This is a genomic window from Nonomuraea sp. NPDC048881, assembly GCF_040649795.1.
GTDB lineage: Bacteria > Actinomycetota > Actinomycetes > Streptosporangiales > Streptosporangiaceae > Nonomuraea.
This window is the reverse complement of record NZ_JBEZGC010000017.1, coordinates 1-57,671: the sequence shown is the minus strand read 5'-3', so window position 1 is coordinate 57,671 and position 57,671 is coordinate 1. Positions and strand designations below refer to the sequence as shown.

Annotated in this window: 46 protein-coding genes (1 of these 46 running past the window's edge); 28 read left to right on the top strand and 18 right to left on the bottom strand. The window is 72.4% G+C overall.

Annotation, left to right across the window (positions count from 1 at the left end; genetic code table 11):
• Nucleotides 1–775, top strand: partial view of a valine--pyruvate transaminase gene (locus tag AB0C33_RS40085; protein WP_358297896.1) — the 3' portion only. 491 nt of this gene lie to the left of the window's left edge; 775 of the gene's 1,266 nt are visible here — the last part of the coding sequence; its start codon lies beyond the left edge, outside the window; it ends in the stop codon at nt 773–775.
• A gap of 71 nt (nt 776–846) precedes the next feature.
• Here the strand turns inward: AB0C33_RS40085 and AB0C33_RS40080 are convergent, their stop codons facing one another.
• From AB0C33_RS40080 to AB0C33_RS40065, 4 genes are all read right to left on the bottom strand, one after another.
• A complete protein-coding gene (locus tag AB0C33_RS40080) occupies nt 847–1,785 on the bottom strand; it encodes a hypothetical protein (RefSeq protein ID WP_358297894.1) in 939 nt (312 codons plus the stop codon).
• Nucleotides 1,786–1,894: 109 nt separating this feature from the next.
• On the bottom strand, nt 1,895–2,494 hold the full coding sequence (locus AB0C33_RS40075) for an N-acetyltransferase (RefSeq protein ID WP_358297892.1): 600 nt from the start codon (nt 2,492–2,494) through the stop codon (nt 1,895–1,897).
• Nucleotides 2,495–2,590: 96 nt separating this feature from the next.
• Nucleotides 2,591–3,568 (bottom strand): class A beta-lactamase, encoded by a 978-nt coding sequence (bla, locus tag AB0C33_RS40070; RefSeq protein ID WP_358297890.1) that lies wholly within the window; start codon nt 3,566–3,568, stop codon nt 2,591–2,593.
• Nucleotides 3,569–3,712: 144 nt separating this feature from the next.
• Entirely contained in the window at nt 3,713–6,400 is a 2,688-nt protein-coding gene (locus AB0C33_RS40065; protein ID WP_358297888.1) for an AAA family ATPase, read from the bottom strand.
• Nucleotides 6,401–6,595: 195 nt separating this feature from the next.
• Here AB0C33_RS40065 and AB0C33_RS40060 point away from each other — a divergent pair, with 195 nt between their 5' ends.
• Both AB0C33_RS40060 and AB0C33_RS40055 read left to right on the top strand, forming a co-directional pair.
• On the top strand, nt 6,596–7,639 hold the full coding sequence (locus AB0C33_RS40060; protein ID WP_358297886.1) for a DUF5937 family protein: 1,044 nt from the start codon (nt 6,596–6,598) through the stop codon (nt 7,637–7,639).
• Between the two features lie 90 nt (nt 7,640–7,729).
• Nucleotides 7,730–8,278: a hypothetical protein gene (locus tag AB0C33_RS40055; RefSeq protein WP_358297884.1), complete on the top strand. Its 549-nt coding sequence runs from the start codon at nt 7,730–7,732 to the stop codon at nt 8,276–8,278.
• A gap of 17 nt (nt 8,279–8,295) precedes the next feature.
• Here the strand turns inward: AB0C33_RS40055 and AB0C33_RS40050 are convergent, their stop codons facing one another.
• From AB0C33_RS40050 to AB0C33_RS40035, 4 genes are all read right to left on the bottom strand, one after another.
• Nucleotides 8,296–8,913, bottom strand: a complete 618-nt coding sequence (locus AB0C33_RS40050) for a hypothetical protein (protein WP_358297882.1) — start codon at nt 8,911–8,913, stop codon at nt 8,296–8,298.
• Complete coding sequence (locus AB0C33_RS40045) at nt 8,901–9,482, bottom strand: RNA polymerase sigma factor (protein ID WP_358297879.1); 582 nt, start codon at nt 9,480–9,482, stop codon at nt 8,901–8,903. The genes AB0C33_RS40050 and AB0C33_RS40045 overlap by 13 nt, the downstream gene beginning before the upstream one ends.
• Before the next feature lie 670 nt (nt 9,483–10,152).
• Nucleotides 10,153–10,857 (bottom strand): response regulator transcription factor, encoded by a 705-nt coding sequence (locus AB0C33_RS40040; RefSeq protein WP_358297876.1) that lies wholly within the window; start codon nt 10,855–10,857, stop codon nt 10,153–10,155.
• The gene (locus AB0C33_RS40035) at nt 10,854–12,092 is read right to left on the bottom strand and encodes a sensor histidine kinase (RefSeq protein WP_358297873.1); all 1,239 of its coding nucleotides are present in this window, start codon (nt 12,090–12,092) and stop codon (nt 10,854–10,856) included. Before AB0C33_RS40035 ends, AB0C33_RS40040 begins: the two co-directional genes overlap by 4 nt.
• 167 nt (nt 12,093–12,259) lie before the next feature.
• On the opposite strand from AB0C33_RS40035, the gene AB0C33_RS40030 reads away from it, so the two are divergent.
• Complete coding sequence (locus AB0C33_RS40030; RefSeq protein WP_358297870.1) at nt 12,260–13,732, top strand: S41 family peptidase; 1,473 nt, start codon at nt 12,260–12,262, stop codon at nt 13,730–13,732.
• Here the strand turns inward: AB0C33_RS40030 and AB0C33_RS40025 are convergent.
• Together AB0C33_RS40025 and AB0C33_RS40020 are read right to left on the bottom strand one after the other, a co-directional pair.
• Entirely contained in the window at nt 13,708–14,487 is a 780-nt protein-coding gene (locus AB0C33_RS40025) for a DUF4386 domain-containing protein (RefSeq protein ID WP_358297867.1), read from the bottom strand. The genes AB0C33_RS40030 and AB0C33_RS40025 overlap by 25 nt on opposite strands.
• A 29-nt stretch (nt 14,488–14,516) precedes the next feature.
• The gene (locus tag AB0C33_RS40020; protein WP_358297864.1) at nt 14,517–14,864 is read right to left on the bottom strand and encodes a nitroreductase family deazaflavin-dependent oxidoreductase; all 348 of its coding nucleotides are present in this window, start codon (nt 14,862–14,864) and stop codon (nt 14,517–14,519) included.
• A gap of 141 nt (nt 14,865–15,005) precedes the next feature.
• Here AB0C33_RS40020 and AB0C33_RS40015 point away from each other — a divergent pair, with 141 nt between their 5' ends.
• Complete coding sequence (locus AB0C33_RS40015) at nt 15,006–15,656, top strand: TetR/AcrR family transcriptional regulator (protein ID WP_358297861.1); 651 nt, start codon at nt 15,006–15,008, stop codon at nt 15,654–15,656.
• Between the two features lie 87 nt (nt 15,657–15,743).
• Here AB0C33_RS40015 and AB0C33_RS40010 read toward each other — a convergent pair whose 3' ends face one another.
• From AB0C33_RS40010 to AB0C33_RS39995, 4 genes are read right to left on the bottom strand one after another with little or no spacing between them, the layout of a single operon-like run.
• A complete protein-coding gene (locus AB0C33_RS40010; protein WP_358297857.1) occupies nt 15,744–16,766 on the bottom strand; it encodes a hypothetical protein in 1,023 nt (340 codons plus the stop codon).
• Complete coding sequence (locus AB0C33_RS40005; RefSeq protein ID WP_358297854.1) at nt 16,763–21,037, bottom strand: NEW3 domain-containing protein; 4,275 nt, start codon at nt 21,035–21,037, stop codon at nt 16,763–16,765. The genes AB0C33_RS40010 and AB0C33_RS40005 overlap by 4 nt, the downstream gene beginning before the upstream one ends.
• Before the next feature lie 45 nt (nt 21,038–21,082).
• Nucleotides 21,083–22,303, bottom strand: a complete 1,221-nt coding sequence (locus AB0C33_RS40000) for a glycosyl hydrolase (RefSeq protein ID WP_358297852.1) — start codon at nt 22,301–22,303, stop codon at nt 21,083–21,085.
• Nucleotides 22,304–22,349: 46 nt separating this feature from the next.
• A complete protein-coding gene (locus tag AB0C33_RS39995; protein ID WP_358297849.1) occupies nt 22,350–23,381 on the bottom strand; it encodes a LacI family DNA-binding transcriptional regulator in 1,032 nt (343 codons plus the stop codon).
• Between the two features lie 98 nt (nt 23,382–23,479).
• On the opposite strand from AB0C33_RS39995, the gene AB0C33_RS39990 reads away from it, so the two are divergent.
• The 4 genes from AB0C33_RS39990 to AB0C33_RS39975 are packed head-to-tail and all read left to right on the top strand — an operon-like array spanning nt 23,480 to nt 29,599.
• The gene (locus AB0C33_RS39990) at nt 23,480–24,760 is read left to right on the top strand and encodes a sugar ABC transporter substrate-binding protein (protein WP_358297846.1); all 1,281 of its coding nucleotides are present in this window, start codon (nt 23,480–23,482) and stop codon (nt 24,758–24,760) included.
• The gene (locus AB0C33_RS39985) at nt 24,757–25,656 is read left to right on the top strand and encodes a sugar ABC transporter permease (RefSeq protein WP_358297843.1); all 900 of its coding nucleotides are present in this window, start codon (nt 24,757–24,759) and stop codon (nt 25,654–25,656) included. The genes AB0C33_RS39990 and AB0C33_RS39985 overlap by 4 nt, the downstream gene beginning before the upstream one ends.
• A 1-nt stretch (nt 25,657) precedes the next feature.
• Nucleotides 25,658–26,572: a carbohydrate ABC transporter permease gene (locus tag AB0C33_RS39980; protein WP_358297839.1), complete on the top strand. Its 915-nt coding sequence runs from the start codon at nt 25,658–25,660 to the stop codon at nt 26,570–26,572.
• A gap of 30 nt (nt 26,573–26,602) precedes the next feature.
• Nucleotides 26,603–29,599 (top strand): glycoside hydrolase family 38 C-terminal domain-containing protein, encoded by a 2,997-nt coding sequence (locus AB0C33_RS39975; RefSeq protein ID WP_358297836.1) that lies wholly within the window; start codon nt 26,603–26,605, stop codon nt 29,597–29,599.
• A gap of 63 nt (nt 29,600–29,662) precedes the next feature.
• On the opposite strand, the gene AB0C33_RS39970 is transcribed toward AB0C33_RS39975, so the two are convergent.
• Nucleotides 29,663–30,565: an endo-beta-N-acetylglucosaminidase H gene (locus AB0C33_RS39970; RefSeq protein ID WP_358297833.1), complete on the bottom strand. Its 903-nt coding sequence runs from the start codon at nt 30,563–30,565 to the stop codon at nt 29,663–29,665.
• A 241-nt stretch (nt 30,566–30,806) separates the two neighbouring features.
• On the opposite strand from AB0C33_RS39970, the gene AB0C33_RS39965 reads away from it, so the two are divergent.
• The 11 genes from AB0C33_RS39965 (at nt 30,807) to AB0C33_RS39915 (ending at nt 43,045) form a co-directional block, all read left to right on the top strand.
• Nucleotides 30,807–31,712 (top strand): 2-dehydropantoate 2-reductase N-terminal domain-containing protein, encoded by a 906-nt coding sequence (locus AB0C33_RS39965; RefSeq protein ID WP_358297830.1) that lies wholly within the window; start codon nt 30,807–30,809, stop codon nt 31,710–31,712.
• Complete coding sequence (locus tag AB0C33_RS39960) at nt 31,709–32,065, top strand: metalloregulator ArsR/SmtB family transcription factor (protein WP_358297827.1); 357 nt, start codon at nt 31,709–31,711, stop codon at nt 32,063–32,065. The genes AB0C33_RS39965 and AB0C33_RS39960 overlap by 4 nt, the downstream gene beginning before the upstream one ends.
• Before the next feature lie 140 nt (nt 32,066–32,205).
• Nucleotides 32,206–33,132, top strand: a complete 927-nt coding sequence (locus tag AB0C33_RS39955) for an NAD(P)-dependent oxidoreductase (RefSeq protein WP_358297824.1) — start codon at nt 32,206–32,208, stop codon at nt 33,130–33,132.
• Nucleotides 33,129–33,536 (top strand): hypothetical protein, encoded by a 408-nt coding sequence (locus AB0C33_RS39950; protein WP_358297822.1) that lies wholly within the window; start codon nt 33,129–33,131, stop codon nt 33,534–33,536. The genes AB0C33_RS39955 and AB0C33_RS39950 overlap by 4 nt, the downstream gene beginning before the upstream one ends.
• Nucleotides 33,537–34,019: 483 nt before the next feature.
• Nucleotides 34,020–34,202, top strand: a complete 183-nt coding sequence (locus tag AB0C33_RS39945; protein ID WP_358297819.1) for a hypothetical protein — start codon at nt 34,020–34,022, stop codon at nt 34,200–34,202.
• 114 nt (nt 34,203–34,316) lie between these two features.
• A complete protein-coding gene (locus AB0C33_RS39940; protein ID WP_358297816.1) occupies nt 34,317–36,395 on the top strand; it encodes a hydantoinase/oxoprolinase family protein in 2,079 nt (692 codons plus the stop codon).
• Nucleotides 36,392–38,107 carry a hydantoinase B/oxoprolinase family protein gene (locus tag AB0C33_RS39935; RefSeq protein WP_358297813.1) on the top strand — a complete coding sequence of 572 codons (1,716 nt, stop codon included), beginning with the start codon at nt 36,392–36,394 and terminating at the stop codon, nt 38,105–38,107. The genes AB0C33_RS39940 and AB0C33_RS39935 overlap by 4 nt, the downstream gene beginning before the upstream one ends.
• Before the next feature lie 37 nt (nt 38,108–38,144).
• Nucleotides 38,145–39,473, top strand: a complete 1,329-nt coding sequence (locus AB0C33_RS39930; protein ID WP_358297811.1) for an MFS transporter — start codon at nt 38,145–38,147, stop codon at nt 39,471–39,473.
• A 28-nt stretch (nt 39,474–39,501) separates the two neighbouring features.
• Nucleotides 39,502–40,686 (top strand): glycine C-acetyltransferase, encoded by a 1,185-nt coding sequence (locus AB0C33_RS39925; protein ID WP_358297808.1) that lies wholly within the window; start codon nt 39,502–39,504, stop codon nt 40,684–40,686.
• Complete coding sequence (locus AB0C33_RS39920; protein ID WP_358297805.1) at nt 40,683–41,477, top strand: SDR family NAD(P)-dependent oxidoreductase; 795 nt, start codon at nt 40,683–40,685, stop codon at nt 41,475–41,477. Before AB0C33_RS39925 ends, AB0C33_RS39920 begins: the two co-directional genes overlap by 4 nt.
• A 74-nt stretch (nt 41,478–41,551) precedes the next feature.
• Nucleotides 41,552–43,045 (top strand): CoA-acylating methylmalonate-semialdehyde dehydrogenase, encoded by a 1,494-nt coding sequence (locus AB0C33_RS39915; protein ID WP_358298123.1) that lies wholly within the window; start codon nt 41,552–41,554, stop codon nt 43,043–43,045.
• Between the two features lie 82 nt (nt 43,046–43,127).
• Here the strand turns inward: AB0C33_RS39915 and AB0C33_RS39910 are convergent, their stop codons facing one another.
• A complete protein-coding gene (locus tag AB0C33_RS39910; RefSeq protein ID WP_358297803.1) occupies nt 43,128–43,898 on the bottom strand; it encodes a GntR family transcriptional regulator in 771 nt (256 codons plus the stop codon).
• A gap of 108 nt (nt 43,899–44,006) precedes the next feature.
• On the opposite strand from AB0C33_RS39910, the gene AB0C33_RS39905 reads away from it, so the two are divergent.
• The 8 genes from AB0C33_RS39905 (at nt 44,007) to AB0C33_RS39870 (ending at nt 55,074) form a co-directional block, all read left to right on the top strand.
• Nucleotides 44,007–45,170, top strand: coding sequence for a pyridoxal phosphate-dependent aminotransferase (locus AB0C33_RS39905; RefSeq protein WP_358297801.1), 1,164 nt, complete (start codon nt 44,007–44,009; stop codon nt 45,168–45,170).
• A 108-nt stretch (nt 45,171–45,278) separates the two neighbouring features.
• Entirely contained in the window at nt 45,279–46,538 is a 1,260-nt protein-coding gene (locus AB0C33_RS39900) for a serine hydrolase domain-containing protein (RefSeq protein ID WP_358297799.1), read from the top strand.
• Nucleotides 46,539–46,733: 195 nt separating this feature from the next.
• Nucleotides 46,734–47,963 carry a serine hydrolase domain-containing protein gene (locus tag AB0C33_RS39895; protein WP_358297797.1) on the top strand — a complete coding sequence of 410 codons (1,230 nt, stop codon included), beginning with the start codon at nt 46,734–46,736 and terminating at the stop codon, nt 47,961–47,963.
• A gap of 12 nt (nt 47,964–47,975) precedes the next feature.
• Entirely contained in the window at nt 47,976–48,851 is an 876-nt protein-coding gene (locus AB0C33_RS39890) for an AMP-binding protein (protein WP_358297794.1), read from the top strand.
• Between the two features lie 226 nt (nt 48,852–49,077).
• Complete coding sequence (locus AB0C33_RS39885; RefSeq protein ID WP_358297791.1) at nt 49,078–49,389, top strand: acyl carrier protein; 312 nt, start codon at nt 49,078–49,080, stop codon at nt 49,387–49,389.
• Nucleotides 49,386–53,345 carry an amino acid adenylation domain-containing protein gene (locus tag AB0C33_RS39880; protein WP_358297786.1) on the top strand — a complete coding sequence of 1,320 codons (3,960 nt, stop codon included), beginning with the start codon at nt 49,386–49,388 and terminating at the stop codon, nt 53,343–53,345. Before AB0C33_RS39885 ends, AB0C33_RS39880 begins: the two co-directional genes overlap by 4 nt.
• Nucleotides 53,342–54,076, top strand: coding sequence for an alpha/beta fold hydrolase (locus AB0C33_RS39875; RefSeq protein ID WP_358297783.1), 735 nt, complete (start codon nt 53,342–53,344; stop codon nt 54,074–54,076). Before AB0C33_RS39880 ends, AB0C33_RS39875 begins: the two co-directional genes overlap by 4 nt.
• Nucleotides 54,055–55,074, top strand: coding sequence for an LLM class F420-dependent oxidoreductase (locus AB0C33_RS39870; protein WP_358297780.1), 1,020 nt, complete (start codon nt 54,055–54,057; stop codon nt 55,072–55,074). The genes AB0C33_RS39875 and AB0C33_RS39870 overlap by 22 nt, the downstream gene beginning before the upstream one ends.
• Here AB0C33_RS39870 and AB0C33_RS39865 read toward each other — a convergent pair.
• A complete protein-coding gene (locus tag AB0C33_RS39865; RefSeq protein ID WP_358297777.1) occupies nt 55,043–56,311 on the bottom strand; it encodes an MFS transporter in 1,269 nt (422 codons plus the stop codon). The genes AB0C33_RS39870 and AB0C33_RS39865 overlap by 32 nt on opposite strands.
• Nucleotides 56,292–57,671: alpha/beta fold hydrolase (locus AB0C33_RS39860; RefSeq protein ID WP_358297774.1), on the bottom strand; the 1,380-nt coding region annotated here is incomplete at its 5' end. The genes AB0C33_RS39865 and AB0C33_RS39860, both read right to left, overlap by 20 nt.

Here is a 57,671-nt window from a genome sequence, read left to right as displayed (position 1 = left end):
GTCCTTCCGCTACGCCTTCGACTTCGAGGCGGTGGAGCGATGCCCCGAGGTCGGCATGCTCCTGCTGTCCAGCCCCAGCAACCCGACCGGCCGCAGCATCGACGGCGACGAGCTCGCCCGGCTGGTCGGCCTGGCCCGGCGCCACGACGTGCCGCTGATCGTCGACCACGCCTACGGCGCCCCCTTCCCCCGCGTCGCCGCCTCCCGGGTGGCGCCGCAGTGGGACGACCACCTGATCAACTGCTTCACCCTGTCCAAGGCGGGCATGCCCGCCGAACGCGTCGGGTTCGCGATCGGGCCGTCCCGGTACATCCGCGCGATGGTGTCGTTCATGGCCAACTCCGTCCTGCACGCGCCGCAGCTCATGCAGCGGGTGGCGGCCAGGGCGCTGTCCTCGGGGCTGCTGGACCGGCTCGCCGCCACGGTGATCAACCCGTTCTACCGAGCCCGCCGCCTGTACGCCGAGCGCCTGCTGGCCGACCTCCTGCCCGAGTCCGTCACCTGGCGGCTGCACGCCGGAGAGGGCGGCATGTTCTGCTGGTTGTGGATCGATCACGACTGGTTCGACGACATGGCCCTGTACCGGCTGATGAAGACCAAGAAGGTCTTCGTCGTTCCCGGCCGCCACTTCTTCGCGACCCCGGCGTCGGACGCCACGGCCGCGTCCCACGCCAGGCGGTGCTTCCGGATCAGCCTCACCGCCGACGAACACGTGATCGCCGAGGGCGTCGGAAGGATCGCCGAAGGCCTCCTGGAGCTGCGCCGCGGCTCCTGAAGGCCCGCGCCGCCCGGACCTGCCGCCTCCCATGAGCCCAGGCCCGGCGCGGCCCCGCCGCCGTCACGCCGCTACGGCAAGGCGGGCACGGCCGGCGGGTTGTTGGTCCAGCCGGTCTCGATCATGGTGTCGGTCGTGGCCTCGTTGAGGGACAGCTTGCCGCTGATCGCGGTCGTCCGGGTCTTGGACAGCAGAAGCATCGTGCCGGTGTCCACGATCAGGCCGGTCTGCTCCTTGATCGTCAGTCCGTTCTTCTGCACGACCTTCGGGTGGTCGATCGACAGCGCCGCGCCGGCTCTGTCCATGCCGTCCTTGGACTGTCCCTGCGCACGGACGGCGGGCATCGTCAGCAGGACCTGGTAGGCCGCGGCACGGACGTTCTTGGGCGCCGGAAGCTGATGGAGCATCTCCGGCAGCACCCCGGTGACGAACTGGTCCATGTCGTTCTGCTTGACCCGTGAGACCCGCGCGGCCTCGGAGAGCCAGGACTTCAAGCCGTTCGGGTCCGCGGGCAGTCGCTGGACCTCGTCGTACGTCAGCCACTGCCCGGCCAGGAAGAACTTGTCGTTCTTGCTGCGTACGGGCCCGACGTGCCCCTTGTCCGGCTCGGTCGACAGCTTCACGACCTGGCCGTCGGCCGTGCGGGTCCACTTGGCCGGCGAACCGTCGCGACGCCACGCCTTCCGGTCCGCCGCGCTCTTCGGGTACGCCCCCGCGTTCCGGTATCCGAGCCACGCCTTGCCGTCGGGCGCCGTCCATTCCTCAGTGAGCGCCTGCTCCACCACCCAGTAGCGATTCGCGCCGCTGCCCATCTGGCGGGGACCGGTGCGCTGGGTCAGCACCCGCGTGTGCCAGTAGGCGCCTTCCGCCGGAGCCGACGCGGCGGCCGCGAGCTGTGTCTGCGATGCCTCCGCCACGCTCGGCAGGCCCAGCAGGGCGGCGACGCCCACGGCGGCCAGGCCGGTGCCGACGGCGATCAGCGGCCGGACCCGTGCGGTCGCGAGCTTCATGTCTTTCCTCCAGAGGTCGGGAAGTGCTGTCCCCACCCCATACGCGTGAGCGCCGCACAAGGTTGCCTGCGACACCCGCGCCGGATTCCGGTCGGATTCGACCGGGCCCTCAGTTCTCGGGGTCGCGCAGGCCGACGCAGTCGAAGGCCCAGAAGGGCTCTGAGTAGACGAATGTGCCCGTCATCCACGGCTCGTGCGCGGACAACCGGGCGACCTGGAACGCGGCTTCAGGGATGCGCAGCGACGGCGAACGGAAGCCCGCTGCGCAGGCACCCTCGAAGCCGCGCGTGCCGTAGTAGCGCGGCGAACCCTCCAGGAACACCAACGGCACCCCCTGGCTGTCGGCCGCGTCGAGGGCGTACGCGATGAGCCGAGTGCCGATCCCCTGACGCTGGAACTCCGGGACCACGCCCAGCGGTGACAGGGACAGGACGTCCACGATCCGGCGTGGAGCGTCCAACCGGGTCGCGCTGAGCAGGACATGCCCGACAACCCGGTCGTCAACGGTGGCGACGAAGGACATCGGCGCCAGCGCGGCCTCCGCCACGCGAAGGGCCTCCACGAGCCCGGGAACCCGCTCGCCGTCACCGAAGGCGCGCGTATGAACCTCCCGCACATCCTGGTGATCGTCGGCGGTCTCTCGCCGGATCACCAGCCCGGCATCATCGGAAGCGATCGGGAAGCCTTCGGACGCATCGCATGACGTCATGGCCGCGACGGTAGGGCACCGTACGGCTCCTGCGCGAGGCAATTACGCCCCAGGTCGTCACTGCCGGGCCAGCCCGGCCCGACCAGCACATTCACCCTACTTGGCGAGGCCGAGCCCGCGGACCAGCACGGTGGCCGCCTTGGCGATCACGCTGTTGTCCATGGTCGCGGCCGGGTCCGTGCGATTGGTGTAGATCGCGATGATCACCGGCGCGCCGGAGGGCGGCCAGGCGACGGCGATGTCGTTGCCCGGCGCGTACGCGCCGATGCCGCCCCCGGTCTTGTCGCCGACGATCCAGTCCCGCGGCACCCCGGCCCGGATGCGCTCGGCGCCGGTGACGCTGGCCCGCAGCCAGTCGTTCAGCCGCTGCCGGTCCTCGGGGACGAGCGCGCCGCCCAGGCTGAGCTTCTGCAGGTTGCGGGCCATGAACGCGGGCTTGACGGTGTCGCGCTTCTCGCCCGGCTTCCAGTCGTTGAGCTCCGGCTCCCAGCGGTCGAGCCGCCCGATCGGGTCCCCGAGCGAGCGGTAGTAGCGGGTCAGCCCCGCGGGTCCGCCGATCTGCTTGAGGAGCACGTTCGCCGCAGTGTTGTCGCTGGCGGTGACGGCCGCGTGGCACAGCCGGTCCGCGGTCATGCCGTTCTTGACGTTCTCCGGCAGTCCGCTGATCGGCGAGTTCGCGACCACGTCCTTGGCCGTCCAGCGCAGCGTGCGGTCCAGCAGGCCGGGATCGGTCGTGCGGGCCTTGTTCAGGATGGCGCCGCACAGGATGGCCTTGAAGGTGGAGGCGCCGGCGAATCGTTCGCCGCCCCGGTAGGAGACGGTCTTCCCGGTGCCGGTGCCGGTGTCGATCGCGTAGGCCCCGATGCGTCCCTGGTAGGAGTCCTCCAGCGCGCGCAGTTGCCTCCTGACGCCGGCCGTGCCGCTCTCCGGCTGCGCGGCGGCGACGGCGGACGCCGAGCGCGTGTCGGCCCCTGCCGAGCCCGCCAGTCCGGCGACGGCCGCCATCGCCGTGGAGGTCGCCAGCACGGAGGCGCCGAGCCTGGTACGCAGCCCTCCGTAAGGAACGTCTCTCATCCCGACTCCCCGATCTCGATCCGGATCTTCCTGAGCGCGACCAGGAGACCAGAGGCGACAGCGGGACGTCCAATAGCGGTATGAGACCCCGAATCATAAAGATCCGGATATCTGCCCAGGTAATCGCTTCGCGCACCTCGACGCTCAGGCGACGATCGCGGCCAACTCCGCCCGCGACGAGATCCCCAGCTTCGGGAAGGCCTTGTAGAGGTGGTAGCCGACGGTGCGCGGGCTGAGGTACAGCTGGGCCGCGATGTCACGGTTGGACGCGCCCGTGGCCGCCAGCCGTACCACCTGCCTCTCCTGCGCCGTGAGGACGCTGAGCGGGTCGTCCGGCCGGCGCGGGGCCGCGGGCACGTCGCCGGTGGCGCGCAGCTCCGCGCGGGCCCGCTCGGCCCAGAGCGCCATGCCGAGCCGGTCGAAGGTCTCCAGCGCGGCGCGCAACTGGGCGCGGGCGGCGGCGCGCCTGCGCGCCCGCCGCAGCCACTCGCCGTAGAGCAGCCGCGTGCGGGCCTGCTCGTGCGGCTGCTCGCCCTGTTCGTGCGCCCGGACGGCCTGCTCGTACAGATCCTCGTCGTCCTCGACGAGGGCACGGCAGCGCAGCGCGATCGCATCGGCGGACGGCACGCCGACGCCGGCCGCCCAGTCCAGGTAGTACGCCAGCGGCTCGCCCGCCAGCTCCGGCTCCTTCGCCCTGACCGCGGCCTCGATCCGGTCAGGGGCGGAGCAGACGGACACCGGCGCGTTGGCGGGCGAGATCCTCTCCAGCATCCTCAGCGACGCCTCCGGACGGCCCAGCGCCAGCTCCAGCCGCCCGAGCCCGGCCAGGGCCATCGCCTCGGCCGTACGGAGCCCGCGCGCTCTGGCCTGTTCCAGCGCGGTCGTGGCCGCCGTCCGGCAACCGAGCTCGTCGCCCAGTTCGCCGCGCGTCACCGCGAGCAGCGCGGCGAGCACCGCAGCTCCGTTCCGCTGCCCCAGGTCGCCGACCACCGCGATGCTCTCCTCCAGCCTGGACGCCGCCTCGCGATACCTGCCGAGCAACATCTGCGCCTCCGTCCGGATCTCCACCGCGACGGTCAGCCAGCCGCCCATGTCGTGGGCCCTGCACTCGGCCTCGACGCGCGCCGCCATGGCCTCGGCCAGGCCGTAGCGCCCGATCGGCGCACACAGCTGGGCCACGAAGGTCAGCCCCGGCACCTGAAGCCCGGACAGATCGGGAGCGAGCACCAGCCCCCGCATGAGCGGGACGGCGTCCGACAACTCGCCGTTGGCCAGCGCGGACAGCCCGAGCGCGCCGCCCACCAGCGGAGACCCCACCTCGGGCAGCGCCCTGAGCAGCTTCGCCGCCTGCGCCGCCAGGCCCGGGTCACCGGCGTACCACGCGCACCGCATCGCCTCCACGAGCAGGTAGGCCGCCCGTTCCGCATCAAGCGGGGCGACCCGCTCCGCGCCGGCGATGATGAGGTCACCGGCCGTGGCGGGGCTGCCCTGCTCGAACTCCCGATGGGCGCGCACCTGGATCAGATGGGCGAGGGCCAGCGGGTTCCTGATCTCCTCACTGGCCCGGCCGGCCAGCGCGCCCGCGCGGGCCAGTTGTCCCGCGTCGCTGGCCGCCACGGCCGCGGCGGCCAGCCGTACCGACCGCCTGGCGGTGTCGGGGGTGAGCTCGGCGGCCCGTTCGTAGGCCGCGGCCATGGCCGCATAGCCCGAGCGCGTGCGCGCCCGCTCCGCGGCCGACTCCAGCTCGCCCGCCACGTCCTCGTCGGGCGTGGTCGTCGCCGCGGCCAGATGCCAGGCCCGGCGGTCGGCGTGCTCGCCGCCGTCGAGCACCTCGGCGAGCGCGCGATGCACGGCCAGCCGGGACGTCAACGGCGCGTTCCGGTAGGCGGCGGCCCTGATGAGCGGGTGCCTGAAGGTCACGGTGGCCCCGTTCACCGCGACCAGCTTGGCCTGCTCCGCCGCCTCCAGGTCCGCCAGCCGGGCGGAGAAGGACTGCGCGGCGCGCAGCACGATCCCGAGGTCGCCCGTGTCGTCGGCGGCGAGCACCGCGAGCAGCGTCTGCGCCGTGCCGGGCAGCGCCCTGATCTGCTGCCGGAACGCCTCCTGCACCCGTCCGGCGACGGGGATCGCGGTGAACGGGTTCGGCTGCCCGGCCTGCTGCTCCGCGGTGAACGCGGACGGCAGTTCGAGGAGCGCGAGCGGATTGCCGCCCGCCTCCGCCAGGACGCGGTCACGCACCTTCGGGGCCAGATCCCCGGCCGACTCGGTCAGCAGCGCGACGGCCGCCTCACGGTCCACGCCGTCCAGCCACAACTCGGGCAGCCCTTGCGGGTCGAACTCCTCCCGGCCCGCGAACACCAGCGCGACGCCCTCCGCGTCCAGCCGCCGCGCCACGAACACCAGGGCGTCGGCGGAAGCCCGGTCGAACCACTGCGCGTCGTCGACCAGGCAGAGCAGCGGCCCGTCGCCGGCGATCTCGGCCAGCAGGCTGAGCAGGGCGAGCCCGACGAGGAACCGGTTCACCGGAGCGGTCGCGCCCATCCCCAGCGCGCCGCGCAGCGCCGCCGCCTGCGGTTCGGGCAGCGCGTCGATCCGGTCGAGCTCGGAGCGCAGGAGCAGGTGCAGGGCGGCGTACGGCAGCTCCGCCTCTGACTCGATGCCGACCCCGTGCAGCACCCGAACCCCCGCGGCGCGCTCGGCCAGGTGGCTGAGCAAGGCGGACTTCCCGATGCCCGGCTGCCCGCGCACCACCAGCACGCCACTGCGTCCGGACCGGGCGTCCGTCAGCAGCCGGTCCACCTGCGCCTGCTCCGCAGCCCGCCCAAACAACATGGCCGAAAATCTAGCGGAACGGACATTTGCCCCTTCCGGGTGGGAGTGGTGAGCAATGACCGTGACCTGGCACTACCGTCACGATGACGGATTCGGCGCGCCACCGGCCTGCAGTTCGCCGGCCTCCGCGGGGCCTGAGTCGCGCCTCTGTCTCGACGTACCGGCCTCGGCTGCGGGGATGATGGGATCGGTGCCATGCCCACAGTGATCACTGGCCTCGACCGGTGCATGCAGGCGGGGTCCCTGCTGGCGGCGGTATCGGCGATGACCGAGTTCGGCTCGGCGCTGCACGTCCTGCGCGACCCTGCTCACCACGGCCTGGAGGACTGGGCGGCGGAGATCTTCGCGGCGATGAGCCCTGACCTGGCGGCCTGGACCCGATCGTGGTGGTGGACGGCGCAGGCCATCAGAGCGACGCCGTTCGTCACCCCCGAGCCCCCGGCGGAGAGCTTCGACGACCGGCTCGAACAGCTGCGTGCCATGCCCGCCCAGGAGCTGGCAGGTCAGTTGCTGCGGCCGATCGCTCCCTCGGGCGACCGGCAGGTCGCGCTCCGATGGTCGCGCGCGCGAGATCCGGCGGTGGCGGCCCGCGTCGAAGCGCTCGTCAGGCGTCCGCAGGACGCGGCCGCGGATTTCCTCTCGTTCCTGCGTCGCAGCCGGCAGGAGTGGTTCGAGGCCGAGTGGACCCGGATCCGGCCGGTGCTGGCCGGGCGGGCGCGACGCTTCGCCGACCTGGCCTCCCGGCAAGGGCCCGGGCCCGCGCTCGCCGCTCTCGACCCCGCGATGGAGCTCGCACCGGCCGGGGTGGCCGTCCGCATCGCCAAGATCCAGGCCGCCCGTCATGACGTGTCCCGGCGCGGGCTGGTCGTCGTGCCCAGCACCTTCATCCGTCCCCACCTGTACGTGGCCGACGTTCCCGGCCGGCCGCTCCTTCTCCTCCATCCCGTCGACGCCGGCCTCCCCGTGCCCTCCGCCACCGTGGTGCGGCGACGGCTGGAGGCCCTCGCCCACCAGGGCCGCCTGGAGGTCGCCCGGGCGATCGCCACCGAACCGCGGACGGCCGGCGAGATCGCGATGTTGTGGAACGTCGACCCGACCCAGGTGAACCGGCACCTGCGCGCCCTGGCCGCGGCGGGACTGGCGACCACGGCCCGTCAGGGACGGTTCGTGCGGTACCGGCTCGCCGCCGACGTCCTGGAGGAGCTCGGCAAGGACGTGCTGTCGCTGCTGCTGCGCTGAGCACGATTGATCGCATTCGTCAGTCCGCTGGCCGGACGGCCGCGGTGGTGCTGAAGTCCCTCCCAACCACTTCATCCAGGGAGAACCACCATGACGATCCTGTCTCCGGAAGAGGCGATCGGCCGCCTGCGTGCCGATCGGGACATCCTCCTCGCTCGCGTCACCGGACTCACCGAGCAGCAGCTCGACGCCGACCATCTGGTGGATTCCGGCCCGCTCGGCGACTTCTGCCGTTCCTTGCACGACCTCATCGCGCACGTCCTGATGTGGGACGAGATCAACCTGGCGGTGCTGACGGAAGCCGCCGCCGGCCGGCCGCACTGGAGCCTCGACCCACGCTGGGAGGACCCCGCCGTCGGGCAGGCGCTGAACATCGGCGGCGTGGAGGCGGGCCGGCACCTCCCGGCCCCGCTGCTCCTGCACCGGTTCGGGGCGGTGCATGACGCGATCCTGACGGACCTGAGCCGGTACGGCGAGGAGTCCTGGGACGTGCCCGGGCTCGGCGCGGTGGTACAGAGGGCGTGGACCGTGCCCGGGAACCCGGCGTACTGGCACGCCGCCATCCACCTCGGCCGGCTGCCGTCCACCCCGCCTGCCGCTTCCCGCAGGTCAGGGCGCGCGGCGGCGGAGCGGTGGTGAGCTGGCCGCGGCGGCCTTCACTGAGCGCCCGCGACGGGCGTGCACGGCTTCACGGGGGTGCCCGCCTCGGCCAGCCAGGCGCCGAGCTGCCAGGGCGCCTCCGGGTTCCCGTTGTCGCGGAACTCCACCACGAGCGTCTCGTCCGGTTTGATGTACTGCGGGAAGATCTGGATCGTCCGGACGGACTTCACCCGGGTCGCCTTGTACGATCGCGACTCTTCCACCAGCGAACGCAGCTCGCTCGCGTCGGAGGCGGGTTCCCCGCCGTAGGCGCGGTCCACGCCGGTGAATCGCGGGCCCGCGCACCGCGTGGCCGGAGCCAGGAAGGTCACATCGGCCTTGATGCCCACCGCGTCGAGCTTGGCCTCCAGGCCGGCGGGATCACGCAACTCGTTGACGGTGACCTCGACCGTGCCGTCCGGGCCTCTGGTCACCGCGTGGGCGGCGGTCCCGGTTCCGGCGATCAACGGTGTGATGGTGATCGCCGCCGCGACTCCGGCCGCGACCAGCAGTCGAGGGCCGGTGACGGCGCGTCGCCGGGGGCGCATCCCGCGGAGCAGTCGCTGCCGTGCTCCGGCGAGTTCGTCCGGGGTGGCGGGGGGAACGGTCTGCCACATGGCTTTCAGGGCGTCCATTGGCGTTCTCCTTCGTTGCTCAGGGCTTGCCGGATCTGAAGACGGGCCCGGTTGAGTCGCGAGGCGACGGTTCCCGGCGGGATGGCCAGCGCGTCGGCCACCTCCTGGTAGCTCAGTTCGGCCCAGGCGACGAGCAGCAGCACGTCGCGATCGGCCGGCGCGAGCTCCATCAGGGCCAGCGCCAGCGGGCGGTTGACGGCCAGGGTGTTGACCTCGTCCTCGACCCGAGAGCCGGACAGCTCCGCCGGATGCACGCCGCTGCGCACGTACGCGCGGTAGAGGCTCATCTCGGTACGCCGCCGACGGCCGATCAGGTTGGAGGCGATGCCGTACAGCCACGGTCGGGCATCGGGACGATTCCTGTCGTAGCCAGCGCGGTGCTGGAAGGCGGCCAGAAAGGTGTCGGCCACCACGTCCTCCGCCTCGCTGGGGCCCAGGCGTCTGGTCACGTAACGGTGCAGGAGCGGCGCGTGCCGGTCGAACAACGTGGCGAAGATCTCGGGTTCGTTCAGCGATCTCTCGATGAGGAGCGCGTCGTCGACCTCGACTGCTTCGCGAGGGATTGTCATGCATACCGACCTTTCCTGGCGTATGCGGTCACCTGTACTTACCGCGCCAGCCCGAAATCCTTCACGGGGGAACGCGGGCAGTACGGGCGCAAAGTGGTCCGGCGAAGAGTCCGGGGGCCAGGCACTTCCGGAGCATGTGCCGAACGTCCGACGCATACCCGGTGACCAGCGAAAACGCCGATACAAGCCGGGGCGTGGCGGATGGGCAGGTACGACTGCTAGCGATCTCGGCCAACCGCCGGCGGACGCCTGCGCCACGTCGCGGACGGTGACGGGGGAGGAGCGCCCCTCCTCGTCCTCGGTGATGACGACCCGGGCGGCGATGTCGCACAGACCAAGGCCCTGCGCGCGCAGGCACAGGCCCATGGGCAACATGTTCACGTCGGTGACGTCAGCAGGGTCTGTGGTGGTGGCGGCGATGGTGACGTCAGCAGGTTCAGTGGCGGCGACGGCGGCGGTGGTGGGCCGCAGTCGGCTCGTTGGCGAACGGGCGAACGGGCGAACGGGCGAACGGGCGAACGGGCGAACGGGCGAGATCGCGTCGCTCGGTCCAGCGAAGGTCACCGTCACAGGCCGCGACGTGCGACTGTGCGCCTCCCCGAGGGGACGGGGCTCCGTCTGGACGTTCAAGGTGGGGCAGGCGCGCGTGTGCCGACTTCTCCCCGCCCTCTCAACTCGGCGTTCTCCAGTTCCCGTACGCCGGGAGGTCGGAGCGGGGTACGACGAGGCCGCTCTCGTAGGCGAAGACGATCGCCTGGGCGCGGTCGCGGAGATCGAGCTTGGCCAGGATGCGGCCGATGTGCGTCTTGACCGTCTGCTCGGCGACGATCAGGGCCGCGGCGATCTCGGCGTTGGACAGGCCGCGGGCCACGTGCACAAGCACCTCGGACTCCCGCTCGGTCAGCGACTGCACCCGGGGTGCGGCGTCAGGCAACGCGGGCCGGCACCGGGCGATCTCCTCGATGAGACGCCGGGTCACCGAGGGGGCGAGCAGGGCGTCGCCGGCCGCCACCACCCGCACGGCCGAGACCAGGTCCGCGGGCGGCGCCTCCTTCAGCAGGAACCCGCTGGCGCCTGCGCGCAGCGCCTCGTAGACGTAGTCGTCCAGGTCGAAGGTGGTCAGCATCACCACACGCGGCTTGTACTGGCCGCCGGGCGGCGCCAGGAGCAGCCGGGCCGCCCGCAGGCCGTCCATGCCGGGCATGCGGACGTCCATGAGGACGACGTCGGGCCGCAGCCGCCTTGTCCGGTCCACCGCCTGCTCGCCGTCGGCCGCGTCACCGACGACTTCGATGTCCGGTTCGGCGGCCAGCAGGGCGCCGAAGCCCGCCCGGACCATTGCGTGGTCGTCGGCGACGAGCACCCGGATCGTCATGGGTGCTCCTTCCCGTGGCCGGCCTGCACCAGGGGTAACGTCAGCTCGACCCGGAACCCGCCCCGCGGCGTCGGCCCGGTCAGCAGGACGCCGCCCACCATGGCGGCCCGTTCTCGCATCCCGGCCAGCCCGTGACCGGTGCCCGCGGGCTCGGCGAGCGCGAGCCCCGCGCCCGCGGGCGGCGCGTTCTCGACCACGACCCGCAGCCCGGACCCGTTCCCGGTGACCGCCACGGCCGTGGCGGCGCCCGGCGCGTGCCGGATCACGTTGCTGAGCGCCTCCTGCACGATCCGGTAGACCGGCAGCTCCATGCCCGGGGGTATGTGCCTGGGCAGGCCACTCACCGTCAGCTCGACGGGTGTGCCGGCCCGCCTGGCGCTCTCCACCAGCACGCCCAGCTGGTCGAGGCCCGGCAGCGGGGCGCGCGGCGGCAGCGCGTCGTCGCTGCGCAGCACGCCCAGCAGACGCCGCATCTCGGCCAGTGACTGCCGGGCCGCCGCCCCGATGGAGTCGAACTCCCGCTCGGCGCCGGCGGGCACCCCGCCGAGCCTGCGCGCCGCGCTGGCGGCCTGTACGGCGATCACCGACATGTGGTGCGCCACCACGTCGTGCATCTCCCTGGCGATCCTGGTCCGTTCCTCCAGCAGCTCGCGCCGGGCCCGTTCGGCCGCGCTGACCTGTTCCTGCTCGGCGACCCGCGCCCGGGCCCGGCGGCGCCAGCGCACGTTGTCGCCGACGATCAACGGCACCGGCACGACGGCCGCCACGAGCTGCAGCGCCACGGCCCGGTCCGTGGACGACATGGGCACCAGTGACACGTCCGCCAGCGCGCCGAGGAGGGACAGCGCCCACACGGCCGCCAGCATCCATCGCGGCCGGTGCTGCGCCAGCACGAACAGCACGATCAGATAGGCGACCACGGGCATCGGCAGCCACGGCCACGGATTGTTCGCCGGCGGCGGCGCGACCAGCAGCGGCGTGACCAGCATCCCGGTGTAGAGCAGCAGCCAGGCGGTCACCGGCCGGCGCCGGCAGAACGTCACCGGAGCCGCGCAGGCCGCCGCGAGCGCCACCGTCAGCTCGACCGGAGCGTCGTAGACGGTGGCGAGCATCCCCACGTTCATGGCGAACATGAAGCAGGCGATCACCCAGGGCGCTCCGGCCCGCACCCTCGCGAACCGGAGCGCGGACGGGGCCGCCGGTCCGGCCGGGGCCGTGGTGAAGGCGCGCGACATGCCATCACCGTAGCCGCCGGCCTTCGCGGACGGATCAGCCTCAGAGCCGACTTCGGGCCTCCCACCTGGGTATGACGCGCCGGCCGGATGGCCAGAAGGTATGACCGGTATGGACGGCACCGTGGTGTGACGCGCCCGGCCGGGCACGCTGCCTAGCGTCGGACCCCATGAACGACAACAACGATCTCGGCACCGACAGCAGAAAGAGGGGCCGCGGACGGACGCTCCGGCGACTGGCCGCCGTACTGGCCGCGCTGGGCGTCGCCGTGGCGGGACAGGTCGCCACACCGCCCGCGGAGGCCGCCGCCGGACGGCAGCCGCTGGACGGCCTCTGGCGGGCCGACGGTTACGGCACCGTCTTCGGCATCGGCCAGGGGCGGCTCATCACCTACGACACGACGGCGATCAGCTGCCTGCGTGGGGTGCTCTCGGCGGAACAGACGGCGCGCACGCGCGACTCGGCGTCCTTCACGGCCCAGGAGGGCGGCCGGCGGATCGTCGTCCAGACGCGGGGGCCAGGCCGGGCGCGGCTACGATATCCGGGCAGCGTCGGCGCCATCGACCTGCGGAGGCTGCCCCGCCTGCCCCGGGCCTGTGCCACCCCCGCGCCCGCTGATCCGGTGAAGGTGTTCGACGTCTTCTGGACGACCTTCGCCGAGAACTACCCGTTCTTCGCCACCAAGGGCGTCGACTGGCGAGCCGTACGGGACCGGTACCGGTCCAGGATCGGTCCGGACAGCGGGAACGAGGAGCTGTTCGCCGTCCTGCGCGACATCCTCAAGGAGCTCGGCGACGCGCACACCGCGCTCATCGCGGGCGGCAGGCAGTTCGCCAGACCGTTGCGTCCGGGCACCAGGCAATTGGACGGGGTGCCGGCCTTCATCGCCTTCAACGAACGCGTCCGGGAGTTCGTCGAGAAGAACGACACCCACGAACCTCTGCAACAGTGGGGACGAGGCGTGATCGGGTACGCCGACCTCCCGGACGGCCTGGGCTACCTGCGGCTGGGCGCGTTCGACGGCTACGCCGACGGCGGCTACGAGCCCAACGCGGCCGAGCTGGACCGGGCGCTCGACGAGATCTTCACCGTGTCCCGCACGTCGGGGCCCGGCCGGCTGCGCGGTCTCATCATCGACGTCCGCGTCAATCTGGGCGGCTACGACGCACTCGGCCTGCGGCTCGCCTCCAGGCTCACCGGCAGGCCGTACGAGGCGTACGCCAAGCAGGCCCGCAACACCCCCGGCGATCCGCCCGGGTTCACCCGCCCCAGGCCGGTGCCCGTACGGCCGGCGACCGCCCCGGTGTACACGGGCCCCATCGCCATGCTCACCAGCAGCCTGACCATCAGCGCGGGCGAGACCTTCACCCAGGCCATGACGGGACGGACGCCCCGGCCCGAGCGCATCGGGGAGAACACGCAGGGAGCGTTCTCCGACTTCCTGTGGCGGAAGCTGCCCAACGGGTGGAGCTTCGCTCTGCCCAACGAACGTTTCCTGACCCGCGACGGGACCACCTTCGACGTCACGGGCATCCCGCCGCACCTGTCCGTTCCCGGCGTCCTCAGCGACGAGGAACTGAACGGCGGCCACGACGCCGCCTTCGCCAAGGCCCTCTCCTACCTGACGAGCCGGCGGCGGTAGCGCCTCCGCGCCCGGAACAGGCCGGCCGCGGGCGGCGGCCGGCCATGGGAATCGGGGTGAACCGCCCGCCGCCAGTGCCTCGAAGATGCCTTCTGCGTGACGAAACCTCTTGTCATCAACCACACGGCGAAGACGAAGCTCTGCAGGGCCAGTGGCGCATTCATCGCCAGGTAGAGCGGCGTTACGACGTCAGTTGCACCAAGCAGCACCAGGAAACTCGCCGACACGGCTGCCGCTATTGCCAGGAATCCCCACCCGGACAACCATCGAGGGACAGATCTCGACCGCCACAGAATGCGGAACAACAGGAGATCGCCAAGACTGAGCGAGATGATCAAGGCGACATGATTGACCAGGTCGCGCGCCGTCCGCAGTAATTCACCGACGACCTCGATGCTGGATGCGGCCACGGCATCGGCTTGGGCGAGTTCCCGGCCCAGCACGAGAAACAAGGGCAGCATGATGACGCCGATGAAGTGGAACGTCGCCGCGATCAGCCTGAACCCGAGGAAACCGGAGCTGAGTCCTTCGTTCTCCGCCCGCAACATCGGATACAGGCACAGCGCGAATCCGACATAGGCGGGGATCATGATGGACTGAGCGACTGCACCGAGGATGACCTGGCTCTCGTGTGCGGAAACGAGAGCGAGACGGCGTGGTTCATCGACGGCGGGAACGACGCTCAGCGCGCCGGCGATCATACCCAGGATGACCAGGGCGCCGGCAATTGCGGTCGCCCGCCTGTTCGTGTGCACGATTCTTGTCCCCGAAATTGTCGTGGTGGTCAGCCGGTGAGCAGGTCCATGCGCAGGAACTCGGTGATGCGGAGCAGCTTCGGCGGGCGTGCCACTTTCTCGGGAAGGGCCTGGAAAGCCTCGTCCTCACCGATGAGGCGCGGGGCGGTGAGTTTCACGTCCCGCCCGTCGACCCGGAGCCGCGCATTTCTGGCCGTCAGGACGTTCTGCACCCAGTCCGAACGCGATCCGTACACCAGAACGAACAGGTAGCCGCCGTCGACGGGATGCGCGTCGAGCGGCGTGCGGTACGTGGCGCCGGAAATGCGGCCGACGTGAATCAGCACCGGCCATTTTCCGCCGGTTATCGCGCGGGGGTTGAACACCTTCTTGTTCACGTGCCCCCACCACCTCGGCATCGGCATGGAAGTCTCCTTCTCTACGCTCCAGAACAGCCTTACACTCGTAAGGTCGCTTACAGATGTAAGGTTGGCTTACGCTCGTAAGGCTGTCAACCCGCACACGTCCTCGGAGCCGTCATGCCGCCGCAACCGCTCAGCAGAGTTCTCGTCCTGGAAGCCGCGATCCGGGTCGCGGACCGCGGCGGCGCGGAGGCGATCACGATGCGCCGGGTGGCGCAGGAACTGGGCGTGGAGGCGATGTCGCTCTACCACCACGTGCCCAACAAGGACGCGATCCTCGACGGCGTGGTCGACATGGTCTTCGCGGCGATCAAGTTGCCGGGTGCCGAATGCGACGATTGGCGCGACGCGATCCGTACGCGAGCCGTCTCCGCCCGCGCGGTCCTGTCGCAGCACAGCTGGGCCCTCGGCCTCATGGACTCCCGCCGCGATCCGGGACCGGCGACGCTGCGCCACCATGATGCCGTCCTGGGCGTCCTGCGGGAGGCGGGGTTCACGCTGCCGATGGCCGCGCACGCCGTGTCGCTGATCGACAGCTACGTCTCCGGGTTCGTCCTGCAGGAGTCGAACCTCCCGATGGCGACGCCGGACGACGTCGAGGACGTGGCCGGCGACATCCTCCGGCAACTGCCGGAGAAGGAGTTGCCGTACCTCACCGAGATGATCCGCGACCACGCCCTGCGACCGGGCTACGACCACACCAGCGAATTCGGCTACGGCCTCGACCTGATCCTGGACGCCCTCGAAGCGCGCCGAAGCGTCCAGTGACGGGGCGAATCCGGGTGAACTTCTCGGTACGGGTGGCGAACGGGCGAGGGGCTTGAACGGGCCGGTCCGGCTGGGTTGATGGTGGTGTCAGTGGCGGTGGTGGTTGTCGGGTTGTGCGGGGTCGCCGGGGTGTTCGAGGCCCGGCACCAGGCGTAGCCGGTGGGCGCGGGCGTGGTCGAGCCAGCGTACGAACGCCACCCTGCGCGCGGAGTCGAGGAGGCCGTCGGCGGGTGCGTCTCGGTCCGGGGCGGGGTCGTGGCGGGTGACGAGGGTGGCGGTCCAAGGGCCGGCCGTCACCGTCTGGCCCGGTGCGGCGGCGGCCAGAGCGTCGGCCAGGGCGACGGGCAGCGAACCGGGGTCTGCGTCGAATTCGCCGTCCGGAGTGCGTAGCCGCCATGTCGGTCCGGTGGGCGGTCGCGTGGTGGCCTCCCGATACGCGGCCGCCTCCGACGCGGAGACCGTGACGTCGGCGGTGACGGCCTCGTAGACGGCTCGGACGGCGGCGCTGCCCTCGTAGGCCGCCGCAGCGATCGAACCCAGCTCAACAGCCGCCCGCTGGTCGAGCCGTACCGCGATGGCGTCGATGGCGCGCTGGTCAGGCTCTGCCGTGATGGTGTCGGTGGGCTGCTGGTGGCGTTGTGTCGTGAGGGCGTCGGTGGGGGGCTGGTTGGGGTGGGGTGGTGGGGGCTTCTCCAGGGGGAGTCCGCGGGCTGTGGCCTCGGCGGCGCACAGTTGCTCGGTCAGCACCACCTGGGCCACCCAGCGCGTGAGCTGCCGGTCCTCGGCCGTGCCCGGCGCCGGAAGCGCCGAGGACCTCGGGCCGGCCCGCAGGGCTGCGAGCCGTCGGTCCAGCTCGAAGCGGGGGAGCGGGCAGCCGTCGAGCCAGCCGAGCACCGGCCCCACGCCGGGCGCGACCGGCTCGCCGGTGACGGGCGCGTGGGCGGAGTCCGGATGGCTGACCTGAGGTGTTGGGACACAGGTCGGATGGTGGGCGCGGGGAGGTTGGGCGGGGGCCGGATGGTCGGCCTGATGCGCGGAGGCGGAGGTCGGATGGTCCGCTGCGGGCACGGGGGCGGAGGTCGGATGGTTCGCCTTGGGAGTGGGGGTCATGGGGTCACCACCAGTTCGACGGTCGGGGCGTACTGGCAGCGGCCGAACCACATGACCTTGCCCAGGGCCCAGGCGGAGCCCGGGACCGCGTCGCGGGGTGCGGACACCTCGAACTCGGCGACCGTGCTCTCGCCGGCAGCCAGGACGAACCCGCGGACCGGGGCGGCGATCAGGTCCCACGTGCCCCAGGGCGAGACGACCTGCAACTCGCCCCGGATCTCACCGTTCGTGCGGTTGTGCAGCGCCAGCCCCAGCACGGCACGCCCGCCGGGAGCGACGCGCACCGACGGCGTCGTCACCTCCACCGACAGGCCGGTGTCGCGGCCGGGACGGTCCTTGCTGCCCTGCGCGGCCACCCAGTCCTCGGGGACGTCACCGGGCACGGGCAGCACGCCGGGCAGGTCGCCGACGGCGACGGTGACCACGTCCTCGACGGTCTGGCCGTCGTGCCGGATCCGGGCGGCGACGAAGTACAGGCCGGGCTCGACGCCCCGGGGCGGGGTCACCGTCACCGGGAACCGTACGTGCCCGCCCGCCGCCAGCCGGTACGGGCGCCGCGTCAGACCGGCCGTCCAGCCCTCGGGGACGAGGATCTCCACGGTTCCTTCCACGTCGGCGTCGAGCAGGTGCGAGGAGAGCACCACCGACAGTTCGGCGGGCTCGCCCTCGGTCCGCACCAGGCCCGGCGACGCCGTGACGCTCACCGGCAGGTAGCCCATCGGCGCCGGCCCCCGGTTGTGCAGCCAGTACCGCGCATGCACCGGCTGCGCCACCTCGGCCGCCGGCCCCAGCACCGCGCCGCCGCGGGCCGACCCACCCAGCGGCAGGGCGGGGACGGCGATCACGGTGGCGACCTCGGCACCGGTCAGCGTGACGGCTGCCCCCTGGACGGGTTCGCGCCGCCGTTCGAGCAGGTCGGCGCGGTGCGGCTCGGTGAGGGCGAGCGCACCGGAAAGGACGGCGTCGCGGCCGAGTCCGGTGGACTCCATCAGGCGCACGGTCACCCCGGAAGCCGGGTCCGCCGCGGCGGCCGACCCGTGCGCGGTCGGGTTGCCGGCCGGCTTGACGGTGCCGACCAGCACCTCCCGGGCCGGCTCGGCCTTCAGGTACGACCGGGTCGGCGGCAACGGGCCCCCGTGCGGCTCGGCGAGCACGGCGTACAGCGGATGGTTGAACTCCTGCCCCCGGGCGGGCAGCGTCAGCGTGCGCCAGTCGCCCTCGCCGGAGACCAGCGCGTAACGGAACTCGTGGGTCCAGTGCATGAGCTGGAAGCCCGCTCCGTCGGGCAGCGTACGGCGGGGCGGGTCGATCCACACCCCGGACGGCCACCCGGTGCACGAGCGCATCAGCGACAGGTGCAACGTGCCGGCCGGATCGACGGCGAAGCCCGGCAGACCGTAGGTGAGCAGCGCGACGGTGTGGCCGGTGAGCAGCTCGGACTCCGGGACCTCGCCGGGGCAGGCGGAGCTCACGCGGGCGTCGGCGAGGTCGGCGGTCAGCGCGGCGGGATCGGTGGTGATCAGGGCCGGCAGCGCCCGCAGGTCACGCAGGTCGGCGTTGGGCCGCCAGACCTCGCGCAGCGGCCGGGCGGCGGGCACCCAGACGCGCCCGTCCCGCTCCAGGACCTCGGCATAGGCCGGGCCCGCGCGTTCCAGCAGCTCGCGCACCGCGTCGTTCTCCCGCGGCCCGCCGATCATGATGCGGAAGTCGGGGAGGTTGGAGTCGACGTCGAGCCAGCCGTACCTGGACCAGTCCGCCCCGGCCGTGGTCGCGGTGACCCCGGCCCTGACCAGCGCGACCAGCAGGTCGCGCACGTCGGCGCCGTCGTCCGGGCCGGAGACGATCACCTGGGCCGCGCCGAGCGCCTGCTCGCCCGGAGAGTGGCGGTCGGTGCCGGGCACGACCACCTCCGCCACGCCGAGCGCCCGCTCGCCCAGCGGCCGGCCGCCGGGGCCGGTGAGCGCGACGCGGGCGGTGGAGCCCAGGCCGAACCAGGTGTTGGCGGGGTTGTCGAGGGTCCACGGCGCCTCGGCGGCGTCCACGTCGGGCAGGGCGAACCCGCGCCCGACCACGGCCCCGGCCACCTCGCTCACGGGCAGCGCGCCGGGCAGGTCGGCGGGGAAGCTCAGCCGCAGCAGCCGGTCGGCCCCGCGGTAGTCCAGGACGCGGGTGGTCAGGTCCACGTGGTCCACGCCGTCCCAGAGCGTGACGGTCTGCTCGTAGCCGATGCCGTCCACCGTCCCGGTGATCACCAGGCGCTCGCCGAGCGGGCAGGTCTCGCGCCGCACCTGGGCCGCGCCCTCCGCCGCGCCGACGACCGGGCCCTTGGGCACCAGGTGCCAGGGGCCCTCGCCGAAGTCGGGGTGGGCGGGGTACTCCTCGTAGACGCGCAGCTCGTTGCCGACGCAGCCGGGCCGTAGCAGCTCGCGTCCCGCCTTCTTGTCCAGGACGGCGGACAGGCAGCCGCCGCGGCCGGGGTCGGCGGTGACGCGGTAGCGGGCGTTCTCGACGGTGACGCCGGGCGCGGGCGTCCATGCGGCCGCACCGGGCCGGGACGATCCGGGGAGAAGGCGCCAGGTGCGCCAGCCGGTGGCGGGCACGTCCTCGGCCAGGAACCGCAGGGTCCCCCGGTCCACGACGCACGGCACCTCCGCGCCGGTGTCGTCGAGCACCCGTCCGCCGTCGAGCCCGGCGGGCAGCCGTACGGCCACCGGCGCCGACCGGTCGAACGACAGCGTGTTCGCGACGACCACCGCGACGCCTTCGCCGCCGGTGTCCACGCGGGCGACCAGCGAGGCGAGCGAGACGTCGCGCACCGCGCCCGCCAGGTCGTACGCCTCGCGCCAGCCGGACAACAGGTCCAGGTAGACCTGGTCGGACTCGCTGCCGGTGATCGCGTCGTGGTGTGCCCCGTAGGCGAGCTGCCGCCACACCTTGTCCAGCGCGGCCTCGGGGTAGGTCCCGAGCCCTTCGAGCGCGGCGAGGGTGGCCAGCTTCTCCGCGTCCACGGCGGCCACCTCGCCCGCCCGCTGCGCCTGCTTGGTGTCGATGTAGGAGACGTCCTTGCCGGTGTAGACCGGGTTCATGTCACGGGTCTGCGGGCTCGGGCGGCGTCCGGTGGCCGCCAGCTCGGCCCGGACCGCGTCGAGGAAGTCGCGCGGGGTGGCGCAGACGAAGCGCGGCCAGACGTAGCGGGCGTTCCAGGAGCGGTGGATCTCGGTGACCCACTTGTTGGGCGGGGTGTAGTCGGTGCCCACGGGCAGCAGCAGGTTCCGCGTCGCCCCGACCGGCTTGAGCTTGCGGTACAGCTCGTACACGGCGTGCTCGGCGCTCGCCAGGTCGGCGGCGGAGTCCATCCACCAGCCGGCCGAGTAGTGGTGGGGCATGAAGTGCGTCAGCACGCCGAGCCCCGAGGGGGCGATCCACTCGAACTCGCTCGGGAACTGCATCACCCGGGCGTCGTCCTTGGCCTCGCGGAAGTTCTTCTGGATCGGCCCCCACTGGTGGAACGGCCCGCGCGCCCACGCGCTGCCGGTCAGTCCCGCCGCGGCGAGGTATCCGGGGAACTGCGGGTCGTGCCCGAACGCGTCGAGCTGCCACGCCGTCGCCGGATCCCCGCCGAGGATGTCGCGCTGGTAGCCGATGCCGTACACGATGTTCCTGATCGTGACCTCGGCGCCGGTGAGGTTGGTGTTGGGCTCGTTGTACGTCCCCCCGACCAGCTCGACCTGCCCGCGCTCCATCAGCAGCCGCAGGTCGGCCCGGCGCTCGGGATGGACGTCGAAGTACGGCTTGAGATAGTCGATCTCGGCCAGCACGAACTTGTAGACCGGGTCGCGCAGCGCCAGGTCCAGGTGCGCCTCCACCAGCGCGAACCCGTTGCGCTCCCACAGCGGGCGGGTGGTGGCGTCCCCGGACAGCAGCTCCCACGGCGAGGTGTAGGCCGCCTGCGTGTTCCACCACACCGGGTCGTAGTGGAAGTGGGAGACCAGGAACATCGTCCAGCCGGGCTCGGCCACGACCACCACGGCCTCGGCCCGCGCGCCGCCCGCCGTCACCACGACCGGCAGCTCGGCCCCCGGGACCGGGCCGGCGATCTCCAGGGGGATCTCGACCACGCCCGCGCCCTCCGCCTCCCCGGACACGCCCGGGCCGGTGACGGCGACCCGGGCCGGCGGGCCGTCGAGCGTCACGCGCAGCACCTGGCGCGGGGCGTCCTCGGTGCCCGTGAACAGGTCCGTGGACTCCACGGAGACGATGGCGACTGACACGGTCTTCCTCTCTGGAAATCGATGATCTTGCGGTCGGCCCGCCGCTCACTCCGGGGTGAGGACGCTGCCGATCCCTCGGGCAGTGAGGTGGCCGGGGTCGTCGGCCCGATCGCCGGCGACGATGGCCACGGGCCCGGACTGGCGCAGCCGGACCCATGCGGCGTGGAAGGCGCTGCCCGGCGCGACCTCGGCCCGGCGTCCGGGCTCGGTCCGCAGGTCCACGTCGCACCGCAGGGCCGGACGCCGCGCCTCGGTACGGCCGCGGCGCTCGTCGATGATCGCGGCGAGCTCCTTGGCCGCCGGCTTGGGACGGTGGTCCACGGTGAACAGGCCCAGCTCGTACTCCCGCTCGGGGAAGTCGGAGAGGGAACGGTCCAGGTCGTGGGAGCACCACCAGGTGACGCCCCACAGGGCGGGGTTGGCGGTCACCGCGTCGAGCGTGCGGCGGACGAACTCGGCGGTCCTGGCCTCGGGCACGTCGGGCCTGGGCACCCCGATCTCCTGCAGCCAGACGGGCCTGGCCGGGTCGAGCGAGGTGGCGGCGGCCAGCTCGACCAGGTAGTCGGCGTGCGAGACGGTGGCCGGGCCGAGCGGGCCGTCGATCGCGGAGACGCCGTTGAACACCCAGGAGTGCACCGTGGTCAGGTCGCCCAGGTCCACGTTGTCGGCGGGACGGAACGGGTGCTCCGGGTCGTACCAGGTGGCGTCGTACAGGGAGTGGAGGGCGAGCAGGCCGGGCGCGGCCGCACGCACGACGTCGATCAGCTCGGCGGCCCACGCCGTGGACGCCTCGGGGGTGGTGGCGTTGCTGGGGTAGAGGTTGTTGACCTCGTTGCCGAGCGTGACGGCGAACACGTTGCCGCGGGTGGCGACGGCCCGGGTGAGCCGGTCGGCGTAGGCGGCTATGGCGTCGCGCGCGCCGCGGTCGGTGAACAGGCTGCGACGGTGCCAGGTGAGCACCCAGGAGGGCAGGAAGTCGAAGCTGGACAGGTGCCCCTGGAGCAGGTCCACGGCGACGGACAGGCCGAACTCGGCCGCGACGTCGATCACGGCCAGCAGGTCCTCCACGCCGCGCTGCCGGACCAGCCCCGGGTTGGGCTGGATCCACGGCCAGATCGGGAACACGCGCACGTGGTCCAGGCCGATCGAGGCCAGGTCCTCGAAGTCGCGGCGGACCGCGTCGAGCGACAGGTCGAGCCAGCTGTGGAACCAGCCGGCGGAGGGCACGTAGTTGGCGCCGTGGCGGATGGGGTCGAGCAGGGGCACGCGTCCTCCGGGGGTCGTACGATCTCCCGGCGGAGCCTAAAGCGATTTAGTCGCCCTGCCAAGCCCCCGGAGCCGCCGTGCTCTCCCGGACCGTCAGCCGGGGGGTCTCGGTCTTGACGTCCTTGCGCTGCTCAGGGTCGGCGATGACCTCCAGCATCACCTCGGCCAGCCGCTTGCCGAAGGCGAAGGTGTCGCGGGAGAGCGCGGTGATCGCGGGGTGGGTGATCCGCGTGAGCACCGAGTCGTCGAAGGCCACGATGGACAGGTCGTCGGGCACCTTCACCCCCATCTCGCCGGCCACCCCCAGCCCGGCCAGGGCCATCACGTCGCTGTCGTAGACGATGGCGGTGGGCCGGCGCGGCCGCGACAGCAGCGCGCGCGTCGCGGCGGCGCCCTCGGAGTCGCTGAAGTCGGTGTGCACCGACACCGCCTCCTCCAGGGCCAGCCGCCCCGCGCGATCGCGCAGCGCGCGGGCGCGCCGCTGGGTGTGCCGGAACGCCGGCAGGCCCGCGACGTGCGCGATCCTGCGGTGGCCGAGCGCGGCCAGATAGTCCACGATCGACAGCATGGCCTCCCGGTCGTCGGCCCAGACGCTCGACAGCGACCCGTGCCTGCCCGGCCCGCCCAGGACCACGGCGGGCACGCCCAGCTCCTCCAGCACCGCGACGCGCGGGTCGCGGACCATGAGGTCCACCATGACGAAGCCGTCGACCCGGTGGGCGGAGGTCCACTCGCGGTAGATCTCCATCTCGGCCTCGGCGTCCTCCACGATCAGCAGTTGCAGCGCGACGGCCTGGGCCGACAGCCCCGACTGCAGGCCGGACAGTAACTGGGCGAAGAACGGCTCCACGCCGAGGGCGCTGGCGGGCCGGGCGATGACCAGGCCCACCGCCTCCGCGCGCGCCCCGCCGAGGGCCCGGGCGGCGCTGTGCGGACGCCAGTTCATCTCCTTCGCCACCTGCAGGATTCGCGCGCGGGTGGCCTCTCCGACCCCCGGGCGGCCGTTGAGCGCGAAGGACACCGCGCCCTTGGAAACCCCGACCCGCTCGGCGATGTCGGTGATCGTCGGTCGGCGCACCACTGCTCCTTCACGAATTCGTCTCAGCTATTGACACACGAGTCTAGCCAGGTGAATAGTCCCGCAACTAGAGCGATTTAGTAACCAAGGAGAGCGCCATGCGTAGGTACTGGACGGGACCGGCGGTGGCAGCCGTCATGGTCGTCTCGGGCTGCGGCCTCGGCGGGTCCGGCGAGTCGGGAGCCGCCGCCCCGACCGCGGCGGCCACGGGAGAGGTGAAGGGCACTGTCAGCCTCCAGACGTGGGCCCTGAAGCCCAAGTTCACGGCGTACGTCGAGGGCGTCGTCGCCGCCTTCGAGAAGAAGTACCCCGGCACGAAGGTCGAATGGCTCGACCAGCCGGCGGACGCCTACTCCGAGAAGGTACTCAACCAGGCCGCCTCCGGAACACTCCCCGACGTCACCAACCTGCCCCCCGACTTCGCCAGGCCCCTGGTCCAGCAGGGCATGCTGCTCGACGTCGCCGCCGCCGACCCCAAGCTCGCCGACGAGTACGTCGCGGGCGGCATCGACGCCTACACCTTCCGCGGCTACCCCGGCACGTACGGCTATCCCTGGTACCTCAACACCGACGTCAACTACTGGAACTCCGAGTTGATGAAGAAGAACGGCCTCGACGCGGCCAAGCCGCCGACGACGTTCGACGAGCTGGTCGAGCAGGCCCGGACCTACAAGGAGAAGTCCGGCGGCAAGACGTACCTGATGAGCCGCCGCCCCGAGCTGGGCGACCTGGCCCAGGCGGGCGTGAAGCTGCTGTCCGACGACGGCAAGAGCTTCGTCTTCAACACCCCCGAGGCCGTCGCGGTGATCGAGAAGTACCGGGCCGCCTTCAAGGAGGGCTTACTGCCGCGCGACGTGCTGACCGACACCTACGCGGGCAACGCCAAGCTGTTCAACGAGGGCACCGTGGCCTGGACGACGGCCGGCGCCAACCACATCATCGCCGTCAAGACCGACAACCCCTCCCTCGCGCCCAAGGTCGTGCCCTCGACCGCGATGGGCACCCCGCCGCTGTACGTGCAGGGCCTGTCGGTGTCGAAGAAGAGCAAGAACCCGGCCGCGGCGATCGCGCTGGCCCGCTGGGTGACCAGCGCCGAGAACCAGGCGGCGTTCGCGCACGAGGTCAGCGTCTTCCCCAGCACCAAGGCCTCGGCCGGCGACCCGTTCTTCACCCAGAGCGACGGCACCAACGCCGGCGACGCCAAGGTCATCGCCTTCAAGTCGCTGGCCACGGCCAAGATGCTGCAGCCGGTCGAGGTGACCGACGCGATGAGCAAGTTCATCCGCCAGCAGATCGCCCTCGCGCTCAACGGCGAGGTCTCCGCCAAGGAGGCGCTGGACGCCGCGGTCGCCAAGTGCAACGAGCTGCTCAACCAGTGATCACCCCCGCTCTTCCCGCACAGGGCGCCCTCCGCCGCCGGCTCACCCCCTGGCTGCTGGTGGCGCCCGCCGCGCTGTGGCTGCTCGTCTTCAACGTGTGGCCCTCGCTGAACACGCTGGTGCTGGCCTTCACCAACGCCAAGCCGCTCAGCGGCGGGCACTTCACCGGGCTGGCCAACTTCGGCCGCATGCTCGACGACGACCAGCTCGGCAACGCGCTGCTCAACAGCGTCGTCTTCATGCTGGTCTGCCTGCCGGTGCTCACCCTGCTGCCGCTGCTGCTGGCGATCCTGGTGGAGAAGAAGATCCCCGGCATCACGTTCTTCCGCACCGCCTTCTACACGCCGGTCGTCGCCTCCGCCGTCGTGGTCGCGCTGATCTGGAGCTGGCTGCTGAGCGACCGGGGCCTGATCAACGGGCTCATGCAGGCGCTGGGCGTGCTGCAGGGGCCGCTGCCGTTCCTGACCGACCGGTGGCTGCTGGTCCTCAGCGCCATCACCCTGACGGTGTGGAAGGGGCTGGGCTACTACATGATCATCTACCTGTCGGCGCTCGGGAACGTGCGGCGCGAACTGCACGAGGCCGCGGCCGTGGACGGGGCGGGGGCCGTCCGCCGGTTCTGGAGCGTGACGGTGCCCGGCGTGCGCAACACGATGTTGCTGGTGTCGGTGCTGGTCTCGGTGTCGGCCCTGCGCGTGTTCTCCGAGCTGTTCGTGCTGTCCAACGGCACGGGCGGGCCGGGCGGGCGGGCGATGTCGCTGGTCATGCTGATCCAGATGTACAGCCGCGGCTTCTACGGCCACTTCGGCTACGCCTCGGCGCTGAGCATCCTGCTCTTCGTCATCACGATCGGCCCGATGCTCCTGCTGACCCGGCTCAACAGGAAGGCGGACTGACATGGCGGCGATGAAGGCGAGCGCGCGACCCGCCGCCGCGGCGGCCCGCCCGGGGCGGCACGGCCGCCGCCGGGGCCGGGGCGGGTTCGGCGCCACCACGCCAGGAGAGCTGGTCCTGCGGTACGCGCTGCTGCTGCTCGTCCTGGCGATCACGATCCTGCCGTTCCTGTGGCAGTTGTCCACCTCGCTGAAGGGCCCGTTCGAGGACGTCTTCGCGCAGACCCCGAGCTTCGTCCCGCGCCAGCCGACGCTGGCGAACTACGCGCGCGTCGCGGACACCATCCCCGTGTGGACGTACGCGCTCAACTCGGTGATCGTGGCGGTCATCGTGGTGGGCGGCAACGCGGTCGGCGCGACGCTGGCCGGGTTCGCGCTGGCCCGGCTGGAGTTCCGGGGCGCCAAGCTGCTCCTGGTGCTGTTCCTGTCCACGCTCGTGCTGCCGGGCGAGGTGACGATCGTCTCCCAGTACGTCACCGTCCGCGGCATGGGCCTGGCCGACACGCTGCTGGGCGTGGCCCTGCCCGGCGCGATCGGCATGCTGAACGTGCTGCTGATGCGCACCGCCTTCCAGGCCATCCCCAAGGAGATGGACGAGGCTGCGGTCATCGACGGGGCGACCCCCTGGCAGCGGCTCGTCCGGCTCGGGCTGCCGAACGTGCGCGGCATGCTGAGCGTGATCACGATCTTCGCGTTCATCGGCGCCTGGGACGACTTCCTGTGGCCGCTCATCGTGCTCAACGACCCGAAGAACTTCACGCTGACCGTCGGACTGCAGTACCTCAACGGCACGTTCAGCGCCAACCCCCGTCTCATCGCCGCTGGGACAATGATCTCCTTCCTGCCCATCGTGCTCCTGTTCGCCTCGCTGCAGCGCTTCTTCTTCCGCGGCGTCGCCGAGGGCGCGATCAAGGGCTGAGCCGGTTCCGAGAACGAGGAGTCTCTCTCCATGCATGACGACCGCACACTGGTCGAAGCCCGTCTCAAGCGCGTGCTGGACGAACGTCTGCGCCCGGCCGTCCACCCCGAGTCCGTGCCGATGGACGTGCGCGTCTGGACCGCGCCGGGCGAGCCCGTCCCCGTCGCCGAAGGGCTCGCGGCCCCGACCGAGCCGATCGCGGTCGGCGCGGCGTGGGGCGCGCCGTGGGCGACGAGCTGGTTCACGGTGACCGGCACCGTCCCGGACGCCTGGACGGGCCGGACCGTCGAGGCGGTGCTCGACCTCGGCTTCGACGAGAACATGCCGGGCTTCCAGTGCGAGGGCCTGGTCTACCTGCCCGACGGCACGCCCGTGAAGGGGCTCAACCCGCGTAACCAGTGGGTGCGCGTCGGCGCGCCGGCGACCGGCGGCGAGCGGGTCGAGCTGCGGATCGAGGCGGCCTCGAACCCGGTCGTGCTCGACTACAAGCCGTTCGTGCCCACCCTGCTCGGCGACAAGGAGACGGCGGGCAGCGAGCCGCAGTACCGGCTGGCGCGCATGGACCTGGCCGTGTTCGACGAGACGGTGTGGAACCTGATCCTCGACCTGGAGGTGGTGGGGGAGCTGATGCACGAGCTGCCCGCCGACAGCGGCCGCCGCGCGGAGCTGACCCGGGCCGTCGACCGCGCCCTGGACGCGATCGACCTCCAGGACGTCAACGCCACCGCCGAGGCGGCCCGCGCCGAGCTGGCCGGCGTGCTGTCCGCGCCCGCCGTGCCCTCGGCGCACCGGATCAGCGCGGTCGGGCACGCCCACATCGACTCGGCCTGGCTGTGGCCGCTGCGCGAGACCGTCCGCAAGGTCGCCCGTACGGCCTCCAACATGACGGCGCTGCTGGCCGACGAGCCGGAGTTCGTGTTCGCGATGTCGCAGGCCCAGCAGTGGGCGTGGATCAAGGAGCACCGGCCCGAGGTGTGGGCCAAGGTGACCAAGGCCGTGGCGGCCGGGCGGTTCGTCCCGACCGGCGGCATGTGGGTGGAGTCCGACACGAACATGCCCGGCTCCGAGGCCATGGCCCGCCAGTTCGTGCACGGCAAACGGTTCTTCATCGACGAGTTCGGCGTCGACAACGAGGAGGTGTGGCTGCCGGACACGTTCGGGTTCGCGGCCGGGCTGCCGCAGATCATCAAGGCGGCGGGCTCGAAGCGGCTGCTCACCCAGAAGATCTCATGGAGCCGGACGAACACGTTCCCGCACCACACGTTCCTGTGGGAGGGCATCGACGGGTCGCGGGTGTTCACGCACTTCCCGCCGGTCGACACCTACAACTGCTCGATGAACGGCCGGGAGATCGCGCACGCGGCCCGCAACTTCAAGGACAAGGGCGTCGCCCGGCACTCGCTGGCCCCCACCGGCTGGGGCGACGGCGGCGGCGGCACCACCCGCGAGATGGTGGCCAAGGCCGCCCGGCTGCGCGACCTGGAGGGCTCGGCCACCGTCACCTGGGAGACTCCCGCCGGCTTCTTCGCCAAGGCCGAGGCCGAGTACCCCGACCCGCCGGTCTGGGTGGGCGAGCTCTACCTGGAGCTGCACCGGGCCACGCTGACCAGCCAGGCCAAGACCAAGCAGGGCAACCGGCGCAGCGAGTCGCTGCTGCGCGAGGCCGAGCTGTGGGCCGCCACGGCCGCCGTGCGGACCGGCGCGCCCTACCCGTACGAGCAACTGGACCGCATCTGGAAGACGGTGCTGCTGCACCAGTTCCACGACATCCTGCCCGGCTCGTCGATCGCCTGGGTGCACCGCGAGGCCAGGGCCACCTACGCGGCGCTGGCCGAGGAGCTGACCGGCCTGATCGACGACGCCCAGCGGGCCCTGGCCGGAGACGGCCCCCACGAGCTGGTCTTCAACGCGGCCCCGCACGCCCGCAACGGCGTCCCGGCCGGCGGCGCGGCCCCGGCCGCACCGGGGACCCCGACGGCCGTGGAACCCCGCGAGGACGGCGGCTTCGTGCTGGACAACGGCCTGCTCCGGGTCGAGGTGGACGGGCGCGGCCTGATCGTCTCCGCCTACGACCTGCGGGCCCGGCGCGAGACCCTGCCCCCCGGCCAGGCCGCCAACCTGCTCCAGCTGCACCAGGATTTCCCCAACATGTGGGACGCCTGGGACGTGGACGAGTTCTACCGCAACACGGTCACCGACCTCACCGCGGCCGACGAGGTGACGGCCGGCGAGCGGCCCGGCTCGGTCCGCGTCACCCGCTCGTTCGGCGGCTCGTCCGTCACGCAGGTGATCTCGCTGGACGGGTGGCGGGTCGACATCGCCACCGACGTCGACTGGCACGAGACGGAGAAGTTCCTCAAACTGGCCTTCCCCCTCGACGTGCGCGCCGAGCGCTACGCCGCCGAGAGCCAGTACGGCCACGCCTACCGCGCCACCCACACCAACACGAGCTGGGAGGCGGCCAAGTTCGAGGCGTGCAACCACAAGTTCGTGCACCTGGAGGAGCCCGGCTGGGGCGTGGCCGTGGTCAACGACTCCACCTACGGCCACGACGTGACCCGGACCGTGCGCGAGGACGGCGGCACCACCACGACCCTGCGGGTGTCGCTGCTGCGCGCCCCCCGCTTCCCCGACCCCGAGACCGACCAGGGCAGGCACACCTTCCGGCACGCGCTGCTACCCGGCGCGACGATCGGCGACGCGGTGCGCGAGGGCTGGTTCCTCAACCTGCCCGAGCGGGTCCTGTCCGGCGCCGCCGAGGTGGCGCCGCTGGTCACGGTGGACGACGACGCGGTCGTGATCACCGCGGTCAAGCTGGCCGACGACGGCAGCGGCGACGTCGTGGTGCGCTTCCACGAGTCGCGCGGCGGCCGGGCGGCGGCCACGCTCACGGCCGGCTTCCCCGTCACCTCGGTGACCGTGACCGACCTGCTGGAGCGCCCGCTGGCCGAGCCCGAGCGGCCCGGCCGGTCGATCCCGGTGACGGTGCGGCCGTTCGAGCTGGTCACCCTGCGGCTCGGCCGCTGACCGCACGTTCCCGGTGAGGGGCGCCCGTCCGGGCGCCCCTCACCTGCGTTCACGGCGGAGTCGTCAGGGGGTGTAGACGGCCGAGCTCCCGTACAGCTTGTTGGTGAACGCCGAGATGTAGGAGGCGGTGTTCGCCGAGGTGAGGTTGTAGGTGAGGAAGACGCCGTACCCCTCGGTGACCGTACGGCGGGCGAGGGAGGCGGCGGTGGACGAGCTGGTGCCGGTGAAGGACACGGCGGCCGGCGACAGGCGGGACCTGGAGGTCGGGCCGTTCGGCACGGACCAGGTGCCGTACCAGGGGTTCCAGGCGTAGTCGAAGGTGTTGTTGATGCTGACGCCGTTGTAGGACAGGCGGTCGGCGGCCGGGCCGATGTCGTACAGCGTGATGAGCTTGTTCGGCAGCTTCTGGCGCAGGGCCTGGACCAGGTAGACGAAGGAGAAGGCGTTCGGCTGGCCGGTGCCGTTCCTGCCGTACTCGACGTACTCGTCGTCGAAGTCGATGCCGTCGAGCCCGTACGTCGTCACCACGTCGGCCAGCTCCTGGGCGAACGCGTCGGCGGCCTGCTGGGAGGGGAAGTTCGCGAAGCCGGCGCCCTGGTGGTTGCCGAGGATGGACAGCAGGACCTTGATGCCCCTCTGCTGCAGCGGGCGGACCTCGGTCGCCACGTTGTCGAGCACCCGCTGCACGTTCTCGTTGCAGTGGAGGTAGGCCTTCGTGCCGTCGTAGTTGATGTTGGCGGCGAAGATGACCGCGATGTCGAACACCTGCGCACCGCCTCGGGCGAGCGTGTACTTCGCGACGTTCGTCATGCTCTCGCTGTTGACCTCGATGTAGACCACCGAGAGCGGGCCGGTCTTGCCGGCCGCGCGGCGCTCGGCGTGTGCCGCGGTGGGTAACGCGGCACCCACGGTGGTCGCGGCCAGCGCTGCCAGCAGGGTCCTTCTGCGCATGAGCGGTGAACTCACGATCGGCTCCTCAGGGCATGGGGGGATGATTTGCTATATCGGTTAAGTCCAGTCCACGGGTTCTCGCGAGGCTGCATGGGGGCTGGAGATAAATCGGTATAGCGCCTCGATCATCGGCAGCTTGGAGCCCGCTGTCAAGGTGTCGCCGGCGCGGAAAAGACGCCGCGGGCGCCGGAGATCTCTCCGGTGATAATGCTCCCTATATTCAAATATTTAGATGTATGGAGCAATGATGACGAAGGTGCTGATTGTCGGTGCCGGCGCCCTGGGGCAGGTCTTCGGGGCGTGGCTGGCCGCGGGCGGGGCCCGGGTCAGCTATCTCGTGCGGCCGGGCCGGGAGGGCTGGGAAGGGGCTTCGCTGTACCGGCTCAGGCGGGGGCGGGCGCCGGTCGCCGAGCGCGTCACGCCGTACGAGGTGCGCAGCGAGCCGCCCCGCGAACGGTGGGACATGGTGTGGCTCTGCGTGGACTCGCCGGCCCTGCGCGGCGACTGGACGGGCGCGCTGCGCGCGGTGACCGGTGAGGCGACGGTGGTCACCATCGGCCAGGATCCGGGCGATCTGCGCACCCTCGCCGGCGTCTGGCCGCGGGAGCAGATCGTCCAGGTGACGCCGACGCTGCTGGCCTACCAGGCGCCGCTGGAGCGCGAGGTCCCCGCGCCGGGGGTGGCGTACTGGGTGCCGCCCGGCACGGCGACGGGCGTCACCGGAGCGCGCGCCCCGCAGGTCGTCGCCGCGCTGCGGGCCGGCGGCGTGCGGGCCAGGCGGGTGACCCGGCCCGGCGCGGGGGAGCTCACCGCCGCCCGGATGATCCCCTACATCGCCGCGCTGGAGTCCGCCGGCTGGCGGCTGCCCGCGTCGGGCCCGCGGTTGCGGGGCGCCGCCGCGGCCGTCCGGGAGGCCGTCGCGGTGGTCTGCGCCCAGCACGGGCTGCGCGCTCCCGTCCCCGTTCCGTCCTGGGCCGTGGGACTGGCGTTGCGCGTGCTGCCCCGGGTGCTCCCCTTCGACCTGCGCCGCTACCTGGAGACGCACTTCACGAAGGTGAGCGCGCAGACACGCCTGATGCTGGACGGCTGGATCGCCGAAGGGTCCGCCAGGGCGCTGCCGGTCGGCCGCCTGTCCGCCGTGCGCGACTCGTTGCCCGCATGAGCGGCTCGATCGAGGCCCGGGACGTCCTCGCGCTGTTCGCGCGGACCCGGCCACTGTTCACCGCCCTCGGGGACGAGCGCAGGCAGGAGATCGTCGTCCACCTGCTGGAGTCCGCTGAGCCCCGCAGCGTCGGCGACATCGCCGCGCACCTGGAGCTGTCCCAGCCCGCCACCTCCCACCACCTCAAGATCCTGCGCGACGCGGATCTGCTGACGGTACGGCGCAAGGGCACCCTGCGCCTGTACGACCTCAACGCCGACGCCTATCCGGAGCTCCTGACGCCCCTGCGCGACCTCATCACGATGATCATCTCGTGCGCCTCCGGTCTCGGCGAACAGCCGGGCGGCCACTAGCGGTCGACGACCGCCCGCGCGCCTTCCCGTCCCGGTCTGTCACATCGGGGCCGGCTGTCCCGTCCTCGCAGTGCTGTCCATCCAGCTGAGGAGATCTCCGTGACACACCCCCACGGGCGACGGGCGAAGGAGCAGAGGCGATGAAGGTAGTGCTGGCCGGGGCGACCGGCGCGATCGGGGTTCCGCTGCTGTCGGCGCTGGCCGCGTCGGGGCACGACGTGGTCGCCGTCGTCCGCGATCCAGCCAAGCGCCGGCTCGTCACCGAACGCGGCGCGGACGCCGTCGTCGCCGACGTGCTCGACCGCGACGCGCTGCTGCGCGCGCTCGACGGCCAGGCCGCCGACGTCGTCATGCACCAGGCCACGGCGCTGCGCGGCGCCTCGCGCAGGCTGCGCCCCGACGACCCCACCCTCGCCCTGCGCGACCGGGGGACCGCGCACCTGCTCGACGCCGCGCGGGCCGTCGGCGCGCGCCGGTTCGTCACCCAGTCGCTGATCACCGGGTACGGCTACCGCGACCACGGCGAGCGCGTGCTGACCGAGGACGACGAGTTCGGCGTGCACGTCGGCACCGTCGCCGACCTGGTGACCGACTCCAGCGTGGCGACCGAGAGCCAGGTGTTCGCCGCCGAAGGAATCGAGGGCGTCGCCCTGCGCTACGGCATGTTCTACGGCAGGAACGCCTTCAGCGACCTGTTCGCCGACATGATGCGCAAACGGGCGCCGGTGCTGCCCCGCGGCCGGACGGGCACCACGTCCTTCGTCCACGTGGACGACGCCGCGGCGGCCGCGGTCGCGGCCATGGAACGCGGCGGCGCGGGCCAGGCGTACAACATCGTGGACGACCGGCCGATGAGCTGGCGCGACTTCCTGACCGCGGTCGCCCGTGCGCACGGCACACCGCGTCCCGTCGTGATTCCGAGATGGCTGGTCCGGCTGGCCGTGCCGTACCTCGGCTGCCTGCTGATGGACACCACGATGCGGGTCTCGCACGCCAAGGCCACCCGCGACCTGGGCTGGACCCCGGTGCACCAGAGCGTTCCCGACGGACTGAAGGACATGCGATGACGAACGGTTACAGCAGGCCGGCCAGGATCTTCGTCCAGGTGGCCGTGGCGGTCGGCGCGCTGACGATGCTGGGCTTCGGCGTGTGGATGCGCCTCGACCCGGCCGGTTTCGCGGTCTTCGCCCGCTTCCCCAATCACGTGCACTTCCTGCACGACGCCGGGGTCTTCCAGATCGGCATCGGGCTGATGATGCTGAGCGCGCTGGTGTGGCGCGACGTGCTGTCGGTCGTGCTGGTCGGGTTCCTCGTCGCCAACACGCTGCACGTGGTGAACCACGCGGCCGACCTGGACCTCGGCGGCAACCCGGACAACTGGTGGCAGCTCGCCCTCCTCTCCCTGCTGACGCTGGCCGGCCTCGTGGTGCACCGCAGGCAACTCGGCCGCCGGTCACGGGCGCAGGGGTAGGTCAAGGGCGGCGCGGCTCGGCGTCCGTGCCCGGGTCGCCCTGGGGGGCCGGACGGTCGGCCTGATCGGCGGCTGCCGGGTGTCCGATCCGGACGGTGAACACCCCTTCTCCCCTTGGGCCTGGCGGTTCGACCTGGGCGGGTCGCTGTTCTGGTTCGACCCCGATCTGCTGGCGGGAACAGGGGCATGGGGCGAGGGCGGGCACAAGGGCCCCCGGCCGTTCGGCGACGCCTTCGTCGCCGACCTGCGGGCCGTGTCCGCGGCCGACGAAGCGGACGAAGCCGGTGAGGTGCTGGTGCACGGCGCACAGCGGGGGCCGCTCCTGGGCCGCCACGGCGTCGATCTGACCGGCGAGGAGTGCGAGAGACTGAACGGCTGGCTGACCGTGCTGCTGCGCGTCGCCACCGACGGCACCCTCACCGACGCGATGCGGGCCGGCGGCTGGGCGCGGTCGCGCATCCCGAGCTCCGCGACCATCTGCGCATGCTCTGTCTCGCCAAGGACGACGCGCGCAGCGAGGGCGGCTTCTACTGCGGCGACGGCCCCTGGCCGTGGACCGACGTCCTGGAGGCGGTCGACTGCTCGCTGGTCGCGGGCTGGGGGTTCGGCGAGTCCCAGGTCGGTACCGCCGTCGTGCGCCTGCCGGACCAGCCGGAAGCACGCTGACGACCCAAGCAAGTCATATCACCTGACTCGCATAAAAATGACAACTAGGCATTGCTGATATCTCAACCCACTCGTACTGTGATCCCAGTCGCTCCGTTGAACGAAGGAGATCCAGTGCCCCCCCGTCACGATCCTCGACCGGCCGGCTGGCGCGTCGGCGCCGACATCGGCGGCACCTTCACCGACGTCATCGCGCTGGGGCCGGACGGCCAGGTCGTCCCCATGAAGGTGTTGTCCACCCCGCCCGACTACGGCGCCGGCGTGGTGGCGGCGACCACCGGCGTGCTCTCCCTGGCCGGTGCCCGGCCCGAGGCCGTGGTCGCGATGCTGCACGGCACGACCGTCGCCACCAACGCGATCCTGTCGATGAACGGCGTCCGCACCGCGGTGGTCACCACCCGCGGCTTCCGCGACGTGCTGGAGATCGGGCGGCTGCGCCGGCCGGTGCTCTACGACCTGTCATGGTCCAAGCCCGAACCCCTCGCCCGGCGACGCGACCGGCACGAACTCGACCAGCGGATCAGCGCCGACGGCCGGCTCGGCCCACCGGCGAGCGAGGACGAGATCCGCGCGCTGGCCGGACGCCTGCGCGCGGACGGCATCGAAGCGGTGGCCGTGTGCCTGATCAACTCCTACGTCCGCCCTGACGAGGAACGGCGGGTCGCCGCACTGCTGCAAGCAGAACTGCCCGGCGTGTACGTCACGGCGTCGGTCGACGTCTCCCCGCAGCCGCACGAGTTCGAGCGCATGAGCACCGCCACGGTCAACGCCTACGTCGGCCCCACCGTGCACGGTTACCTCACCCGGCTGGAAGCGGGGCTGCGCTCGGCGAAGGTGCGCGCGCCCCTGCTGGTCATGCAGTCCAGCGGCGGACTGCTCGACGCGGCCTCCGTCGCCCGGCGGCCGGTGCAGATCATCGAGTCCGGTCCGGCGGCCGGCGTCACCGCCGTGCAGAAGCTCGCCCAGCTGATCGGCCTGTCCACGGTGGTCGCGTTCGACATGGGCGGGACCACGGCGAAGGCGTCCCTGATCGAGCACGGTGAACCGTTCGTCTCGGCCGACTACGAGGTCGGCGGCGGCATGAACGGCGCCCGCGGGCTCAGCTCCGGCGCCGGGTATCCGGTGCGGGCGCCGTCGATCGACATCGCCGAGGTCGGATCCGGCGGCGGCAGCATCATCTCCGTCGACGCGGCGGGCGCCCTGCACGTGGGGCCCGTCAGCGCCGGCTCGCGTCCCGGCCCTGCCTGCTACGGCCAGGGCGGCGAGCTGCCGACCCTGACCGACGCCAACGTGACGCTCGGCTACCTCAGCCCCGACGCGCTGGCCGGCGGCCGGGTGGCGATCCACCCGGAGCTGGCCGTGAAGGCGTTGTCACCGGTGGCCGAGCAGCTCGGCGACGACGTGGCGGGCGCCGCGCGCGGCGCGTACCAGGTGGCGGTGTCGAGCATGACGACCGCGGTCAAGGCGGTGACCAGCGAACGAGGGCGTGACCCGCGGGAGGCCACCATGGTCGCCTTCGGCGGCGCGGGCCCTCTCTACGCCGCCGCGCTGGCCCGCGAACTCGGGATCTCGACCGTGATCGTGCCCGTGCATCCGGGACTGTTCAGCAGCCTGGGCCTGCTCGTGGCCGACACCGAACGCCAGGAGCTCACCCCGTACCGGGCCGGCTTCGCCGACGTGGGCGCGCTCGCCGCGGAGTTCGCGCGGCTGTCCGCCCACGTACGCGACCAGCTCGGCGCCGACGCCGTCGTGGACCGGCTCCTGGACATGCGCTACCGCGGCCAGCGGTTCGAACTGCGGATCCGGGTGCCCGACGGCGACCTCACCGAGGACCTGCTCGCCGAGACGCGGTCCCGCTTCCACGCCGAGCACCGGCGCACCTACGGCCGGGCCGGCACGGACGAGCTGGTGGAGCTGGTCAACCTCCGGGTGCGCGGCCGGCTCCCCACCCAGGTGTCCATCGCGGACGTGCTGAGCCTGCCCCTCGCCCCCGGCGGCGAGCCCGCCGTCCGCGAATGCCGGTTCGACCGGACCGTGCCCACGCCCGTCGTGGGCCGGTCGGATCTCGGCCCGGAACCGGTCGAGGGGCCGATGGTCATCGAGGACATGGACGCCACCACCCTCGTCCCGCCCGGCACCCGGGTGCACCGCGACCGGCTCAACAACATCGTCATCACCTGGAGCGCCTCATGATCCGCGACGCCGTGACCTTCGAGGTCTTCCGCAACGCCGTCACCGGGATCGCCGACGAGATGGCGATCACGATCCTGCGCACGGCTCACTCGCAGCTCGTGGCGTCCAGCATGGACTTCTCCGCCGCCCTGTGCGACGCGCGGGGCCGGGTGATCGCCCAGGCCAACACCCTGCCGGTGCACCTGGGGTCCATCCCGGACGCGATGGAGGCGATCCTCGACGAGTTCGGCGCCCGGATCCGTCCGGGAGACGTCTACCTGCTCAACGACCCGTCCCTGGGCGGCATGCACCTGCCCGACATCTTCGCGGTCGCCCCGGTGTTCGCCGGAGAGGACCTCCTGGGCTTCGCGGTCACGGTCGTCAACCACACCGACGTCGGCGGGTGGGCCGCCGGTTCGATGGCCGTGCAGTCGACCAGCATCTTCGCCGAAGGGGTGCAGATCCCGCCGTCGTGCCTGGTCGAGGCCGGCACGGTGAACGAGACGTTCCTGCGGCTGATCCTGCGCAACGTCCGCGAGCCCGAGCTGCTGCGCGGCGACCTCGAATCCCAGCTCGCGGCCTGCCACACCGGAGCCGAGGGGCTGCGCGCCCTCGCGGCGCGGCACGGCGTCCACGGGCTCGCCGCCCTCGTCGACGAGCTGCTCGACTACTCCGAGACCCTGCTGCGCGCCGCGCTCGCCGAGGCCGTCCCGGGCGCCTACGAGTTCCTCGACCACATCGACGACGACGGTCTGGGGTCCGGGCCGATCCCGATCCGCGTCAAGGTCACGCTGTCCGGGTCGGGGATCGAGCTCGACTTCACCGGCTCCTCGCCGCAGGTGGACTCCGCGCTCAACGCGACGGCCTCCTTCACCCGCTCCGCCGCCTACGCCGCCCTGCAGGGCGTGCTCGCCTCCGACATCCCGGCCAACAGCGGCTTCTACCGGCCGTTCAGTTTCGTCATCCCGGAAGCCTCCATCCTCAACGGCCGGCGGCCGGCCGCGCGCGGCGCCCGCGGGCTCGTCGGCTTCCGGATCATCGACGCCGTGCTCGGGGCGCTCGCCCCGGTGTTCCCCGCACGGGTGCCGGCCGCCGGGGAAGGCGGGCCCGACGGGATCGCGATCGGCCTCGTCGGGCCGGACGGGGAGTCCATGGTGTTGTGGGACCCGCTGGCGGGCGCGTGGGGCGCGCGTCCCGACCGCGACGGCGTGGACGGGATCAGCTCTCTGGGCGCGAACCTGACCAACACGCCGGTCGAGGAGCTGGAACGCTCCGGTCACCTCCGCATCGACGGTTACGGCTACCTCCCCGACAGCGGCGGAGCGGGCCGCTGGCGTGGCGGCCTGGCGACCTTCCGCGACATGACGCTGCTGGCGGCCGAGGCCAAGGTGCAGATCAGGTCCGACCGGCGCACGTTCCTGCCGTACGGACTGGCCGGCGGCGCGCCGGGAACCCCTTCGCTCAACATGCTCGACCCCGGCGGTCCCGGTGAACGGGTGCTGGAGTCCAAACCGCACTTCGAGATGACCGCGGGGACCCGCCACCGGCACGTGACCGCCGGCGGCGGCGGGCACGGCGTCCCCTTCGAACGCGTCCCCGAACTGGTCCTCGAAGACGTCCTCGACGGCAAGGTGACCCACGAGGGAGCCGAACGGGACTACGGCGTCGTGATCACCGCGGACGGCGTGATCGACCGGGACGCCACCGCCAGGCTGCGAGGCCAGGCGCGCTGAAGCCGCCGCACACCCCCCACACCGATTGGAACCCCCCATGAGTTCACCCGTCGCGACTCCATCCAGCACCGTCTCACCGCGCACCTGGCGCAAGGTGGGCGTCCGGATCATGCCGCTGGTCGGCCTCGCCTACGTGGCGAGTTACATCGACCGCGCCAACGTCGGTTACATCGCCGCGCCCATGTCCCGTGACCTGGGCCTCGGCAGCGGCCAGATCGGCCTGGCCGCCGGACTGTTCTTCATCGGCTACGTCCTGTTCGAAGTGCCGAGCAACATGATGCTGAGCCGGTTCGGCGCGCGGAAGTGGATCGCCCGCATCATGATCACGTGGGGGCTGGTCACGGCGGCGACCGCGGCCGTGAACTCCCCGGCCACACTGTTCGCCGCGCGGCTCCTCCTCGGGTTCGCCGAAGCCGGTCTGGCCGCCGGGATCCTGCTCTACCTGACGTTCTGGTTCCCGCGCCGCCAGCGGTCCTGGGCGCTGTCGACCTTCATCGTGATGATCCCGCTGTCCTCGATCATCGGCTCTCCGCTGGCCGCCGCGCTGCTGGAGTGGGGCCAGAGCCTGTTCGGCATCGCGGGCTGGCGGGCGCTGTTCCTCGTCGAGGGCATTCTGACGGTCGTCGTCAGCGTCCTGATCTTCGTCTTCCTGCCGAACCGCCCGGCCGACGCGCGCTGGCTCGACGACGCGGAGAAGGCCGCCATCGAGAACGTCCTGGCCGCCGAAGCCGCCGAACAGCGCGCCCGCGGGGCGCTCACCGGGCTGCGCCAGGCGCTGACCAGCGGCCGGGTGTGGGCGATGGCCGTGACGTGGTTCGCGATCGCGTTCGGGCTCTATCCGCTGCAGTTCTTCCTGCCCACGATGATCAGGTCCATCACGCAGAGCGTCGGTGACTCCGCCGACGTCAGCAGCGTGCTGCTGTCCGCGATCCCCTACGTGGTGGCCGCGGTCGCCCTGCTGACCTGGGCTCGCCTCGCCGCGCGCTGGACGGCGGTCACGGCCACGGCCGTCCCGATGGCGCTCGGCGCGGCGGGGCTGCTGCTGGCGACCTTCACCAGCAGCGGCACGCTGTTCGTGCTCGCCGTCTGCCTGAGCGTCGCCGGGATCATCACCGCGATGCCGCAGTTCTGGCGGATCCCGGCGATCGGCCTGACCGAGGCGGCGGCCGCCTCCGGCATCGCTCTGATCAACTCCGTCAGCAACGTCAGCGGATTCATCGGTCCCTACTTCACCGGGACGATCGCGTCCGCGACCGGCAGCTTCACGTACGCGCTGCTGGCCATCGCGATCATCATGGCCGCCGGGCTGGCCGTCCTGCTCACCGCGGGACGCCGGATGGAGCGGCTGGACGGGAGCCTGTCATGACCGCCGCCGACCGGCAGGGAGGCAGGGCGTGAACGCCGCGCTGCTGCACCGGCTCCGGGCCGAGCTCGACGAACGCCGGGCGACCACCGGGCTGCGCCGCGACCTCGTGGTCTCGGGCGCCCAGGGGCCGGCGCTCGGCGTGGGAGGGGAGTGGCTGGTGAACTTCGCCTCCAACGACTACCTCGGGCTGGCCGGCGATCCGGAGGTCCTCGACGCGGCCCGGCGGGCGCTGCGCGAGACGGGGCTCGGGGTGGCGGCGGGCCGGGTGCTCTGCGGCACCCGGGCCGTCCACGGCGAGCTGGAGGCGTGCATCGCCGAGCTGGTCGGCGCCGAGGACGCCGTGCTCCACAACTCCTGCTTCGACGCGAACCTCGGCCTCTTCGACGCCCTCCTCGGCCCGCAGGACGTCGTCCTCAGCGACGCGCTCAACCACGCCAGCCTGATCGACGGCATCCGCCTCACGAGGGCCCGGCGGCGCGTCTTCGCCCATGCCGACCTCGACGAGCTCGAACGCCACCTCACCGAGTTCGCCGGCGCGCGCCACCGCCTCATCGTCACCGACGGCGTCTTCAGCATGGACGGCGACGTCGCCGCGCTGCCCCGGCTCTGCGAGCTGGCCGAACGCCACGACGCGGTGCTCGTGGTCGACGACTCGCACGCCACGGGGGTGCTGGGCACGACCGGCGGGGGCACCGCCGAGCACTTCGGACTGAAGGGACGCGTCGACGTGCTGACGGGGACGCTCGGCAAGGCACTGGGCGGCGCAGCCGGCGGCTTCGTCGCGGGCGACCGCGCGCTGGTCGAGACGCTGCGCCAGGTCTCGCGGCCCTACATCTTCACCAACGCCATGGCCCCCGCGCTGGCCGGGGCGGCGCTGGCGGCGATCCGCATCGCACGACGGCGTCCCGACCTGCGGGAACGCCTGGCCGCCAACACCGCCTGGCTCCGCCGGGCGTTGCGCGACCTCGGTTACGAGGTGCAGCCGGGGGAGCATCCGATCATCCCCGTGATGCTGCGCGGCGGCACGCTGGCCCTCGACGTGGCGGCGGCGCTGCGCCGCGAGGGCGTGCTCGCCTTCGCGCTCTCCCACCCGGTCGTCCCGGCCGGCGAGGAGCGGATCAGGGTGCAGGTCTCGGCCGCGCACACCGCCGGCCAGCTCGAACGGGCGGCGGCCGCCTTCGGCCGGGCGCGTGCCGTCCTGGCCGGCTCATGAGCACCGCCGAGGGGCTGCGGGCGCCGACCAGCGCCGACGGCCGGGAGCTGGCGGGCCGGGTCGCGATCGTGACCGGCGGGGCCCGCGGCATGGGCCTGGCCGCGGCACACGCGCTGGCCCGCCGCGGCGCGACCGTCGCGGTGTTCGACCTGGCCGCGCCCGGCCCGGGAGAGCTGGCGGCGACGCTGGCCGTGCCGGCGGACCGCGTCCGGTCGCTCGCGGTGGACGTCACGGACGGCGACCAGGTCGAGCGGGCGTTCACCGCCCTGCTGGCGGAGCGGTCGCGGCTCGACATCCTGGTCAACGCCGCGGGCGTCGCACCGCCGACCCCGTTCGAGGAGATCACCCGGGCCGAGTGGAACCAGGTGCTGGCGGTCAACGTGCTCGGGACGGTCCTGTGCTGCCAGCAGGCACTTCCCGTGATGCGCGCCTGGAGCTGGGGCCGCATCGTCAACTTCTCCTCCACCGCCGGCAAGACCATCAGCACCGCGGGCGGCGCCCATTACACGACGGCGAAGCACGGCGTCCTCGGGCTCACCCGGCACCTGGCGAAGGACTACGGGCCCGACGGGATCACGGTGAACGCCGTCTGCCCGGGACTCATCGACACCCCGATGGCCCGCGCGCTGCTGCCCGGAGAGGCGCTCGAACGCGCCACCCGGTCCTTCCCGGTGCCCCGCGTCGGGCAGCCCTGGGAGGTCGCCGAGCTCGTCGCCTTCCTCGCCTCGGACCGCGCGGCGTACATCACCGGGGCGGCCATCGACATCAACGGCGGCGACCTGATCGTCTGACGCGGCGCCGCCGACCACCCGCAACCAGCACCCCACGAGAAGGTGAGCTTTCTGTGAGCACAGGGACAGTCAGGATGATCCGGCACCGGATCGACGGCCGCGAGACCGCCGGCCGGTCGAGCCGCACCGCCCCGGTATGGGACCCCGCGACCGGCGCGCATCAGGCCGACGTGCTGCTGGCCGAGCCCGCCGACGTCGACGCCGCGGTACGGGCCGCGCGTGCCGCGCTGCCGGGCTGGGCCGACACCTCGGTCATGCGGCGCTCGCGCTTGATGTTCGCCTTCCGCGAGCTGGTCGACAAGCACCTCGACGACCTCGCGCGGCTGGTCTCCGCTGAGCACGGCAAGGTCCTCGACGACGCCAGAGGCGAGCTCGTCCGCGGCCTGGAGGTGATCGACTTCGCCTGCGGGATCCCGCACCTGCTCAAGGGCGAGTACTCCGACCAGGTCTCGACCGACGTCGACCTGTTCTCGTTCCGGCAGCCGCTCGGCGTCTGCGCCGGGATCACGCCGTTCAACTTTCCCGCCATGGTCCCGCTGTGGATGCATCCGATCGCGATCGCGACCGGCAACACGTTCGTGCTCAAGCCCTCCGAGCGCGACCCGTCGGCGGCCAACCTCATCGCCGATCTCTACGCCGAAGCCGGTCTGCCCGACGGCGTCTTCAACGTCGTCCACGGCGACAAGGTCGCGGTCGACGCGATCCTCGACCATCCGGACATCGACGGCGTGTCGTTCGTCGGCTCGACGCCGGTCGCGCGGTACGTGTACGAGCGCGCGACCGCGGGGGGCAAGCGCGTCCAGGCGCTCGGCGGCGCCAAGAACCACGCCGTCGTGCTGCCCGACGCCGACCTCGACCACGCCGCCGAGCATCTGGTCGCGGCCGGGTACGGCTCGGCGGGCCAGCGCTGCATGGCGATCTCGGTCGCCGTCGCGGTCGGCGACGTGGCCGAGCCGCTCGTCGAGCTGATGCGCGAGAAGGCGCAGGCGATCAAGGTCGGACCGGGGCTGGAGGCCGGGTCCGAGATGGGGCCGGTCGTGTCGGCGGAGGCGCTGGAACGGATCAGAAGCTCCATAGACTCCGGCGTCGCCGCGGGCGCCGACCTCGTCGTCGACGGGCGAGAGCTCGACCTCGGGGGCGACGGCTTCTTCGTCGGGCCGACGCTGTTCGATCACGTCACGCCCGCGATGGACGTCTACCGCGACGAGATCTTCGGCCCGGTGCTCGTCGTCGTGCGGGTCGGCTCGCTCGAAGAGGCGATCGACCTGATCAACGGCAACAACCTGGCCAACGGCACGGCGATCTTCACCAGGGGCGGCCACGCTGCGCGCCTCTTCCAGCGCTCCGTGCAGGTCGGGATGATCGGCGTCAACGTGCCCATCCCGGTGCCCATGGCGTTCCACTCGTTCGGCGGCTGGAAGCAGTCGCTGTTCGGCGCGCACCACATGCACGGTCCGGAGGGCGTCGCGTTCTACACGCGCGCGAAGGCCGTCACCAGCCGGTGGCCGGCGGAGCGGGAGGACGGCCCGCGCCACCGCGGCGACCTCTCCTTCCCGACGGCGGTCTGACCGGACGGCCCGGCCTCCGCCCGGCCTCGCGCCGTACCCCGGAGGCCCGGCCCCGCCCGGCGTGGCCCCCGCCCGGCGCGGGCTACGCCCGCGGGCGCGACCCGGGCAGCTCGATGTGCGCCCGGCTCACCGACGTGCTCTTCGCCAGCACCTGCAGCAGGTCGCGGCGCACGCGCTCGCACCGCGCGCGCATCGCGTCCCGGGCGGCGTCCGCGTCACGCGCGCGCAGCCCCTCGTAGACGGCCCCCAGCTCGCCGGGCGGGCTCGCGATGCCGGGATCGATCAACGCGGCCATGCGCAGAACCCGTTCCAGCTCGTCGAGCACGTCGACGATGGCCTTGCCGAGGCGAGGGTTGCCGCTGAAGTTGGCGATGATGCCCTCGAACTCGATGCCGGCCTGGAGCGACTCCTCCTGTTCCACTTCGCCCGCCGCGAGCGCGATGGGCACCTTGGACAGCGCTTCGAGCCGTTCGAGCGCCGGCGCCGTGACTCCGAGACGCGCCGCGGCGGCGGCCGCCTCGCCGGACAGCAGCGTCCGCAGCGCGCACAGGGCGTCGGTGTCCTGCAGCGTGATCGGGCTGACGACGTAGCCCGCGCGCGGAAGCGCGGTCACGAGCCCGTCGCGCCGCAACCGGGCCAGCGCCTCGCGCACCGGCGTCTTGCTGATCCGCCATTGCTCGGCGAGCGACGTCTCGGTGAAACTGCTGCCGGGCGGCAGCGTCAGATCGATGATCTGGCGCCTGATCGCCCGGTAGGCCTGGCTCGTGCGGTCGAGGCCGGTCTCGTCGGTGCCGACCAGCAGCAGCGCGGGGATGTGCGGCGTTCCGCTGACCACGCCATGGATGTCGGACATCGCGCCAGAATACCAATTCACAGCGTTGATACAGCAGCTCGGCCGCCGTACATCGGGTAGAGATATTTATTCTTGTTGTTGATATCTCAGTGTGCGATGCTTCGTTCCATGCAGCGAAACTCCTGGTCCCTTCCCGTCGCGAGCGACTTCCCGGCGCTGGGGGCGATGAGCACCCGCGCCCGCGCGGAGCGCGGCGCACGCGACGGTGTGCGGATGCTCCCGCTCGTCGGCGCCCCGATCCTGCCCATGCCCGAGCACGTACGGCGGGCGGTGGCGGGCGCGATGGACCTCCCCGACCCGCGCGACACCCGCGGCCTGCCGGAACTGCGCGCCGCGATCGCCGCCGAACTGGAGCGCGAGCACGGCCTGCGCGTCGATCCCGAGCGCCGCCTGCTGATCACCCACGGAGCGATGCAGGGGCTCTCCCTCGTGCTGCGCACGGTGCTCGCGCCGGGCGACGAGGTGATCGTGCCGACCCCCACCTACTTCTTCGACGGCGCCATCCGCGAGGCCGGCGCCACGCCCGTCGGCGTCCCGTCCCGCGAGAGCGACGGCTGGGCGCTCGACCTGGCCGGCCTGGAGGCCGCCGTCACCAGCCGCAGCCGGGCCGTGCTGCTGTGCAATCCGACCAATCCGACGGGCTATCTCCCCGACGCCGCGACCCTCGCGGCCGTGGTCGACCTCGCCGCCCGCCACGGGCTCCTCGTCATCTCCGACGACTCATGGCAGCACTTCACGTACGACGGCCACCGCTACCATCCGGTGGAGGCGTTCGCCGACCGTTGGCCGCACCTGGTCACCGTCACCAGCCTCAGCAAGTACTACGCGCTGGCGAGCTGGCGGCTCGGCTACGTCCTGGCGCCGCCACCCGTCATCGACGCGCTCAACCGCCGCTTCGAGTGGGAGGCGGTGTGTTGCGGAGTGGTTCCGCAGCGGGCCGCGGTCGCCGCACTCACCGGCCCACGCGACTGGCTCGACCTGGCGCTCTCCACCTACCAGGCCAAGCGCGACCTCATCTGCGACGGCCTCGCCGCGAGCGGCTTCCCCCCGCCCGTACGGCCCACCGGCGGCGCCTTCCTGCTCGCCGACTGCTCACGCCTCGGTGAGACCCCGGCCGCCATCGACCGCGCACTCCTGCGGAACGGCATCGCGACCGTGCGCGGCGCCGACATGCACGCTCCCGACACGCATGTCCGCATCACGTTCGGCTCCGACGAGGAAACACTCGCCGAGCTGGTCCGCGGCCTCGGACAGGCCCGCCGAGCGTCCTGACGCGCCCGCCCGCCGGCACGGGCGGCGGGACGGTTCATGACTCCTGTCATGCGCAGCCGATGACAGCCGCGACTGACCGCGGAACCGCGTTTGGATCATGCTTACGCCATGAACATCCGGACGCTTGGAAAGAACGCCTCGGCCATCGCCCTGACCGCGGGGATGGTGCTGGCGGCCAGCCCCGCCCAGGCCGCCCCCGCGCGGGAGACCGGGCTCGACCGGCAGGCGCTGCGGCAGTCGCTGGACGCCGTGCACAAGGCCGGCATGTACGGCATCTACTCGACCGTCCGCGACGGCGAGCGCAGCTGGCGGGGCGCCTCCGGCGTGGCCGACGTCGCCACGAAGCGCCCCGTGCGCCCCGGCATGGCGCACCGGGTCGGCAGCATCACCAAGACGTTCACCGCGGTGGCCCTGCTCCAGCAGGTGGCCCGCGGCGCCGTCGAGCTGGACGCCCCCATCGCCCGCTACCTGCCCGACGTGGTGCCGGGCGAGCGCGGCCAGAAGATCACCGTGCGGATGTTGCTCAACCACACGAGCCACATCGCCGACCACGTGGGCCCGGCCTTCCCCTCGCTGCTCGAGGGCACGTTCGAGAGCCTCGACGACAACCGTTTCCGCACCTTCTCCCGCCGGGAGCTGGTCGAGCTGGGCCTGGCCGCCACGCCCACCGGCGAGCCGGGCGCCACGCCGGGGATCTACTCCAACACCAACTACCTGATCGCCGGCCTGCTCCTGGAGAAGGTGACGGGCGAGAACGCCGAGCAGTACATCACCCGCAACGTCATCCGCGAGGCGGGCCTGCGGCACACGTCCTTCCCGCGCACGCCGGTCATCCCCGGCCCGCACTCCAAGGCGTACGAGTCGATGTTCGGCTTCATCGACCCGCCCAAGGACTACAGCGTCTACAACATGTCGTGGATCACCACGGCGGGCGCCGTCGTGTCCACGATGGAGGACCTCAACCAGTTCTACCGGGTGCTGCTGCGCGGCGGGCTGATCGGCCCGGCCGAGCTGGCCGAGATGCAGAAGACCGTGCCCGTGGCCGGCGTGTCGGGGGCCTACGGCCTCGGCATCTACGCCACCGACCTGCCGTGCGGACGGTTCTGGGGGCACAGCGGCGGCGTCTTCGGCATGGCCACCGACTCCTACACCAGCCCGGACGGCGCCCGCCAGCTCTCCATGGGCGTCAACCGCACGAAGTACCAGAGCCTGGACGAGAACGGCAACATCGTGATCAGCCCGATCGACTACGCCACCGTCGACTACCTGCTGCTGGGGCTCTGCGGTCAGAGCGCGGCGCGCACGACGGCGGCGCAGCCGCAGGTCGTCCCGTTCGCCGTGGACCGGCTGATCTCCGTCAAGCGCTAGCGTCACACCGCTCAGCAGGGCTACGTCAATGCCGCCGGCTCACCCCGGCGGCATCGGCATACCGGCAACGGTCGTGTCAGCGGCGGCGTCAGTGCGGTGACGGCCCCGTGTCAGGGCTCTTCGCGAGGGTTGACCCATGGACGCCGGACCGGAACGGATCCGGCGGATCGACCACCGCGACAAGGAGACACGATCATGGCAATCGGCGGGAACGGCTTCTCCGAGCAGGGGCTGCGCAGGCTGCGCGAGGTGCTGGCCCGGCACGTCGACTCGGGGCGGATCCCGGGCCTGGTCGCCCTGGTGAGCCGCGGCGAGGAGACGCACGTCGAGGCGATCGGCACTATGCGGCACGACGGCGGCGCACCCATGCGCCGCGACACCGTCTTCCGGATGGCCTCCACGTCCAAGCCCGTCTCGATCGCGGCGGCCATGGTGCTGGTGGACGAGTGCCGGCTGCGGCTGGACGACGTGGTCGACCCGTGGCTGCCCGAGCTGGCCGACCGGCGCGTGCTCACCAGCCCCGGCGCGCCGCTGGACGACACCGTCCCGGCCCACCGGCCGATCACCGTGCGGGACGTGCTGACCTCCACCTTCGGGCTCGGCATGGACTTCACCGCGCTGGGCAAGCCGATCATGAACGCGATCTTCGAGCGGGGCCTCACCCCGAACCTGCCGGTCGAGATGCCCGAGCCGGACGAGTGGATGCGCCGCCTGGGCGAGCTGCCGCTGATGTACCAGCCGGGCGAGCAGTGGCAGTACCACATCAGCAGCGACCTGGTCGGCGTGCTCGTCTCCCGGGTCACCGGCCGGCCGTTCGAGGAGTTCCTGCGCGAGCGCGTCTTCGAACCGCTCGGCATGACCGACACCGGCTTCCACGTGCCCGCCGACCAGATCGACCGGCTGCCCGCCCTGTACGCCCCCGACCCGGTCACCGGCGAGTTCCTCGTCTGGGACGAGCCCGAGGGCGGACGGTGGAGCAAGCCGCCGGCGTTCCAGGGAGGCGGCGGCGGCCTGGTCTCCACGGCCGACGACTACCACGCCTACTTCCGGATGTTGCTCAACGGCGGCACCCACCAGGGCACCCGCGTCCTGTCCCGGCCCGCCGTCGAGCTGATGACCACCAACCGGCTCACTTCGCAGCAGAACGACGCCCGTACCGCCCTGGCCAGGAACAACGTGCACATCTCCTTCGGCCAGGGACAGCAGGGCGGATGGGGCATGGGCATGGCGGTGCGCACCTACCGCGGTGACTACGCCCCGGTCGGCCAGTTCGGCTGGGACGGCGGCAGCGGCACCTCGGCCTACGCCGACCCGGTCAACGGGCTCACCGGCATCCTGCTCTGCCAGCTCGGCTACTCCGTCCCGAACCCGGCCCACCTGATGAACGACTTCTGGACCACCCTCTACCAGGCCCTCGACGACTGACACCGACCGGCGGTGGGCACGACCGGCCTGCCCGAGCTCATCGCCCGCACCCACGACGACTACGCCTACAACGCCCGGGCCAGCGCCGAGGTCGCCGGGGTCACGAAGGACTCGATCTACCTGGTCAGCCTGCCCGCCGGGGGCCGGGTGGTCATGCTGCCCTCGCCCGAGCCGGTACGGGCCTTCGCCACGATCGAGGCGGAAGGCGTCACGCACACCGCGGTGGTGCCCGCGGTCGCCGGCCGCTGGCTGGAGCGGGCCGCCCAGCACAGCGCCGGGCAGCTCACCACCCTGCGGGTCGTCCAGGTCGGCGGCGCCCGCCTCGTGGACGAGCTGGTGTGCCAGGTCGAGCCGGTGCTCGGGGCGAGGTTGCAGCAGGTGTTCGGCATGGCGGAGGGGCTGCTGCTCACCCGTGGGCCGTACACCCCTCGCGGGTACTACCGGGCGGCGGAGCACAACGCCCGCTCCTTCACCGGCGACGGCTGGTTCCGCACGGGTGACGTCTGCCTGCGCACCCCCGAGGGCAACCTCGTGGTGGCCGGCCGCGACAAGGACATGATCAACCGGGGCGGGGAGAAGATCTCCGCCGAGGAGATCGCGAGCCTCGTGTACCGGCTGCCCTCCGTCAGCCAGGTCGCCGCCGTGGCCATGCCGGACCCCGTGCTCGGGGAGCGCGTGTGCGTGTACGTCGTGCCCCGGGCCGGGGCGACGGTCACGCTGGAGGAGATCCGGGCGCGGATGGAGAGCGCGGAGGTCGCCCGCTTCAAGCTGCCCGAACGGCTCGTCGTCGTCGAGGAGCTCGCCTGGACCAAGGTCGGGAAGATCGACAAGAAGGCCCTCAGGGCCGACATCGCCGACCGCCTCAAGGCCGAGCTCCCCGGGGGGTGACGAAGCCGGCCGCCGCTCCGGCGCGTACGGTCGGCGAGCGTCCCTGCTCGGTGCGTGCTCGTCCGTCGCGTAGCGCCATGTCAGGCCCGGCGCGGCGGCTCCGCGGACTTTTTGCGTGACCGAAATCCCGATAAATACGGGCTTGTGGTGGATTACGGCGCTCGGGAAGGATGCTGGGAGGTGGACGGTGATCCCGTCCGATCGCAGGCGAGACGAAGGACGCCGGATGACCCAGGCCGACGCGGTTGCATCACTCGTGGAGCGCAGGTTAGGCCGCGCCCTCGATCCCGACCTCAACTTCTTCGAAGCCGGTTTCGACTCGCTCGCGCTGGTCGAGCTGCACGAGGAGATCACCGAGGCGCTGGGCCTGAAGCTGCCGGTCACCGCGATGTTCACCCACCCGAACCTGCGCGCGCTCTCGCAGCTGATCGCGAAGGGCCAGGCGCCCGCCCCCGCCAGGCAGGACGGCGTCCGCCGCCGTCCGCTGGGCGGCAGCCGCCGCGACGTGCGCGCCAGGATCCGCGAGGAAGGTCGGTGACCTCGCACGAACAGCCCGTCGCGGTGATCGCGGTGGGGCGCTTCCCGCTGGAGGCCGGGGCCGCCGAGGAGGCCGGGCACGATCCAGGAGCGCAGGTCGTCGGGCTGTACGGCGGGGTGGGCAAGGCCTGCGCGGCGCTGCTGGCCGGGGAGTGCGAGCTCGCCGTGACCGACGCCGGCGAGCTGCCGCCCGGAACGCTGCGCGGCACCCTGGTCCTGCGGCTGCTCGACCGGGCGTTGCTCGACGGCGACCTGGTGCACCGGGTGATCTGGCCCGACGACCTGGAGGTCGAGGAGGGCTATCCGCCGGTGCACGCGCCGGGCGACGGCCGTCCGCGGGTCGTGGTGTGGTCCGGCCGCACCCGCGAGGAGGCCGAGTCGGTACGGCGCGGCCTGGCCGGCTTCTTCGCCGGGCTGCCGGAGGACCGCTACGCCGACGTGGCGGGCACCCTGCAGCAGGGACGCGTCCACCACTCCGTGCGCGGCGCGGTGGTCTGCCGGAGCGCCGCGGAGGCCGCCCTCACGCTGGGCCGGGAGCACGCCTACGAGCAGGAGCCGGTCCGCCCGGCCCTCTCCGCCGAGGCGGCCGGCCTGTACGGCGCGGAGCCGGTGTTCACCCAGGCCGTGGACGTGTGCGAAGAGGTACTCGAAGCCCGCGGCGTCCAGGCGTCACCCGCCCTCACCGCCGCCTACGGGCTGGCGGCCACCCTCGCCGCCTGGGGCGTGCTGCCGGACGTCCCGGACCCCGTGGCCCTCGCGGACGACCCCTCGCCGCACGACACGCTCGCCGCCCTCACGCGGGCGAACGCCGGGACCGAGGTCGAGGCGGGTCCCGACCGGGCCGGGCTGCTGGCCGCCGTGGCCAGGTTCTGGACGGGCGGCGGCCGGGTGGACTGGGCCGCGCTCGACCCCGATCATCCGCTGCAACGCGTCCCCATCCCGAGGCCGCAGCCGGAGCTGCCCGCCTCCGTGGAGGAGCCGCGCCCGCTGTCGGCGGTGCCGTACTCGTTCTGGGTGCTGGAGCAGCTCGCGCCGGACAGCGGCGTGTCGAACCTGGCGGTCGCCCTCAGGTTCAAGACGCCGCTGCGCCGGCTGCCGCTGCAGATCGCGGTGAACCGGCTGGTCAAGCGGCACCCGGCGCTGCGCCTGCGGTTCCCCGTGGTGGACGGGAGGCCCGTCCGGCACCTGGTGGCCCCGCAGGACGCCCAGCTGAAGGTCGAGACCCGGGCCACGACGGAGGAGACGCTGGTCGCGGACCTGCGGGCCTTCCTGGACGAGCCCTTCGACCTGGGCCGCGACCTGCTCATCAGGGTGGGACACTTCACCCTGCCCGACGGCGCGGGAACCGTGGTGTGCCTGGCCGGCCACCACATCATCATCGACGGCACCTCCATGCAGCTCCTGGTGGAGGAGCTGGGCCGCTTCTACGACAGTCAGACCGGGCACGGCTCGCTGCCCCCGGAGCTGGCGGGGCCCGCGCCGATGTTGGAGCCGGGGGAGCCGTCGGAGGAGTCGATCGGCTACTGGCTGGACCGGCTCGACGGCGTCGACCCCGCCGCCATGGTGCTGCCGGGCAGCCGGCACTCGCCGGGCCGTCCGACGTTCGCCGGGCACACCTGCTCCTGGCAGGTGGACGCCGAGACGGTGGCGGCCCTGGACGAGCTGCGCGCCAGGCTGCGCACCACCGGCAACATCGTGCTGGCCACCGCCTTCCTGCTGACGCTGCGCGGGCACGGCGCCGGGCCTGACCTGGTGATCGGCATGCCGGTCAGCACCAAGACGGGCGAGCAGCACCGGCGCGTCGGCTACGCCGTGAGCACCCTGCCGCTGCGCGTCCACGTCGAGCTGGACGACGACTTCGAGCAGGTCGCCAGGCGCGTGGAGGAGGCGTTCGCGGAGGGCGTCGAGCACGCCGGGGCCTCGGTGGAGGCGGTGCTGACCCGCCGCGGGCACGGCACGGACGACTGGCGGGTGCCGCTGTTCCGGCACATGTTCAACTACCGGCCCTGGAGCGACGAGAAGGTGCACATCCAGGGCGAGGTGCCCGGATACGTCGACAACCTGATCGACCGCAGCCGCCTGGACCTGCAGTGCAACGTCATCCAGGAGCCGGACCGGCTCACCGTCCGCATGGTGCACAGCACCGAGGTGCACGACGAGGACGAGATCGCGGCGTTCACCGCCAGGCTGTGCGCGGTGGTGCGGCAGGCGGCGCGCGGCGGCGTGCCGGACGTGTTCTCCCCGGCCGACCGGGCGCTGCTCGACCGGGTCAACGACACGGGCCGTACCTGGCCGGGCACGCTGGCCGGGCGCATCGTGCCGGGCCCGGCCGTGGCGGTGCGCGAGGGCGGGCACGAGGTCACCTACGACGAGCTGCTGGGGCGCGCGGCCGCGGTCCGCGACCTGCTGCGCGAGCGAGGGGTGGGCGACGGCGACGTCGTCGCCCTGGCCCTGGGACGCTCGGCGGACCTGGTGGCGGCGGTCCTCGGCGTGTGGCAGGCGGGAGCCGCGTTCCTGCCGCTGGACGTGCGGCAACCGGAGTCGCGCCTGGCCTTCCAGGTGGCCGACTCGGGGGCGCGGCTGGTCGTCGCGGCGGGCGGTCCGCACTGGGCGGGCGGGACGCCGGTCGTGCCGATGCCCGGCACGCCGGGGGAGCCCGGACCCGCCGGGGCCGGGAACATCGCTTATGTCATCTACACCTCCGGCTCCACCGGGCAGCCCAAGGGCGTGCAGGTCACCCACGCGAACCTGACGAACCTCGTGCTCGACTTCGCCGACCGGCTGGGCGCGCCCACCAGCGTCCTGTGGTCCACCACCACCTCCTTCGACATCTCCTGGCTGGAGCTGCTGCTGCCGCTGGCCTCCGGCGGCACCGTGGTCGTGGCCTCCGACGAGGACCAGGTGCAGCCGGGCAGGTTCCTGGAGCTGATCGCCGCGAGCGACGTCCAGGTCGTGCAGGCCACCCCCACCGCGTGGCGGCTGATCGCGCCGGAGGCCGGGCGCGAGCTGGCCGGGCGCACGGTGCTGTGCGGCGGCGAGCCGATGCCCGCCGCCCTGGCCAGGGGCCTGCTGGAGCTGGGCTGCCGGGTGTTCAACGTCTACGGGCCGACCGAGACGACCATCTGGTCCACCGCCGCCGAGCTGCGCGACCCGCCGCTCGACCCGGTCCCCGCCGGGGAGCCGCTGGCCAACACCCGGATCTTCGTCACCGACGCGGCGGGCCGCGAGCTGCCGCCGGGCGTGCCGGGCGAGCTGTGCGTCGCCGGCGCGGGGGTGAGCGCGGGCTACCTCGACCGGCCGGAGCTGACGGCGCAGCGCTTCGGCCACCACGACCGGTACGGCCGGTTCTACCGGACCGGCGACCGGGCGCGCATCCGCCACGACGGCGGGCTGGAGCTGCTCGGCCGCGACGACCGGCAGATCAAGCTGCGCGGCCACCGCATCGAGCTCGGCGAGGTCGAGGCCGCGCTGCACGAGCACGCGGCGGTGCGCACGGCCGCGGTGATCCTCGACGGCGACCCGCAGACCGACGGACGGCTCGCCGCCTTCCTGGAGGTCACCGGCGAGACCACCGAGGAAGAGCTGTGGCGCTTCGCCAGGACGCGGCTGCCCGACTACGCCGTCCCCACCCGGTACATCGTCACCGGCAGGCTGCCCACCACGGCCAACGGCAAGATCGCCTACCGCGACCTGAAGGTGCCCGACGAGGGCCGCGCCCCGGCCCGGGAGGCGGGCGACGGGCTGGTCCGGCAGGTGGTGGCGTTGTGGAGCGAGGCGCTGAACCGGCCCGGGCTCGGGCCGCACGACAACTTCTTCCTCAACGGCGGCCACTCCGTGCTGGCCGTCCGGCTGATCGGCCCGCTGGAGGAGCTGGCGGGCCGCGCCGTCTCGGTACGGGCCGTGTTCGACCATCCGACGCCGGCCGAACTGGCCCTGCACCTGGGGGAAGCCCGATGACGCCGTGGTACGTCCAGGTCAAGGAGGGGGAGCGGGCGCTGGTCGCCTTCCCGCACGCGGGCGGCGGCCCGGCCTCGCTCGGCGAGCTCGCCGGGCACTTCCCGCCCGAGGTGGGCCTGTGGTCGGTCAACCTGCCGGGACGCCAGGCCAGGCTCGCCGAAGAGCCGCGGACCGACCTCGACGGGCTGGTCGACGACCTGGCGCGCGACCTGGCCGGGTGGCGGGAGCCGTACACGCTGTTCGGCTACTGCAGCGGGGCGTTGCTGGCCTTTCTCGTCTGCCGGCGCGTGGTCGAGCTGGGCGGGCGGCCGGAACGGCTGGTCGTGGGCTCGTTCGCCGCGCCGGACGTGACCCTGCTGCTGCGCCGCCTGCCGTCGTTGCCGTCGTGGCTGTTCTGGGAGCAGCTGATCGAGCTCGGCGGCGTCCCGCCGGAGCTGGCCGACCGGGAGGCGCTCTGGCCGGTGCTGGAGCCGGCGCTGCGCGCCGACTTCGGGCTGCTGGCCGGCTACCACCACCGGCCGGGGCCGCCGCTGCCGGTGCCGATCTCCGTCCTGTACGGAGCCAGGGACGCCTCGCTGACCCGGGGCGGCCTCCTGGGCTGGCGGCGGCAGAGCGTGCACAGGCCCGCGTTGAAGGAGCTCGACTCCACCCACTGGCTGGCCGAGGAGACCCCCGACGCCCTGGCCGCCGCGATCGTTGAGGAGATGGGATGCGCCTCGGTTACAGCATGAGCTACTGGGGCGGCGCGGGCCTCGGCCCGGCCGACCACCTGGCGCTGGTCCGCGAGGCGGAGGCCCTGGGCTACTCGTCCGTGTGGGCGGCCGAGACCTACGGGACCGACCCGGCGACCCTGCTGGCCTGGATCGCCGGGCAGACCGAGCGCATCGCGCTCGGCACCGGCGTGCTGCAGATGTCGGGACGCAAGCCCGTGGTCGCCGCGATGACGGCGGCCACCCTCGACCAGGTCTCCGGCGGCCGCGCCCGGCTGGGCGTGGGACCGTCCGGCCCGCAGGTGGTCGAGGGCTGGCACGGCGAGCGCTTCGACCGGCCGCTGGCCCGCGCCCGCGACTACCTCCAGGTGGTGCGCAAGGCGCTGGACGGTGAGCCGGTGCGGCACGAGGGCCCCACGATGACGCTGCCCCTGCCCGGCAGCGAGGGCAAGGAGCTGACGCTGGCCGTCGCGCCGGTGCAGGAGCGGCTGCCGGTCTACCTGGCCGCGATGGGCCCGAAGACCGTCGCGCTGGCCGGCGAGCTCGCCGACGGCTGGCTGGCCATCCACTTCCCGCCCGATCACCTGGCCCGCATGGCCAAGCACCTGAACGGCGCCGACCTGGACGTCGCGCCCATGGTGCTCACGCTCGTCGAGGAGGACCAGGAGCTGGCCTACGACATGATGCGGCCCATGCTCGCCCTCTACCTCGGCGGCATGGGCTCGCGCCGGACTAACTTCTACAACCGCCTGGCCGCCACGCTCGGCTTCGAGCAGGAGGCCGCCCGCATGCAGGAGGCCTTCCTGGACGGGCGTCAGGGCGAGGCCATGGCGATGCTGCCCGACGCGCTCGTGGACGCGATGACCATGTGCGGCCCCGCGGGCAAGGTGCGCGAGCGGATGGCGGCCTACCAGGAGGCGGGCGCGACCACGCTGATCGTCGGCCTGGTCACGCCCACCCGGCGGCTGCGCAGCCGTCAGCTGCGGCTCATTGCGAGTCTGGCTCCGGCATCCCGATGAGCTTGGCCAGCGGCGACCAGGCCATCGCCGCGATCGGCACCAGAGCGCCGACGGCGATGACCACCCACAGCGTCGTACGCGTCCCCACGGCGCCGGCCAGCAGGCCGGCGCCGAGCGCGCCCAGCGGGGCGGGGATCAGGCCCAGCGAGTAGATCGAGGCCACCACCCGGCCCTGGAGGTGCGGCGGGGTGACCGTCTGCACCAGGCTGGTGTTGGTGACGAAGAAGATCTGCGAGCTGACGCCGCTGACCAGCTGCGCGACGACGAGCATCGCCACCGAGACCCAGACCGGCCCGACGGCCAGCGGGATGAGGAAGAGCGCCAGGTTGCCGTACACCATCGACCACACCAGCACCTTGCCGATCGCGTGGCGCCGCATCACCTTGACGGCGACCAGCGCCCCGATGATCGCGCCCACGCCGCCGCCGGCCAGGATGCTGCCGAACCAGCCCGCGGGCACGCCCAGGTCGCGGATCACGTACAGGGCGTAGATCGAGTTCATCGAGCCCAGGATGAACAGCGAGTACACGGCCGAGGAGACGGCCAGCGGCCGGATCAGCCGGTGCCGCATCACCCAGCCCATGCCCTGCCAGATCGCCTTGTGCACCTGCGCGGGGGTGGTGTCGTCCGGCTCCGGACGGGCCTCCGGCCGCTTGATCAGGGACACCGCGATCGCGGAGGCCAGGTACGACACCGCGTCGATGATCAGCAGCGCGGGCGCGGCGAGCACCTTCAGCAGCGCCGCGGCCAGGCCGGGCCCGAACGTCTGGGCGGCCGACTCGGTCAGCTGCAGCTTGGAGTTGCCCTCCATGAAGTTCTCCCGCGGCACCAGGAACGGGAAGTAACTCCGGTAGGCCGTCTGGAAGAGCGTGCTGAGCAGGCCGAGCGCGAAGATGACGCCGTAGAGCCAGGTCAGCGTGAGCAGGTCGGCGAACCACGCGACCGGGATCAGCATCAGCAGCACGAAACGCGCCACGTCCGTCCAGATCAGGATGGGCCGCTTGCGCACCCGGTCGGCCAGCACGCCGAACAGCAGGAAGAACACCATCGGCAGCCGCAGCAGGAAGCCGACGACGCCCATCTCCGCCTCGGAGGCGTTCAGGACGGTGACCGCGATGACGGGGAACGCGAAGAGACTGATCGCCGAGCCGAACTGCGACAGGCTCTGGCCCGCCCACAGCCGCAGGAAGTCGGGGTGCTTCCAGAGGCTCGTCTGCTCACTGGTCGGGGATGCCATGATCCATCCACCTTCTGATCTCGGTGGCCGCTCCGGCGACCAGGGGTTCGTACAGGATGGGGACGCGTTCCTCGGGGATCGCGACGTGGGCGAGCCGCCCCTTGGCGACGGAGGGCCAGTTGCCGTCCTCGCGCCTGGGCGCGAAGAGCGCGACGTCGCCGTCGTAGGGCTCGTGCCGGTAGCCGCCGACCGCGTGCGCGTTGGCCCGGAACACGGCCAGGTAGCGGCGCGCCTGCTCGACCTCGGCGGTGTCCGGCGCCAGCCGGTCGGCGGCGGAGGCGGCGCCCATGACCGTCAGGAGCTGCTCCTCCGGCGGCCGGGCGGCGAGTTCGGCCGGGTCCAGCCCGAGGGTCTCCTCGGGGCCGCCGGCCAGCGCGTGGAACAGCAGGACCGTGTCGTCCTCCAGCGACGCCTCGGCCACGGGCTCCTCGGCGTTGGCGTAGAGGAGCACGACGAGCGGCACCTGCTCGCCGCGCTCGCGCAGCCGCCTGGCCACCTCCAGGGCGATGTTCCCGCCGATGCAGAACCCGCCCAGCACGTACGGCCCCGCCGGCCGCACCTCCAGCAGGTCGGCCACGTAGGCGTCGGCCATCTCGGCGAGCGTGGCGTGCGGCTCCTCGCCGGGCGCCAGCCCGCGCGCGGCGATGGCGTACACCGGCTGGTCGGGGCCGAGGCGGCGGGCCAGCGGGTGGTAGCGGAAGACCTGGCCGCCGAGCGCGTGGATGAAGAAGATCGGCGTGCGGTCGCCGTCCGGGTTGAGCGGCACGACGTGGCTCGGCGGCGCCAGATCCTCGGGCTGGCGGAGCACCCTGGCCAGCTTGCTGATCGTCGGCGCGGTCAGCACGGTGCCCACGGGCAGGCTCCGGCCCAGCTCCTGGCGGATGCGGGCGGCCAGCCGCAGGGCGCTCAGCGAGTGGCCGCCGAGTTCGAAGAAGTCGTCCAGGATCCCGGCCGCGGGCACCTGCAGCACCTCTTCGTAGAGCGTGGCGAGGCGCGCCTCCACCTCGTCGCGAGGCGGCACGTACGGCCGGCCGCCCGCCGTCTCCGGCGCGGGCAGCGCGGCCCGGTCGAGCTTGCCGCTGCGGGTGAGGGGGAGGGCGTCCAGGCTCACCCAGCGGCGCGGGATCAGGTGGTCGGGCAGGACGTCCTGGAGGTCGGGCACGTCGCCCACCACGTAGCCGACCAGGCTGTGCCCGTGCGCGGTGACGGCCGCGTCGCGGACCCCCGGCTGGGCGCGCAGGACGGCCTCGATCTCGCCTGGTTCGACGCGCATGCCGCGGATCTTGACTTGGTGGTCGGTGCGGCCGAGGTATTCGAGTTCGCCCGAAGGTAGCCAGCGGGCGAGGTCGCCGGTTTTGTA

Bases quoted from the DNA above. Each gene is read 5' to 3' on its own strand.
- AB0C33_RS40080 (WP_358297894.1), bottom strand. From the start codon at position 1,785: ATGAAGCTCGCGACCGCACGGGTCCGGCCGCTGATCGCCGTCGGCACC.
- AB0C33_RS40075 (WP_358297892.1), bottom strand. From the start codon at position 2,494: ATGACGTCATGCGATGCGTCCGAAGGCTTCCCGATCGCTTCCGATGAT.
- bla (WP_358297890.1), bottom strand. From the start codon at position 3,568: ATGAGAGACGTTCCTTACGGAGGGCTGCGTACCAGGCTCGGCGCCTCC.
- AB0C33_RS40065 (WP_358297888.1), bottom strand. From the start codon at position 6,400: ATGTTGTTTGGGCGGGCTGCGGAGCAGGCGCAGGTGGACCGGCTGCTG.
- AB0C33_RS40060 (WP_358297886.1), top strand. From the start codon at position 6,596: ATGCCCACAGTGATCACTGGCCTCGACCGGTGCATGCAGGCGGGGTCC.
- AB0C33_RS40055 (WP_358297884.1), top strand. From the start codon at position 7,730: ATGACGATCCTGTCTCCGGAAGAGGCGATCGGCCGCCTGCGTGCCGAT.
- AB0C33_RS40050 (WP_358297882.1), bottom strand. From the start codon at position 8,913: ATGGACGCCCTGAAAGCCATGTGGCAGACCGTTCCCCCCGCCACCCCG.
- AB0C33_RS40045 (WP_358297879.1), bottom strand. From the start codon at position 9,482: ATGACAATCCCTCGCGAAGCAGTCGAGGTCGACGACGCGCTCCTCATC.
- AB0C33_RS40040 (WP_358297876.1), bottom strand. From the start codon at position 10,857: ATGACGATCCGGGTGCTCGTCGCCGACGACCACGCAATGGTCCGGGCG.
- AB0C33_RS40035 (WP_358297873.1), bottom strand. From the start codon at position 12,092: ATGTCGCGCGCCTTCACCACGGCCCCGGCCGGACCGGCGGCCCCGTCC.
- AB0C33_RS40030 (WP_358297870.1), top strand. From the start codon at position 12,260: ATGAACGACAACAACGATCTCGGCACCGACAGCAGAAAGAGGGGCCGC.
- AB0C33_RS40015 (WP_358297861.1), top strand. From the start codon at position 15,006: ATGCCGCCGCAACCGCTCAGCAGAGTTCTCGTCCTGGAAGCCGCGATC.
- AB0C33_RS40010 (WP_358297857.1), bottom strand. From the start codon at position 16,766: ATGACCCCCACTCCCAAGGCGAACCATCCGACCTCCGCCCCCGTGCCC.
- AB0C33_RS39990 (WP_358297846.1), top strand. From the start codon at position 23,480: ATGCGTAGGTACTGGACGGGACCGGCGGTGGCAGCCGTCATGGTCGTC.
- AB0C33_RS39980 (WP_358297839.1), top strand. From the start codon at position 25,658: ATGGCGGCGATGAAGGCGAGCGCGCGACCCGCCGCCGCGGCGGCCCGC.
- AB0C33_RS39975 (WP_358297836.1), top strand. From the start codon at position 26,603: ATGCATGACGACCGCACACTGGTCGAAGCCCGTCTCAAGCGCGTGCTG.
- AB0C33_RS39960 (WP_358297827.1), top strand. From the start codon at position 31,709: ATGAGCGGCTCGATCGAGGCCCGGGACGTCCTCGCGCTGTTCGCGCGG.
- AB0C33_RS39955 (WP_358297824.1), top strand. From the start codon at position 32,206: ATGAAGGTAGTGCTGGCCGGGGCGACCGGCGCGATCGGGGTTCCGCTG.
- AB0C33_RS39950 (WP_358297822.1), top strand. From the start codon at position 33,129: ATGACGAACGGTTACAGCAGGCCGGCCAGGATCTTCGTCCAGGTGGCC.
- AB0C33_RS39945 (WP_358297819.1), top strand. From the start codon at position 34,020: ATGCTCTGTCTCGCCAAGGACGACGCGCGCAGCGAGGGCGGCTTCTAC.
- AB0C33_RS39935 (WP_358297813.1), top strand. From the start codon at position 36,392: ATGATCCGCGACGCCGTGACCTTCGAGGTCTTCCGCAACGCCGTCACC.
- AB0C33_RS39930 (WP_358297811.1), top strand. From the start codon at position 38,145: ATGAGTTCACCCGTCGCGACTCCATCCAGCACCGTCTCACCGCGCACC.
- AB0C33_RS39920 (WP_358297805.1), top strand. From the start codon at position 40,683: ATGAGCACCGCCGAGGGGCTGCGGGCGCCGACCAGCGCCGACGGCCGG.
- AB0C33_RS39915 (WP_358298123.1), top strand. From the start codon at position 41,552: ATGATCCGGCACCGGATCGACGGCCGCGAGACCGCCGGCCGGTCGAGC.
- AB0C33_RS39910 (WP_358297803.1), bottom strand. From the start codon at position 43,898: ATGTCCGACATCCATGGCGTGGTCAGCGGAACGCCGCACATCCCCGCG.
- AB0C33_RS39905 (WP_358297801.1), top strand. From the start codon at position 44,007: ATGCAGCGAAACTCCTGGTCCCTTCCCGTCGCGAGCGACTTCCCGGCG.
- AB0C33_RS39900 (WP_358297799.1), top strand. From the start codon at position 45,279: ATGAACATCCGGACGCTTGGAAAGAACGCCTCGGCCATCGCCCTGACC.
- AB0C33_RS39895 (WP_358297797.1), top strand. From the start codon at position 46,734: ATGGCAATCGGCGGGAACGGCTTCTCCGAGCAGGGGCTGCGCAGGCTG.
- AB0C33_RS39885 (WP_358297791.1), top strand. From the start codon at position 49,078: ATGACCCAGGCCGACGCGGTTGCATCACTCGTGGAGCGCAGGTTAGGC.
- AB0C33_RS39875 (WP_358297783.1), top strand. From the start codon at position 53,342: ATGACGCCGTGGTACGTCCAGGTCAAGGAGGGGGAGCGGGCGCTGGTC.
- AB0C33_RS39870 (WP_358297780.1), top strand. From the start codon at position 54,055: ATGCGCCTCGGTTACAGCATGAGCTACTGGGGCGGCGCGGGCCTCGGC.
- AB0C33_RS39865 (WP_358297777.1), bottom strand. From the start codon at position 56,311: ATGGCATCCCCGACCAGTGAGCAGACGAGCCTCTGGAAGCACCCCGAC.